Below are 54,164 nucleotides of genomic sequence, written 5' to 3' on the forward strand. Positions count from 1 at the left end.
CCCCCGGCCCCTCCCGCAAGCGGGTGGGGAGAGAGTGAACCATTGCGACGCTTGTGTTACAGGGTGACGACGTTACCGGCGGCGACGCGACGTGCCGGTGCGGCGTAGAGCGACACCATCGGCTCGTCGTCGACGATCACCGTCTCGCCATTGGTGAAGCCATTGAAGCCGGTCCGCATCGCCGCGCCATACGCGCCAAGCATCCCGATTTCGATGTAATCACCCGCGCCGATGTCGGCAGGGAGCATGAACGGTCCAGCCATGTGATCCATGTCGTCGCAGGTCGGGCCGTAGAAGCTGAAGCCCATGTCGCGCGCATTCGAATCGGGCTCACGGAGCAGCCGCACCGGGAACTGCCAGCCGAGGTGCGCGGCATCGAACAACGCGCCATAGGCACCGTCGTTGATGTAGAGCTCGTCGCCGCGACGACGCTCGACGCGCACGATCAGCGAGCTGTATTCAGCGCACAGCGCGCGACCCGGCTCGGCCCAAAGCTCCGCCGAATAGGAAATCGGGAGGCTTTCGAACGCACGGTGGATCGTCGCGAAGTAACGCTCGAGCGGCGGCGGTTCCATGCCCGGATAGGACGAAGGGAAGCCCCCGCCGACATCGACAACGTCGACCGTGACGCCTGCCTCGACAATCGCGGCGCGCACACGCTCGATCGCATTGGCATAGGCCTCCGGCGTCATCGCCTGCGAACCGACATGGAAGCAGATGCCGAGTGCGTCCGCCGCCTGGCGGGCCGCGAACAACAGCTCCTTGGTCTCGCCCGGAGCGGCCCCGAACTTCGACGCGAGGCTCAGCTTCGAATGCTCCGACGACACGCGCAGCCGGACACACAGCGTCAGATCGGTCGCGTCATTGGTCGCGTCCATGATCTTCGCCAGCTCTTCGAGGCTGTCGAGCGAGAACACCCGCACGCCGTGCGTGTGATACGCCTCGGCAATCGCTTCGGGCGCCTTGACCGGGTGCATGAAGCACAGGGTCGCGTCGGGCAGCGTTGCCGCCACCAGCCGGACCTCGCCGATCGAGGCGACGTCGTAATGGGTGATGCCGCTGTCCCACAGGATCTTCAGCAGATCCGGCGAGGGATTTGCCTTCACCGCATACATCGACCGCCCCGGAAACTTCTCAACGAAGAATCGGGCGGCACGCGCAGCGGCGTGGGGGCGAACCAGCGTTACCGGCTGAACCGGACGCTGAGCGAGAGCAATTCCGATGGCGGAATCGAACGGGGTGCCAGCTAACCCCAGCGCGCTATGATGCTTGTGCAACTCAAGGGACCTCCAAGTGCCGTTAGGCAAACGTTGATAAAAGCTGCCTTGCGGTTGGAAGTCCCATGGGGCAGCGGAAGGCGCATGTAGGGTTGAAGTCTTAAGGTGTAAATAAGTTTCTGGGGGCTCCGCGAAGTTTTTATGACAATTTTGCGACAACCGACCCGCGCAGGGGTCCGTGATGCTGCGGCCAAGGTCGCGCGGGTAGTGCCCTTTTCACCCATGTTCACGCATCCGATCAATGGGATAGAGGTTGCTTTCAAGGCCGAATGCCTGCAGCCGATCGGTGCCTTCAAGCTGCGTGGCGCATGGCATCGGCTCACCGCAATTGCGCCTGAACAACGCTCCTGCGGGGTTGTCGCCTTTTCGTCAGGCAATCATGCGCAAGGCGTCGCATGGGCCGCCAAGAAGCTCGGCATGCCCGCGCTAATCGTGATGCCGAGCGATGCCCCGGTCGCGAAGCGCGACGGCACGCTCGCGCTTGGTGCTGAGATCGTCACTTACGACCGGGCGACCGAATCGCGCGAGAAAATTGCCGCTTCTCTGGCGGCGGCGCGAGGGGCTGTGTTGGTGCCGAGCTTCGACGATTCGTGGGTGATCGAAGGGCAGGGCAGCTGCGCGATCGAGGCGGCGGCGCAGATGGAGGCGCTCGGGCTTGGCATGCCGCAGGCGGTTGTCGTGCCGTGCGGGGGCGGCGGGCTGGCAGCAGGCATCACGCTCGCGCTGCCCGAGGCGCGGATCACTGTCGTCGAGCCCGAAGGGTGGGACGATATGCGGCGATCGCTCGAGGCGGGGTGGATCGAGCCAGTCGGCCCCAATCCGCCGCCAACCGCATGCGATTCGCTCCAGACGCTTGAAGTGTCGCCGCTGACGTTCGATGTGCTGTCGCGGCGCGGGGTGGAAGGGGTGGCGGTCAGCGAGGCCGAGGTGCGCGCCGCGCAGCGCTGGGCGGCGAGCCGACTGCAACTGGTAGTGGAGCCAGGTGGCGCGGTGGCGCTGGCGGCGCTGCTCGCTGGCAAGACTGCGGCATGCGACGGGATGTTGGTGATTTTGTCGGGTGGCAATGTCGATCTGGCGGCCTATGCCAAAGTGCTGGGCGAAGCGGCATGACTCCGCAGGTCAGCGGCACTGCGGGGGCGTTGCTGGCGCTTACGATGCTGGGCGCTTTCGCCTGCGCCATCGGCGGCGGCCTGATGATCGCCCAGGGGCGGGATCGGCGAAAGGGGACGCTGCTACTGGTGATGGCGATAGTGCTGGTGGGGAATGTGCTGGTTTTGACGATGTAGCGCACCGTACCAAGCCGACTCCTAAGGGCGTCGGCAAAGCCGCCGCCGTCGGTCGGGGCTGCGCCCCGCCGGCCGTGGTTCGCCGCGCGACGCGGATTAGCTGCGCTAATCCGCTCGGCGAACCTCACTTAATCGGCGAATTCGGATCCAGCCGCATATCCAGATAGTTATCGACACTGCGCATCAGCTCGGGCATTTCTTCCTGGAAAAAATGGTTCGCGCGCGGGATCACGTCGTGGTGGATCGTGATGTGGCGCTGGGTGCGCAGCTTGTCGACGAGCTTCTGCACCGCGCTTGGCGTCACCACTTCGTCGCCATCGCCCTGGATGATGATGCCCGACGACGGGCACGGCGCGAGGAACGTGAAGTCGTACATGTTGGCGGGCGGCGCGATCGAGATGAAGCCGCGAATCTCCGGGCGGCGCATCAGCAGCTGCATCCCGATCCACGCGCCGAAGCTGACGCCCGCGATCCAGGTGGTCGAGGCTTCGGGGTGGATGCTCTGCACCCAGTCGAGCGCGCTCGCCGCGTCCGACAGCTCGCCGACGCCATTGTCGAAAGTGCCCTGGCTCTTGCCGACGCCGCGGAAGTTGAAGCGCAGCGTCGCGAACCCGCGCCGCTGGAAAGTCCGGTAAAGCTCCTGCACGATGCGGTTGTTCATCGTGCCGCCCGAACTCGGGTGCGGGTGCAGGATCATCGCGACCGGCGCGCGCGGGCGCGGCGGCGGCGCGAAACGGCCTTCGAGACGGCCGTCGGGGCCGGGGAAAATCACTTCGGGCATGGTACCTGCTGACGTGAATGCAAAGGCGCACATGGCGCGCGGGATGCGCGGCTATATAGGAACTGGGTCGCTTGGCGCAATCATTCTGGCGGGCTAGGGGTGCGCGCGTGGAAAAGCGCATCTACCTCGATCACGCCGCGACCACGCCGATGCGCGCCCAGGCAATCGCGGCGGTGGCCGAAGCGATGGCGCGCTGGGCGAACCCGTCGTCGCCCCATGCCGAGGGTCGCGCGGCGCGGGCGGCACTTGAGGAAGCGCGGGCGCGGATCAAGGCAGCGCTCGGCTGGACCGGCGAACTGATCTTCACCAGCGGTGCGAGCGAAGCGCTGTGGATCGCGCTGAACCGGTCGAAAGTGGAACGCCGGATCGTCAGCGCGGTGGAGCATGAAGCGGTTTTCCGCGCAGCACCGGGGGCGGAGGTGCTGCCTGTCCTCGGTCGGGACGACACCGCGAAGGGCGAGCCCGACGCAGACTTTCTGGCGCGCTATCTCGCCAAGCCCGGCAGGGCGATCGTCGCGATCCAGTCGATCAATTCGGAGACCGGCACGGCGCTGACCCCCTATGGCGCGCCGCCTGCGATCGCTTTGGTGCGCGAAGCGGGAAGCATCTTGCTGAGCGACTGTGCGCAATTGGCCGGGAAGGGCGCGTTGCCCGATGCCGACATGATCGTCGTGTCGGCGCACAAGCTCGGCGGGCCGCCGGGTGTCGGTGCGTTGCTGGTGCGTGATCTGGCAACGCTGGAGCCGGTCGGCGGGCACGAGTTCGGCTATCGGATGGGCACCGAGAATCTGCCCGGCATCCTTGGCTTTGCCGCCGCGCTCGAAGCCGGATCGGTTGATGACTGGCCAACGAGTGCCGAGCAGCGCCTCGATTTCAAGAACGCGATCTGGCGCGTCGGCGAAGTCGTGAGCCCCGGCGTGCAGTGCGCGCACATCTACGCGATCGCCATGCCGCACCTCTCCGCCGCCGCGCAGTTGATCCGCTTCGACGCCATGGGGTTCGCCGTTTCCGCCGGCAGCGCCTGCTCTTCCGGCACGCTCAAGCGCAGCCGCGCGCTCGAAGCGTTCGGCGTCGACGAGGATACCGCGTCGCGCACGATCCGCGTCAGCTTCGGCTGGAACACCACGCCCGCCGAGATCGACGCCTTCCGCGAAGCCTGGCTCGAAGTCGCCCACGACGCGGCAAGGCGGGCAGCATGATCTACCTCGACTATCAGGCGACGACGCCGCTCGCACCCGAAGCGCTCGACGCGATGTTGCCGTGGCTGCGCGACCAGCACGCCAATCCGCATTCGTCGCACGCGCCGGGCAGGGCAGCGAAGGCAGCCGTCGAGGTCGCGCGCGCGCAGGTCGCGGCGCTGCTGCCGCCCGGCGGCCGTGTGGTCTTCACCAGCGGCGCGACCGAGGCGCTCAACTGGGCGATCAAGGGGACGACGGGCGGCATCGTCACGATCGCGACCGAGCATGCCGCCGTGCTCGACACCGTCGAGGCTGAGGGGCGGGCGGGGCGCGCGGTGGCCATGCTGCCGGTCGGCGGCGACGGGCTGGTCGACATGGACGCGGCGCGCGCTGCGATTTCGCCCGGCGTCGGGCTGGTGGCGGCAATGCTCGTCAACAACGAGATCGGCGTGATTCAGCCAATCGCCGCACTCGCCGCGCATGCGCATTCGGCTGGTGCGCTGATGCTGTGCGATGCCGTGCAGGGCTATGGGCGGGTGCCGATTCCCGAAGGCTGCGACCTGATCGCGCTGTCCGCACACAAGATTCACGGCCCCAAGGGCATCGGGGCGCTGTGGATCCGTGACGGCGTAACGCTCGCGCCGCTGCTGCATGGCGGCAATCAGGAAGGCGGGCGATCGGGCACGCTGTCGCCCGCGCTTTGTGCCGGGTTCGGTCGCGCCGCAGCATTGATGGCCGCGCGGCAGTCCGAAGATGCGGCCTATGCCGCGCGGCTTTGGAAACTTGCCATCGACCGGTTCGGTGCGGGCTGGACGATCAATGGCGCGATCGACCACCGCTACCGCGGCAATCTCAACATCCGCCGCGACGGGCTCGACGTCGCCCGGCTGATGAGCGACTGTCGCGACATCGCCTTTTCGGCGGGGTCGGCCTGTGCCAGTGGCTCGGGCCGTTCGAGTCACGTCCTGCGCGCGCTGGGCTTGACCGAAGCGCAGGCGCGGTCGAGCATCCGCATCGGTTTTGGGCGTTACACGCATGAGGACGATTTGATCACCGCCATCGACCGCATCACTGCCGCCGCCGATGTCCAACAGGTGTTGGCGTGATCCGTGTGCACTTCATCGGAGTCGACGGCACCGTGCGCGAAGTGGCGGCGCAGCCGGGCGACCGTTTGCTCGACGTCGCGCAAGCCGATGGCCAGCCGCTCGAAGGGACGTGCGAAGGGCAGATGGCCTGTTCCACCTGCCATGTCATCGTCGCTGCCGATGATTTTGCCCGGCTGAAGCCCGCGCGCGAGGAGGAAGAGGATATGCTCGACCTCGCTGCCGGCGCCACCCGCACCAGCCGGCTGGCCTGCCAGATCTGGCTTGACGAGACGCTTGACGGGCTGACGGTGCGCATCCCCGCGGAAACGCGAAACATGCAGGGGCGCTGATCGCTCAGGCGGTGATCGCGGGGTCGATGTTGGACAGTAACTTGATCGTAACGCTCGACTCGCCCATATGCAGCGCGGGAGTCGGGCGGACGTAGCCGTCGCCAACCTGGTCAGGTCCGGAAGGAAGCAGCCACAACGATTTTCGCTGCGGGTCGTTCCGGCTCCCACCGCGCAGCGCGCATGTGCGCAGCAAAGCTGCCCACAAGACGCGCCAGCGCGGCCGGCGGGCCAAAGGTCCCGTCCGACGACGCGGCTTTGCCGCGGCGCCCAGCCAACCCACCAACACCCCCTTCGACATCGGTCGCCGACATGCCTAGATAGCGGGCAATGTCCGACTCCTCCAACCTGCCATCCTTCGATCTCGGCGAGCCGCCCCAGCCGGTGCGGCAAGAAGCCTATCGCGTGCTCGCCCGGAAATACCGGCCGCAGAATTTCAGCGCGCTGATCGGGCAGGACGCCATGGTCACGACACTCGGCAACGCGATCAAGCGTGGGCGGCTGGCGCATGCCTTCCTGCTCACCGGCGTGCGGGGCGTCGGCAAGACCTCGACGGCGCGGCTGATCGCAAAGGCACTCAATTGTGTGGGACCTGACGGGCAGGGTGGGCCGACCATCGACCCTTGCGGGGTGTGCGAACCGTGCCGCGCGATTGCCGAAGGCCGTCACATCGATGTCATCGAAATCGACGCCGCCTCGAACAACGGTGTCGACAATGTCCGCGAGATGACCGAGGCTGTGCGCTACGCGGCGGTATCGGCGCGTTACAAGATGTACATCATCGACGAAGTCCACATGATGTCGAAGCCGGCGTTCAATGCGCTGCTCAAGACACTTGAAGAACCGCCGCCGCATGTGAAATTCCTGCTCGCGACGACCGAAGTCGACAAGGTGCCGGTCACCGTGCTGTCGCGCTGCCAGCGGTTCGATCTGCGCCGGATCGGCGCCGACAAGCTGGCCGCGCATTTTGCAGAAGTGTGCCGTCTTGAGGGCGTCGAGGCCGAACCCGAAGCGCTGGCGCTGATTGCCCGCGCAGCGGAAGGCAGCGCACGCGATGGGCTGTCGATTCTCGACCAGGCAATCGCGCATGCCGGCATGGCTGGAGGCGGGGTCAGCGCGGAGGCCGTGCGTGACATGCTCGGCCTGTCGGATCGTGGCGCCACCCGCGCGCTCTTTGCCCTGTTGGTGGCGGGGGACGGTCCGGGCACACTTGCCGCGCTCCGGCGACAATATGATTTGGGAGTCGATCCGCTCGCAATCCTGCGGGCATTGCTTGAGACCGTGCACGGTGTGACGCTGGCGAAGCTCGGGACGCCCGCTGACGCCGCGCAATCGGTCGAGGAACGTACTGCCGTCGCGGATTGGGCAGCGACGTTGTCCTTTGCCGCATTGCACCGGCTTTGGCAGCTGCTGCTCAAGGGCCATGACGAAGTCGCGCGCGCGGCCATGCCGATCGAGGCAACCGAGATGGCGCTGTTGCGGGTGATCTATGCCGCGAGCCTGCCCGATCCGGGCCAGCTCGTGCGGCAGCTGTCGTCCGGCGAAGGCGCTACGCCCGCCGCCACGCCGGCATCCCTGGCACCGTCGGCGGCCCCCGCCGAACCGCAGGCCACGCGACCCGCGCCGCAGAGTTTCGACGCGGTGCTGGCGTTGCTCGACGACGCCCGCAAGGTCGGCTTGGCCGAAAAGCTGCGGTTTACCGCTCGCCTCGTGCGGTTCGAACCCGGCAACATCGTGTTGAGCGCGTCGAGGCCAGTGCCATCCGAACTGGTGCGCGAGCTTGCCGATGCCTTGCGCGACCTGACCGGGGATGTGTGGCGGGTCGGGCTTGATGAGGCTCCCGGCGCGCCGACCTTCCGCGAGACCGAAGCGGCAGCGCGCGCGGACGAACTCGAAAGCGTCAAGCGCGCACCGGTCGTCGCGGCAGCCTTGCAAGCCTTTCCTGATGCCGAAATCACGGGCTGGGAATTCAACAAACGGAGTGAAGCATGAAGGGCATCGAAGACATGCTGGCCATGGCCCAGAACGTCCAGGCCGAACTGGCCAAGGCGCAGGCCAATCTCGACACGATCGAAGTCGAGGGCGTGGCCGGCGGTGGGCTCGTCAAGGTGCGCGCGTCGGCGAAGGGCCGGATCATTGCGGTCGATATCGACCCGTCGCTGCTGGCGCCGGCGGAGAAGCAGATGGTCGAGGATCTGGTTGCAGCCGCGATCAATGATGCCCGCACCAAAGCGGATGCAGCATCAAGCGCGGAAATGGCCAAGATGACGAGCGGCCTGCCGCTACCGCCCGGTTTCAAGCTGCCGTTCTGATACCGAACGTTCGCGTCAAGTCGACGCGCGCGCGGATGCGGCCTACGCGATCAGCCAACGTTCGATCGGTCTAGCGCAGACAGGCATCGAGCCCGTCGTTGCGCACCACCCCGGCACGGCGCGTGATCGCATTGCCGTGCCGACGCGTGAAACCACGCGGGGCGATCGCTGCACGCTTCTTGGGTAGCGGCAGTACTGCGGCGATCCGCCCAGCCTCGGCCGGCGTCAAATGGGTTGCATCATGGCCGAAATAGCGCCGCGCTGCTGCATCCACGCCATAAGTGCCGATGCCGGTTTCGGCGATGTTGAGATAGACCTCCATGATCCGGCGCTTGCCCCAAAGCGCTTCGATCAGGACGGTGAACCAGGCTTCAAACCCCTTGCGGACAAAGCCGCCGCCCTGGAAAAGAAATGCATTCTTGGCGGTCTGCTGGCTGATCGTCGATCCGCCGCGCAGGCGACCGTCGCGCTGCGTGCGGGCATAGGCCTTGATGATCGCTTCATAATCGAAGCCGTTGTGCAGGCAGAAGCGGGCATCCTCGCCCGCGATTGCCGCCCGCGCCATATTGGGGTCGATCCGTGACAGCGGGACCCAGCGCTTTTCGATGCCATGGCCACTGATTGCGTCGCCGATCATCGTGAAGGTGATCGGCGGCGCCACGAAGCGATAGAGGCCGACCCACAGCACCGAAATCACGACGAAGCCGGCGATCGACCAGCATATCCAGCGAAGAATGCGCGCCATCATGCCGTACCGGCTCGCACGAAGCGGCGGGGCCTTGCAAGCCCCGTCCGCTGCCGTAACGATCAGGCCGTCAGCAGCCGACCATCGCCTGCAAGCCGCATCATGGCCTTCTGGAGTTTTTCGAACGCGCGGACCTCGATCTGGCGCACGCGCTCGCGGCTGACGCCATAAACCTGGCTCAGTTCCTCGAGCGTCTTGGGATCATCGGTCAGGCGGCGTTCGGTCAGGATGTGCTTCTCGCGCTCGTTCAGGCTTTCCATCGCCGACACCAGCATTGCGTGACGCACATCGGCTTCCTGCGCATCGGCCACCACCGCATCCTGCAGCGGCGCATCGTCGGCGAGCCAATCCTGCCACTGGCCTTCGCCATCCTCGCGCATCGGCACGTTGAGGCTGGTGTCCCCGCCGAGCGCCATGCGCCGGTTCATGCTCGCGACCTCGGCCTCGGTGACGCCGAGATCCTTGGCGATCTTCGCCAGATCCTCGGGCCGCAGATCGCCGTCCTCGAACGCGTCGAGCTTGGCCTTCATCCGGCGCAAATTGAAGAACAGCTTCTTCTGCGCGGCGGTCGTGCCCATCTTCACCAGCGACCAGCTGCGCAGGATGAATTCCTGGATCGACGCGCGGATCCACCACATCGCATAAGTCGCGAGGCGGAAACCGCGATCGGCCTCGAACTTCTTCACGCCCTGCATCAGGCCGATATTGCCTTCCGAGATCAGCTCGCTGACCGGCAGGCCATAGCCGCGATAGCCCATCGCAATCTTGGCGACGAGGCGGAGGTGCGAAGTCACGAGCTGCGCCGCCGCTTCGGTGTCGCCATGCTCCTCGAAGCGTTTGGCGAGCATATATTCCTGCTCGGCCGACAGGATCGGGAATTTCTTGATCTCCGCGAGATAGCGGTTGAGGCTAGCCTCACCACCGAGTGCCGGAATCGTCGCCGGGACGTTGCTGCCGCCTGCCATGATCAGAAACCCTTTCTTGTCGGACGAGGGGTCAGGCACGACAGAAGGCCGCGCTGCATGCTCGTCTGCTTAGTCACCGAGTGTATCCAAAAGTTCCTGCATATCCGCAGGCATTTCGCTTTCGAACGACAAAGCGATACTTGTTACTGGATGAATGAACCCCAAACGCGCGGCGTGCAAGGCTTGCCGCCGGAAATTGATCGTTTCCAGCAATCGCCGCTGCGTACCCGCAACTTTTGAATAAACCGGGTCGCCGAGCAGCGGATGGCCGATCGAGGCCATATGCACGCGCACCTGATGCGTCCGTCCCGTTTCGAGTCGGCACTCGACCAGCGCAGCGTCGCGGAGCGCGCGCAGCTGGCGGTAATGCGTAACCGCGCGCTTGCCCCCGGCCACGATCGCCATCTTCTTGCGATTGGCGGGCGATCGCGCGATCGGCGCATCAACCTTGCCGTCAGCCGGGTTGAGTCGCCCGGTGACGATCGCACGGTAACGCCGGTCGATCGAATGCGCCGCGAACTGGCGCGCGAGCCCCTCATGCGCCACGTCCGACTTGGCGGCGACGATCAGGCCCGACGTGTCCTTGTCGATGCGGTGGACAATCCCCGGCCGCGCGACTCCGCCGATCCCGGACAATTGCCCCGCGCAGTGGTGGAGCAGCGCATTGACCAGCGTGCCGTCGGGATTTCCCGCCGCCGGATGCACGACCAGCCCGGCCGGCTTGTCGACCACGATCAGATGCGCATCCTCATAGGCAATGCTGAGCGCGATCGGCTGGGCTTCGTTGCCCAGCGGCGCGGGCGGGGGCAGCGCGACGCTGAACGCCTGCCCGTCGAGCGCCTTCTTCGCCGGATCGATCATCGTCCGCCCGCTGGCGTCGGCGACCTGGCCGCTCGCGATCAGCGCCTTGACGCGCTCGCGCGAGAGTTGCGGCACCATCTCAGCAAGCGCACGGTCAAGACGGAGGCCCGATGCGCCGCCACCGATCCGCACTTGAATGATTTCGCCCCCACGGTCCATTGTCGCGCTGATATGGATGCGGTGCCCCGGATATCAAGCGCCCTGATCGCCGAACTGATGTGCGCGGCGGGCGAGCGATCGGGCCGCGCGGAAGCGCCTGACCGGGTCGACGAGAAGTGCGGCCTGTTATGGGGCCACGGATGCGACATTTTGCGCGCCGAACCAGCGACCAATGTCGCCGGCGATCCGTTTACGACCTTTGAGATCGACCCCCGCGCACTGCTGGCAGCGCACCGGGCGGCGCGCTCGGGGCAGGGGATGGCGCTGCTCGGCTATTATCACACGCACCCGTCGGGTGACGCCATGCCGTCGGTCACCGATGCCGCCGGAGCCGCCCCGGACGGGAAATTCTGGCTGATCGCGACAGTCGATGAGGTGTTGCTGTTCAGGGCCGTCGCTGGCGGCGCCCTCCACGGTCGGTTCGACAGGCTCGCGTTCGAGTTGGTGGTTGGCAAGCAGGCATCCGAAGGGGTAGGCGACATGGGTGTGCGCAACGGTCGCCATGATGGAGACGATGTTTGACGATTAGCCCGGTCGATTTTGCCAGCCTGCTGTGCTCGCGCCTGTGCCACGATCTGCTCAGCCCGGTCGGCGCGCTCAACAACGGGCTTGAGCTGCTCGCCGACGAGACCGACCCCGAAATGCGCGCGCGCTGCCTAGAGCTACTGAGCGAAAGCGCGCGCGCATCGGCCAACAAGCTCAAATTCTTCCGGCTTGCGTTCGGTGCGGCGGGCGGATTTGGGGAGACGATCGATTCGCGCGAGGCACGCGCGGCGATCGAAGGGCTGTTCGGCGACAATCACCGCGTCAAGCTCGGCTGGCTTGTCGAGGACGCCGTCCTGCCCAAGCCGGCGATCAAGGTGCTGCTCAATCTCGCGCTGATCGCGGGCGATGCGCTGGTCCGTGGCGGGCAGCTCGATATTGGGGCTGAGACACGCGGCAACATGGTCGAGATTGTCGTGCGCGGCGACGGGCCGCGGATCGTGCTCGACGCCGAATTGCGCCGCGCGCTGGAGGGGACGAGCGCCGACGCTGTCATCACCCCGCGCGCCGCCGCTGCCTTCCTCGTCCATGCGCTCGTCGCCGAGAATGGCGGGACGCTGCAGGTTTCGGCCCCCGATGCCGAAGTGCTGCTGTTCGGGGTGGCATTCAAGCTGGGGTAGGGGGTTCCACGGCATCGTCGGTCGGCAGTGTCTCGACTGCCACATTGCCGCCGATCCGGGCAGCGGGATCGATCAGCGCGGTCGGGTGAATCGTCATAACCAGTCACTTTACCCCCCCCCAACATGGTGCGTCGAGGGGTGTTCCCCCGGTCGCGCCGGAAATGCGCTTGGCTAATCGGGCATTTGGGTGGCGCGGTCGCGCTCGGGCTAACGCGGCCTTAACCGTTCGGACGGCATGGTCGCCACGATTAGGTGGAGCCCCATGGACGATCTGCTGCAGGAATTCATCGCCGAAACGCGCGAAACGCTCGAGGCGTTGTCGGGCGAGATCGTGATGTGGGAAGCCGATCCGTCGGACCGTCAGCGGCTGGATGCGATCTTCCGCTTCGTGCACACCGTGAAGGGGAGCTGCGGATTCCTCGACCTGCCGCGCCTCAGCCGGTTGAGCCATGCCGCCGAAGACGTGCTGGCGGCGGTACGCAGCGGTGATCGTGTGCCCGACACGGCACTGGTCAATGCCGTGCTCGCGATCGTCGACCGCATCGGCGAAATCATCGAAGCAATCGATGTCGGCACCGCGCTCGACGATTCGGGCGAAGATCTGCTGATCGCGGCGCTGGCCGAGGGGGCAAATTCATCCGCGGTCGCGGGCGTCGAGGCGGTTGCCGCATCCGGCAGCCAGGCAGGGCGCAGCGCAAGCCGTTCGGTTCGTCTGAACGTCGACCTGCTCGACCGGATGATGAGCGGCATGTCCGACATGGTGCTTGCCCGCAACGAACTCGCGCGGCGGTTGCGTGACGAAGCGATCGACCCGACGATCGAATCGGCACTCGAACGGCTTTCGCTGACGGTCGCGGAAATGCGCGATACCGTCACCCGGACGCGGATGCAGAAGATCGATGCGCTGTTCTCGGCATTGCCGCGGATGGTCCGCGATACCGCGGCAGAGCTCGGCAAGGCCGTGTCGCTGACGGTCGAAGGTGCCGATGTCGAACTCGACCGCGAGATGATCGAGATGATGCGCGACCCGCTTGTCCACATCATTCGCAATGCCGTCGATCACGGCATCGAATCTGCCGCCGAACGGATTGCCGCAGGCAAGCGCGAGACGGGGCGTCTGGTAGTGGCCGCGCGCCAATCGGGCAATCAGATCATCATCGAAATTGCCGATGACGGGCGCGGGATCGACGTCGACCGGCTGATCCGCAAGATCGCCGCCAATGGCGATCGCAGCGAGGCGCAGCTGCGGGCCTTGTCGGAAACCGCCAAGCTCGATCTGATTTTTGAACCCGGCGTCACCACCAAGACCGAAGTGACCGCGATTTCGGGGCGCGGTGTCGGCATGGACGTGGTCCGCGCCAACATCGAGCAGATCGGCGGCCGGATCGCGCTCAGCAACACACCGGGCAAGGGGCTGGTGATCGCCATCCACGTGCCGCTGACGCTGTCGATCATCTCGACGATCGTGGTCGGCGCCCACGGGCAGCGGTTCGCGATCTCGCGCCAGTCGATCGAGGAAATCGTGACCGTGCGCGGCGATGCCGTGCGCGTCGACATGCTGGGCGACACGCCGATCGCCAATGTCCGCGATCGCCGCCTGCCGCTCGTGTTTCTGTGCGCCACGCTCGGCATGAGCGAGGCCATGCCGCAGCCGCAATTGCTGGCGATCGTGAGCGTTGCCGGCGGCAGCTATGCGCTCGCCGTCGAAGAAGTGCTCGATACCGAAGAGCTCGTCATCAAGCCCGCCCCGCCAGCAGTGATGGCGACCGGCCTTTACGCCGGGCAGACGTTGCCTGACAGCGGCCGGCCGATGCTGCTGCTCGATTGCGCGGGCATTGCGACGGCGGCGGGCCTGCAATTCGGCCGTGCGGCCGTGGTTGAGGATCCGGTCGCGGACGTCGCGCCGGTCAAGGTCGCCGACTCGGCATTGCTGTTTGTCGATCTGGATGGCGTGCGCCGGGTTGCTCGGCTCGCTGCCATCGACCGTGTCGAGCCGGTGCAGGCAGACGCGATCCGCTTCTCGGCGGGCAAGCTACGGCTATCGGTCGGCGATGCCATCGTCCCGCTCGCGACCGTGCTGGCGGATGATGCCGTGCATCAGATTTTCGACCGTCCCGAAGTGAGCGTGCTGCGCATGGCCGACGGACGCAGCGAAATCGGCTATGTCATCGCCGAGGCAATCGACATCGTTGCGCTCGACCATGAGGTGATGCCGGCGGACAAGCCAGCGCTGGTTGCCGGGGTCACCTCGATCGACGGCGATCAGGTCGAAGTGCTCGACATGCACTGGATTTTCTCGGCCTGCGCCGATCCCGGCAAGCACATGCGCGCCGAGCCGCCGCTGTGTCTGCTGGCGGGGGCGGAACTGGGCTGGATGGACGCGTTTCTGCGGCCCGTGCTCGAAGCATCGGGCTATCGCGTCGTCACCTCGCCGGACCCGGATCAACCGGTGGCGGCTGTCCTCGCGATGGCCGAGGATCATGCGCTTCCTGCAGCGGGCGCGCCCGTGGTCCGGCTCCGCCGCGAAGTATCGGGCGACGGTGACAGCATCTATCGATACGATCGCGCCGCGCTGCTCGAGGCGCTCAGCGCGCGCTGTGCAAGGGCAGGTTGATGGCGGACCTTTTTCTCATCGCCCGCATTGCCGGTCGCACGGTCGCCATCGATTCGAACCAGGTCGATTCAGTGGTCGACATCGGTGAGATCATCCCGGTGCCGCGCGCCGGACGCGAAGTGCGCGGGCTGGCGGCACTGCGCAGCCGCGTGGTTACGGTAATCGATACGTGCGCCGCGCTCGGCCTGCCTACTTCCGATCTGCCGACCGCGCGCGCCGTGATCACGCTGGTCGACGGGCATCATTATGCGGTGCTGGTCGATTCGCTCGAGGATGTCGCGCCGTTCGCAACGCTGCCTTTTGCGGCTGGCGTCGCGCTCGACGGCGGCTGGGCGCGATTGGCATGCGGTGTGGTCGAACGCGATGGCGACGCGGTGCTCGCCATCGATCTCCGGTCACTCATTCCGGGTCAACTGGTCGCGGAATAACGCGCAGGATTAACGCTATGATCATGCTTTTACGGCATTGATGTCATGATATTTCAACGGGGTGCCACTTCATGAAAACCTGCCTTGTGGTCGATGATTCGAAGGTAATCCGCAAGGTTGCGCGGCATATCCTGGAAACGCTCGACTTTTCGGTGACCGAGGCTGGCGACGGGCAGGAGGCGCTCGATTCGTGCCTCGCTTCGGCGCCCGATGTCATTTTGCTCGACTGGAACATGCCGGTGATGAGCGGCATGGAATTTCTCCGCGCATTGCGTGACAGCAAGATGAGCCAGCGCCCGAAAGTGGTGTTCTGCACTACCGAAAACGGCATGGCCTATATCCGTGCGGCCATCGAAGCCGGTGCCGACGAATATGTCATGAAGCCGTTCGACCGCGAGACGCTCGCGAGCAAACTCCAGATTGTCGGCATGGCCTGATTGCGCGCGACAGGAGCCGCATCATGGCCGCCAAGCCCCAAGCTCGCACGATTGCGGACCTCCCGCGACCGCCTGCGCGGATACTGATAGTCGACGACTCGGTTGTCGCACGCGCGGTGATCGGCAAAATGATCGAAGCCAATCGGAGCTTCGTGGTTGCCGGCGCCGTTTCCGATGCACAGGCTGCGCTCGCGTTTTTGCGCGCGCACCGGGTCGACATCATTCTGCTCGACATCGAGATGCCCGGCATCGACGGCCTGACGGCGCTGCCCGACCTGCTGTTGGCGGGGCAGGGTGCGCGCATCATCATCGTATCGTCGTCATGTGCCGAGGGGGCCGCCGCGACGATTCAGGCGTTGACGCTGGGTGCTGCGGACACGCTGGTGAAGCCCAGCATCGGCAATCTGGTCGGCAAGTTCAGTGAGCTGCTCGAAGAAAAGCTGATGCGGCTGGCCGACGGCGATGATCGCTTCTGGCCTGCCCCATCCGATGCCGCCGCCGCTCAGGCCAGTGCCAATGATTTCGACGTCGTCGCGATCGGCGCATCGACCGGCGGCATCCATGCGCTCAGCCAGTTGCTGCGCGCGATTCCGGCAAGCTTTCAGGTACCGATCCTGATCACCCAGCATCTGCCGCCGGCCTTCATGCCCTATTTTGCCGCGCAGATCGCGGTGCTCGCCGGGCGTCCGTGCGACGTTGCGGTCGAACATATGAAAGTTCAGCCCGGCCGCATCATCGTGGCGCCTGGCGAAGCCCATCTTTGTTGCGGGCGCGTGGCCGATCAGGTCACGGTGCGACTGTCGAACGCCAAGGTTGCCAGCGGTTGCATGCCATCGGTCGACCCGATGTTCGAAAGCGTCGCGAGCACGTTCGGCGCGCGCGCGCTCGGCGTCGTGCTGAGCGGCATGGGCCGCGACGGCGCGGCTGGCGCGCATCACCTCGCGCTCAGCGGTGCGGCCGTGGTCGCGCAGGACAAGGCAAGCTCGGTAGTTTGGGGCATGCCGGGTGCAGTGATCAATGCCGGCGTCGCGCATGCTGTGATGCCGCCCGACGCGATCGGCCGACTGATCGCCCTCCAGCGACGCCCGTCATGATCGGCGCGGACCGGCTCCAGCCCAAGCAGACAGCGGCGATGGCCGTGCTGGCGGGTTTGCTCGAAGCGCGCACCGGCCAGCGGATCGCAGCCAACCGGACGTGGCGGATCGAAACCGCGCTCAAGCCACTGCTGCGCGAACGTGGTTTCGAGTCGCTCGATCATCTGGTCGCAGCGCTGGTGCAGGATCATGGCGGGTCGATCAGCGACGCGATTATCGACGCCCTGCTGAACCAGGAAACATCCTTTTACCGCGATGCCGGTGTGCTCGAAGCGGTGGCAGCAGCGGCCGACGCGATGTTAGTCGCCGTTCCGGGCCGGCGCCCACGAATTTGGTCGGCCGCTTGTTCATCGGGACAAGAGCCGCTCTCGCTCGCAATGATTTTTGCCGAACGCAGCCTTCGCGAGGGCGGCCTTGAGCCTGAGATTCTGGCAACCGATGTCTCCGATAGTGCGATCGCCCGCGCCCGCGCTGGCCGCTATTCGCAATTCGAGATTCAGCGCGGCTTGCCCGTGCGGCGGATGATCAGCTGGTTCGACGCGGTCGGCAGCGAATGGGTCGCCAAGCCCGAGCTGGTCAGGCGCGTAACCTATCGCCGCCACAATCTGGTCGGTGAGGCGCCGCCGTCGGGCCAATTCGACTTTATCCTGTGCCGCAACATTCTGCTCTACCTGTCGCCGACGCTGCGCCAGCAAGTGTTCGAGCAGCTGGCCCGCGCCATCCGTGCCGACGGCCTGCTTATCCTCGGCGCGGGCGAAACCGTCATCGGCCAAAGCGACCTGTTCGTGCCCTCGGCCCGTGCCAAGGGCCTTTACGAGCCTGCGCAAGCGGGATTGTGCCGGCAGCGCGCCGCTGGCTGAACCCGCGCGCGATTTCGCGCTTTACCATCGCCCGCATTTTGGGCACCCCATGCACAACGGCCATGTCGAAGCCGTCGTGGGGAAGTGATGCGGGCAAGTCGATCGTCACAAATCAAGTGGCTGAGGCCATAGCGCGGGCATGGCTGCCGATATTCCCGGGCTCAACATCATCGCGGCGCCATCGCCCAATTTCGATGAGCGCACGCAGCCGGTAACGATGATCGTCCTGCACTATACCGGCATGCAGGACGGACCTTCCGCAATTGATCGGCTACGCGATCCCGAGGCGAAGGTGTCGGCGCATTATGTCGTGGCCGAAGATGGCGTCACGTTGCGGCTGGTCGATGAGGACAAGCGCGCCTGGCACGCGGGCAAGTCGCATTGGCGCGAATGGGACGATGTCAACGACGTCTCGATTGGCATCGAGATCGTCAATCCGGGGCATGAATTTGGCTATCGGCCGTTTCCCGACGCGCAGATCGCCTCCGTGATCGCGCTCGTCGACTCGATCAAGCAGCGGCACGGCATCACGCGCGGCAATATCGTCGGACATTCCGATGTCGCCCCGGCCCGCAAGCGCGATCCCGGTGAGCTATTCCCTTGGCATTCTCTTGCCCGGTTGCGCCTCGCCCTGCCGCGACCGACCAAGAATCTGATGGATCCCGGCTGGAGCGAAGGCGGCTTTCTGCTTGCGCTCGAGCGGTTCGGTTATGACGTCCGCGATCCGATGGCGGCGATCATGGCGTTCCAGCGCCGCTTCCGGCCTGAGTTGATCGACGGCGAGGTCGATGCCGAATGCCGGATGATCCTGCTGGCCTTGCTGTTGCCAAAGCCCCAGGGCGACGACTAAGGCGTCTGGGCCAGAGGATCGGGCGGCCGCGGGTGCTTTGCACGCGAGGAAAGTCCGGGCTCCACGAGACAACGGTGCCGGATAATGTCCGGCGGGGGCGACCCCAGGGAAAGTGCCACAGAGAGCAGACCGCCCCGGCGCCAAGCCACGGGTAAGGGTGAAAGGGTGCGGTAAGAGCGCACCGCGCGGCTGGCAACAGGCGCGGCACGGCAAACCCCACCGGGAGCAAAACCGAATAGGGGCGGCGCGGGGCTTCGGCCTCAGGGCGCGTTTCGGCCCGTCGCCCGGGTTGGTTGCTTGAGCCGTTCCGCAAGGATCGGCCTAGAGGAATGGTCGCCTATCCCTGCAAGGGGTGGACAGAACCCGGCTTACAGATCCTCTGGCATTTCCGCTGTCTCACTGCGCATCAATACGCGCTCAGGCGCCGGCACCGAATCGAGCGCGGTTTCGGAATCGATTTCCATCAACGGTTTGATGTGCCCATCGCGGATGTCATAGACCCAGCCGTGCAGGAACAGGTCCTGCCCCTGCGACCAGGCGGTCTGGACGATTTCGGTCCGCGCGAGCCGCACGAGCTGGTCACGGACATTGACCTCGACCAGACGATTGACACGCTCCTCGGCGGTGTCGTGGCCCATCACTTCGTGCTGATGGGCATTCAGCACTGCGCGCGCGCCTTCGAGCCAGCGATCAACCGGCCCTGTCGTTCCGCCTTCGATCGTCGCCGTGATGCCGCCGCAGCCGTAATGACCGCAAACAATGACGTGCCGGACCTGCAGCACGGCGACAGCATATTGGAGCACCGACATCAGGTTCAGGTCATCGTCGCTAACCAGATTGGCGACGTTGCGGTGGATGAACATGCCGCCCGGCGGCGTCATCGTCATCTGCTCGGGCGACACCCGGCTATCCGAACAGCCGATCCACAGGAAGTCAGGGCGCTGCCCGGCCACTTGCCGCTCGAAGAACTTCGGGTTCTCGTCGGTAAGCTCGGCCGCCCAAGCCTTGTTGGCGAGCAGAAGCTGCTTGTACTTTCTCATGCGAAGCGAACCTCATAGGCGGGGGCCTTGATCATCGGCGCTGTCCGGTCGGCAATGTCGCCACGCACCAGCACCTTGATGTCGCGGAATGCCGCGCCCTTGATGAAGGCGTTGATGATGTCGATGTTGTCGAGATCGACATAATTGGTCGACGACAGGTCGATCAACAGATTGGCATTGTCGGGCACGCGCGCGAGTGCCTGCTGCAGTTCATATTTGTGGATGAAATACAGGTTGCGCCGCGCGCGGATCAGGCAGTCATCGTCTTCGCAGGCAAAAGTGATCGCTGTTCGAAAATTCCGCGCGATGACAAAAGCGAAGCCGACCGCAAGGCCGATGACAATGCCGATCAGCAGATCGGTGAACAGGATCGCGACAACGGTGACGACAAAGGGAATGAACTGGCTCCATCCCTGACGATAGCGTTCGATGAACAGCTTCGGCTTGGTCAGCTTGTAGCCGGTCGCGATCAGCACGGCGGCAAGTGCGGACAGCGGGATCTGGTTGAGGACGGCGGGAATCAGGGCGACCGACAGCAGCAGCCAGAAGCCATGCATGATCGTCGAAGCCTTGCTTTCGGCTCCCGCATCGACATTGGCCGACGACCGGACGATTACCGACGTCACCGGCAACCCGCCAAGCAACCCCGAGACGATATTGCCGCCGCCCTGCGCCAGCAGTTCGCGGTTCTTGTCGGTGGTGCGGCGGCGCGGGTCGAGTTCGTCGACGGCCTTAACGCTCAGCATCGATTCGAGGCTCGCGACGATCGCTAGCGTTACCGCCGTCGTCCACAGTCCCGGCAGCGCAATCGCTGAAAAGTCTGGGAAAGTCAGCAAGCCGGCGAATTCGGAAAAGCTCTTGGCGATCGGCACCTGGACGAGGTGCTTCGTGCCTAGCTGCCACGCGGGCTGGACGATGCCGAGCAGCAGATTGCCGACGACACCGATGATCACCACGATCAGCGGACCGGGCACGAAGCGCAGCGGACCTTCCTTGGGCTTCGCCTTGTCCCACCAGAACAGGAAAATGAGGCAGGTGAGGCCAATGAGCATGGCGCCCGGGGTGATCGCGCGCGTCAGGCTCGCCCACAGCGTCATCAGCGTATTGCTGCCATCGCGCGCGAAAAACTCGAAGCTGCCTTCGTAATCGGCATCATAGCCGATCAGATGCGGCACCTGCTTCAGGATCAGGATCAGGCCGATGGCCGCCAACATGCCCGTGATCACCGATGACGGCACGAATTCGGACAGGATGCCCGAACGCGAAAAGGAAAAGCCGACTTGGATGATCCCGCCGATTACCACGGCGGCGAGGAAAACTTGGTAGCTGGGCAGCGATTCGATCGCTTCGAACACGATCACGGTGAGGCCGGCCGCCGGTCCGCTGACCGACAGCGGCGACCGCGAAATAATGCCGACAACGATGCCGCCGACAATTCCGGCGATCAGGCCGGAAAACAACGGCGCACCCGACGCGAGCGCAACGCCGAGGCAGAGCGGCAGCGCGACCAGCGAGACGACGATCGAGGCGGGCAAATCGCTGCGCCAACTGGTTCTGAAATCGGGTGGTTGGCTCACGGTTCGACCTCTTGATGCTTGCAAATCAGCTTCTGGCTGGGGGGCGGCGTATTGCAATAGCGCAATGTTGATGAATGTCTATCGCGCGACCCACCTGGATCTGTCGCCCGGGACGAGCGGAGCTCTGGCTAAGGCCAGTACCGAGCATTTACCAGCGGGAATCTTGATCGTCTCGCGGGTTGGACGGGTTGCACTCGGCGGAGTGCGGTCTATGTCGGCGGCATGGCACGCGGCGGACGATCGGTTGATTGGGGCTTCCCCCGGTGGCGCGGCTATGGCGCGTCTCGCGACGCGGTCGAGGTACGCCTGTGCGATCGGCACGGCTGCAAAGAACCTGGCCGTTGCCCGGCGCCGAAATCACCCAACAGTCCCGAACGCTGGTATTTCTGCGAAGCTCACGCTGCCGAGTATAATGCTGGTTGGAATTATTTCGAAGGCTTGAGCGCCGAGGAGGCTGCCGCGCGCGAGGCCGAAGAGACACGCGCCGCCGACGGTTTTGCCGAGGCGCGCCACTATGGCTGGGCAGGGCCGGGCGACGGCAGCCGGTCGCGCGATGAAATGCGCGCGCTCGAAGTGCTCGAGCTGGCGGCTGACAGCAATTTCGACGCCGTGCGCGCGGCCTGGCGACGGCTCGCCAAGGCCAATCACCCCGATGTGCGCCCGGGTGACTCCGAGGCGGCAAAGCGGTTTCAGGCCATTCAGGCGGCGTATGATGTGCTGCGCGTCGCCGAGGAAAACCGCCAGTGGAAGCCGGATTGAGCAGGCTCGTCAAAGCCGATTGGGAAACCGCGATTCTCGTTTGCGCCAAATGCTCCAAGCGACTGGACGGCGGGTTCGGTAAAAAGGGCAAACAGCGGTTGGCGAAGGCGCTGAAGGCCTATCTCGGCGTCAAGCGCTTCCGCAAGGCGCGTGTGGGCGTGGTTGAGGTCAAATGCCTTGGCGTTTGCCCGCGCGGCGCGGTGACCGTGGTCAACGCCGCCGACCCGGCGCGCTGGCGGCTGGTGGCAAAGGACGCCGATCTCGCCGCAGTGGCCGCCGAATTGGGGATCGCTCCTCAGGCGGCGTAGCGGGCTGCCGTCTCGCGGATCAGGGCGATCATGTTCGGAATGCCCTGTGTCCGGTTTGAACTGAGCTGCGCCTTGAGATCGAAGGGCGCGAGTGCCGCTTCGATGTCGGTCGCCAGAATCGCCGCGGCTGGTTGATCCTGAACCGTCATCAACACGAGCGCGATAATTCCCTTGGTAATTGCGGCGTTGCTGTCCGCCAAAAAGTGCAATGTCCCGTCATCGCGGCGCATCGGGTAAACCCACACCGCTGCCGAACAACCGCGCACCAGCGTGGCCTCGGTCTTGAGCGCGTCGGGCATCGGTTCGAGCCCGCGCCCCAGGTCGATCAGCAGCCGATAGCGGTCGTCGGCATCAAGGAAATCATACTCGTCGTGCAGGTCGTGAAGCTGGGCCATGGCTGGCCCGCTAGCGGGGTGGCCCTCAAAGGTCCACCCCGGCAGCGATTGCTTCGAGCTTGCGGATGCGTTCCTTCAGGTCGGCGATCTCGATGCGCGCGCTGGCGTTGGGCAGGGCAGGGGCGCGGTCGATATCGCCGGTCTGTGCCAGTTCCTGCTGCTTGAGCGCGAGCCAGCCGCGCCAGCCGGCAAGGGTGGCGAAAGTGACCATGCCAAGCCCCGCGAGCGCGGCAGTGGCAAGCGTGACGTAAAGCGTGGGATCGGTCATAGCGATCAACTCCGGTCGCGAAGCCGCTCGATCTCTCGGTCGAGGCGGGCAGTGTTGCTGTTGTCGTCGGTGGCAAGCCGTTCGAGGACGGCGATACGTTCTTTCAGCGTGCGGACTTCGTCGCGCAGGCGGGCGGCTTCGAGCGTTTCAGCCGGCTCCGCCCGGTCGGCGGTCTGGCGATGGCGATCGCGCAGCACTTTCCCGATGGTGACGATCAGCACGATCGCCACGACCATTTCTGCCCATTGCATGTACAGGCTCCTCGGTAGCGGGCGAACCCGCAGGGGTTCAGTTCAGCGGCTTGTCGCGCAGCCGCTCGATTTCCTCGGCGACGCCCATGCCGCGATCGGTGATGATTCGTTCGAGCACTGCAACGCGCTGTTCGAGGCGCTCATGGCGGGCCGAGTCGATCGCTGCCCGGCTGCGCAGCAGATCGGCTTCGACTTCCATCTTGCGTTCCTGGAAGCGGATCCAGGGGCGAACTACAACGCCGCCGAAGATCGCCAGGAGCCCGCAGGAAATGCCGAGGATCGGGATGAGGAGGGGACTGATGAACATCGAGGTTCCTTTTAGTTGGTCCGGCCACGGAGCGCTTCGATCTCACGATCGAGGGCATGGCTGCTGTCGGTGACGATGCGCTCGACATTGGCGAGCCGGTCCTTGATCGACCCGAGCTCGGCGCGCAGCTGGGCGTTTTCCTGGCTCAGCAGCTTGATCCGTTCGACCGATTCCTGATCGGTTTTGGGATAGAGCGCCTGGCCCCAGCTGCCATCGAGCGGATAGCCATTCTTGATCCGCAGCCAGGTCGTGACGACCCAGCCCAGCGTGCCGATCAGCGTCAGAGTCACGACCACTGGCGCAATCCGCATGAACATGTCTGCTGCTTCCATGGTCGTCCCTTTCAGCGCAGTGCGTCGATTTCGCGGGCAGTGCGCTCGGCAGGATCGGTGGCGATCCGTTCGAGGACGGCGATCCGTTCTTCAAGCCGACCGATCCGGCCGATCAGCGTTTCGTTCTCGCTGGTCAGCAATTCGATCTTGCGCACCGCATTGGGATAGTCATCGTCGAGGCCATCATAGCCCTTGACGACCGAACCGCCCCATTCGTTTTCCACCGGGTAGCCGTGCTTGGCGCGAACCCAGCTCGTAAACATCCAGCCGACCGTCGACATGGCGATGATCGCGAGGACGAAGAATTGTCCATTGCTCATGTTACCCTCCCTGTCGGCTGCGCCTTAGCGCAGCCGGTCGATTTCGTCGGCCAGGCGCTGGTTGCGGCTGGTGTACACCATCTCGATGTCGGCCAGCCGACGATCGATGTCGCGGAACTTCGAGCGCACTTCGGCGGTCGAGCGCTTGGGATTGCTGCGCACGCCCTGCCAGAATTTGGCGTCCGCGGCGTCCTCGTACAGGCCATAGGGCTTGTTGTTGGCGGCCCAGGCAATGACGAGGTAGACAAGCAAGGCCCATCCGGTCGCGAAGGTCAGGATGACGGTGCCGATACGGACCAGCAGCACATCGATGCCGGTGTAGTCGGCGATCCCGGCGCAGACGCCGAAGACCTTACCATTCTGCTTGTCGAGGTAGAATTTGGTGCGGCTGGCGCTCATGGCTCAGTTCCTCCGGGTGATGTCATAGGCCGGCGCATCAGCGAGCGGGACGCTCGGGCGCCAGTCGGGATGGTCGGCGGCAACGATCCGCTCGATCGTGCCCAGCCGGTCGTCGAGGCGACGGGCGAGCAGATAGAGTTCGTCGAGCAGCCTTTCGTCTTCGTCGGTGATCTTGGGCGCCTGCCGCCACTTGGTGACATAGTGCAGGACGATCCAGGGCAGCCCGATGAAGAGCATGCCGACGACGATGATCGGGACGAGGATCTCGTCGTGCATCTCAGCTATCCTTGCCGATGCGGGCCTTCAGCGCGGCGAGATCGGCATCGACCTTCTCGCTAGCCTTCAGCTCGGCGATTTCCTCTTCCAGCGTCTTCGGCATCGCGCCCAGACCCATTGCGTCGGCGCGACCTTCGGCGAGGTCGACCCGGCGCTCCATCACGTCGAAGCGCGAGAACGCTTCCTGCATCTTCGAGCCGGCATAGACTTCGCGCATCTTGACGCGGTTGTTGGCGGATTCGAGCCGGGTGAAGATCGAATTCTGACGGGTGCGGGCTTCGCGCAGCTTGGTCTGCAGCTTGCTGATGTCCTCTTCCGACGCGCGCAACGCATCGTCGAGCACCGCAATCTCGGCCTTCAGCTGGTCCGACATGTCAGCCGCCTTCTGGCGCTCGACAAGTGCTGCCTTGGCGAGGTCTTCGCGGTCCTTCGACAGCGCCAGCTCGGCCTTTTCGGTCCAGCTTTCCTGGAGCGAATCGAGCTTGGCGATATGGCGACGCATTTCTTTCTGGTCGGCGATCGTGCGCGCGGCGGAGGCGCGGACTTCGACGAGCGTTTCCTCCATTTCGAGGATGATCATGCGGATCATCTTCGCGGGGTCTTCGGCCTTGTCGAGCAGATCGGTAACATTGGCAGCGATGATATCGCGGGTTCGTGAGAAGATGCCCATCTCTGATACTCCTTGAAATGAAACTGGAACGGTGGCCGGGGCAGCGAGGGGCGCGCTGCCCCGGCGTTCTGCCGCCCGGGGGCTCAGGCGGCGGAAACGGTGGCGACGGTCTGGCCAGTGATCTGGGCGGTCTGGACATGCGCGGGGCTGAGAGCCCCGAACATCAGGACCGAGCCGGCGACGAAGGTGAGCGCAATGGCGGTCAGCGTGCTGGTCAGGCTGGTGTTGCGATAGTTGGTCATTGTTGGTCTCCCTGAAGGATGGTCGGTCTGCCATGTGGCAGTTGTCCCAAGCTCTGCAGCTATCGTGCCAGTTCAGAAAATGGCGGTTTTCCGGGGCACGGCGAGATTGTTGCGGCATTAATGCAGATAGCACTTGCCAACACTTGGCATTTTGCACCAATCCATCGGCATGCAACGCCAGAGCCAGGTCATCGGCCAGTCAAGTGTCTTCCTCGACGCGCTTGAACGCGCCAGTCGCGCCGCCGCGCTCGATCGGCCCGTGCTGGTGATCGGCGAGCGTGGCACCGGCAAGGAACTGGTCGCCGAACGCCTCCACCGCCTGTCGCCGCGCTGGGACCAGCCGCTGATCATCATGAACTGCGCCGCGCTCCCCGAAACGCTGATCGAAGCCGAGCTGTTCGGCCATGAAGCTGGCGCGTTCACCGGCGCGACCAAGGCGCGACCCGGGCGGTTCGAAGAAGCGCATGGCGGCACGCTGTTCCTCGACGAGCTTGGTACGCTGTCGATGGCCGCGCAGGAGCGGTTGCTGCGGGCGGTCGAATATGGCGAGGTGACGCGGATCGGCTCGTCGCGCCCGCTCCGGGTCGATGTGCGCATTGTCGCTGCGACCAACGAACATCTGCCCGAAAAGGTGGAGCGCAACGAATTCCGCGCCGACCTGCTCGACCGGCTGTCATTCGAAGTCGTCACGCTACCGCCGCTGCGCGCGCGCAAGAGCGACATCATGGTGCTTGCCGAGCATTTCGGGCGGCGGATGGCTTCCGAAATGGGTTGGGAGGACTGGCCGGGGTTTACGCCTGCGGCGGAAGACACGCTGCTCGATTATCCTTGGCCGGGCAATGTCCGCGAGCTGCGCAATGTCGTCGAGCGCGCCGTCTATCGCTGGGAACAGATAGGGCCGATCGACCAAATCCAGTTCGACCCGTTCGATTCGCCTTACCGCCCGCAAGCGTCGGGCGCGGCCGAGCCAGCGACTTCGGCCGCGCCGCCTGCGCCCTCCGCGAGCGATGGCGACCCATCAGGACCGGGCGACTTCAAGTCGCTGGTTGCAGGTTATGAGCGTCGGCTGCTGCAAAAAGCGCTGAGCCAGCAACGGTTCAACCAGCGCGCGACCGCCGAGGCGCTCGGGCTTTCCTATGACCAGCTGCGCCACGCGCTGCGCCGTCACGATCTGCTCCCCGGCGGCAGTTGACGGCTTGCGCAAGCGGGATGTCGGGACCAATTGAGGGGCGTCCTTCGTTCAGGCATTTCACTTCCGAATCCACAACAGGAGACTTCCGCATGGCTTTCGAACTGCCCCCGCTGCCCTATGCCAAGGACGCGCTCGCGCCGACGATGTCGGCGGAAACCTTCGATTTCCATCATGGCAAGCACCACAAGGCCTATGTCGACAAGACCAATGGCATGCTCGCGGCGCACGGGCTGGAAGGCGCCAAGCTGACCGACGTGATCCGCCACGCCAAGGACAAGGGCGAAAAGGGCCTGTTCAACAATTCGGCGCAGATCTGGAACCACACGTTTTTCTGGCACTCGCTGACGCCCAACTATGCTGCGCCGAGCGGCAAGCTCGCCGATATGATCGCCGAGGATTTCGGCTCGACCGAGGAGCTGGTGAAGGCACTGGTCGCCGAATCGACCAATCATTTTGCGAGCGGCTGGGGCTGGCTGGTGCTCGACGGCGGCAAGCTGAAGGTCACGTCGCTGCACGACGCCGACACGCCGGTCGCCTATGACGGGATGCAGCCGCTGCTGACGATCGACGTGTGGGAACACGCCTATTACATCGATTACCGCAACGCACGCCCGGGCTATCTGGAGGCCGTCACCGGCAAGATCCTGAACTGGGAATTCGCCGCGCAGAACCTTGACGGCGCCGGCATTTCGCGCGCCGATCAGGGTTGATCGGGGAAGGGGCCTCGCCAGCGCGGCGGGGCCCTTATCCTTCGGGTGGCAGCGGCGCGGGGTCGTCGCCGAGCCCGTGCTTCATCAGCATCGGCACATTGGCTGCCCCGAAGGCAAGCGTGGCGATCGTCACGCCCCATACTTTTGCTGTCAGCCACGCATCGAAACTGAGCGTCGCGCGCATCACTTCGTTGGCGACCGCCATCGCCGCGAACCAGAACGCCCAATTGCGCGACAGCAACATCCAGCCGCGATCGCTCAGCCCCTCATAGGCGGCTTCGAGCAGATATTTGAGCAGCGGCCGCCCCGTGAACACGCCGGCAAACAGCAGCGCCGACAGCAGACCGTAGATCACCGTCGGCTTGATCTGGATGAAGCGTTCATCGTGCAGATAGAGCGTCAGCGCGCCGAAACCGATCACGAGGATCGCCGACAGCCACAGCATCGGCGACACACGCCCGAGCCGCCATTTCGACACGATCACCGCGACCGCCACCGCTGCCATGAAAGCCAAGGTGCCGGCGAAAACATCGGAGAATTTATAGGCGATGAAAAAGACCAGCAGCGGCCCGTAATCGAGCGCCATTGCGAGGCCGGGCTGGGCAGGGCGTTTGGCTTCGGTCATCGGCCGGGCCTGTCGATGCCGGCGATGATCCGCGCGACTTCGCGAGCGTCGAAGGGACGCAGATCGCCCATGCCCTCGCCGATGCCGATGGCGTGGATCGGCAGGCCGAACTTCTCGGCCGCCGCGACCAGCACGCCGCCGCGCGCGGTGCCGTCGAGCTTGGTCATCACGAGCCCGGTCACGCCGGCGACCTCCTTGAAGATTTCGATCTGCGACAAGGCATTCTGCCCGGTCGTCGCGTCGAGCACGAGAATGACGTCATGCGGCGAGGCCGCGTCGATCTTGCCGAGCATGCGCTTGATCTTCGCCAGCTCATCCATCAGCTCGCGCTTGTTCTGGAGGCGACCGGCGGTGTCGACTATCAGCGCGTCAATGCCCTGCGCGGTCGCTTGCTTGACCGCGTCGAAGACAATGCCGGCCGCATCACCTCCTTCGGGGCCGCGCACGATCGGCACGCCGACGCGTTCGGCCCAAGTTGCGAGCTGCCCGATCGCGGCGGCGCGGAAAGTGTCGCCTGCCGCCAGCATCACGCCATAATCCTGCTCGGTGAACAGATGCGCGAGCTTGGCGATCGTCGTGGTCTTGCCCGATCCGTTGACGCCGATCACGAGGATGACGTGCGGGCGCGGGAAGGCGCTGATTTCGATCGGGCGCGCGACGGGTTCGAGGACTTTTTCGATCTCCTCGGCGACAATCAGGCGGATGCCGAGTTCCTCCAGATTGCGCTCGAAGCTGCCGGTCGCGAGCCGGTTGCGGATGCGCGCGGCAGTGCCCGGGCCCAGATCCGAGGCGATCAGCGCTTCCTCGATGTCGTCAAGCGTCGCGGCGTCGAGCGGGCCAATGCCAAGCCCCGTCAGGCTGCCGATCAGCCGGTCCGACGTGCGCTTGAACCCGCCGAGGAGCTTTTCATGCCAGCTGCTCATGCGGCGCGCTCCAGCGCTGGGGCGGCCAGAAGGCGGTCGCCCGAGATGCCCGTGATCAACACGTCCACAATTTTGCCAACCAAGTCCGTTTGCGCTGAGCTTGTCGAAGCGCCGTCCTGCCTTCGCCTGCCGCTGGAAAAGAAGAACGGTGGTTGGGCTATGCCCGCCTGCGGCCCGACAAGCTCAGCACGATCGGGTTGAGGGGGCAGGGTCACTTCGGCGAAGTTTGCGGCATGGCCACGCGTGCCGGGGCGTTCAACCAAGACTTGCTGCGATGAGCCTACGAGCGTCGCCAGCCAGGCCGTCCGCCGCCGCGCCGCCGCTTCGCGCAGCAACGCAGCTCGCGCCTTGCGAACCTCGACCGCTACCTGCGGCATCCTTGCGGCCGGCGTGCCGCCGCGCGGCGAATAAGGGAAGATGTGCGCATGGACGATGTCGCAATCATCGATCAGCGCCTGCGTATTCGCAAACATCGCCTCGGTCTCGGTCGGGAAGCCCGCGATCAGGTCGGCGCCGATCGCGATCTCCGGCCGCCGGGCCTTGAGCCGCTCGACGATCCTGACTGCATCGGCGCGGGCGTGGCGGCGCTTCATCCGCTTCAGGATCATGTCGTCGCCTGCCTGTAGCGAGAGGTGGAGATGCGGCATGATCCGTGCCTCGCCAGTGACGAGATCGAACAGCCTGTCGTCGATCTCGATCGAATCGAGCGACGACAACCGCAGCCGTTCGAGCCGCGGCACATGCCGCAGGATGCGCTCGATCAGCATCGCGAGCGTCGGCGCGCCGGGCAGGTCAGGGCCGTAGCTCGTCAGGTCGACTCCCGTGAGCACCACTTCGCGGTGCCCGGCATCGACCAGTGCGGCGATGCGATCGACGACCGCGCCCGCTGGCACCGAACGGCTGTTGCCGCGACCAAGGGGGATCGCGCAGAAAGTGCAGCGATGGTCGCAGCCGTTCTGCACCTCGACAAAGGCGCGGACATGATCGGCAAAGCTCGCTGCGAGATGCGGCGCGGTTGCGCGCACGGCCATGATGTCTTGCACCTGCACCCGCGCAGCGGACGCCCAGGCCGACGGCAGCAGCTTTTCGGCATTGCCGATGACCCGGTCGACTTCGGGCATGGCCGCGAAGCTCTGCGGGTCGATCTGCGCGGCGCAACCGGTGACGGCGATCTCGGCGGTCGGGTTCGCGCGCCGGGCCTTGCGGATCGCCGCCCGCGTCTCGGCAACCGCAGTGTTGGTGACGGCGCAACTGTTGATCACGACAACCGGCCGACCTGCATTGATCGCGCGGATCGTCTCGCTTTCGGCGAGGTTGAGCCGACAGCCGAGGCTGATGACGGTCGGTTGGAAATCGCGAGGTTCGGGGGACATTGGCGACGATCTAGGCGCGGGTGCCGCCCAAGTCCACCTCAGGCCGATCGACGCGCCTCGGCATCGGACAGTGACGTCATGCTTTGCGCTGCCGGACGCAGCATGCGGCGCTCGGCGAGCAACGATCGGGCCCTCGCCGCTGTCATTGGTCGACCATAAAGGTGACCTTGGCCGCGCGCGCAGCCAAGGGCGCGGACGCGCGCTTCGGTCGCGGCATCCTCGATCCCTTCGGCGGTGATCGCTAGATTCATGCTGTCGCCCAGCCGGGTGATTGCCGTCACGATCGCGTCGCTTTCGGCATTGTCGTTGATCGAGCCGATAAAGCTGCGATCGATCTTGAGCTGATCGAACGGCAGCGCGCGCAGATGCGCAAGCGATGAATAGCCCGTGCCGAAATCGTCGAGCGCGACGCGGATCCCCTGATTTTTCAGGCTGGCGACGATCGACTGGGCCAGCTTCATGTCGTCGAACAGCGCGGCTTCGGTAATTTCGATCTCGAGGCGTGCCGCCGGAAAGCCGGTTTCGGCAAGCAGCTTGATCAGCTTCTGCGCCAGCCAGGCGTCGTTGAGCTGGGCCGGGGCCAGATTGACCGCAAGCGACAGCGACGGATCCCAGTCGAGCGCCTGGGCGAGAGCCTGACGCATGACCGAAAAGGTCAGGTCGTTCACCAAGCCCGCTTCGGTCGCGATCGGCAGGAAAGCGCTGGGGGATAACAGGCCACGCGTCGGGTGCTCCCAGCGGGCGAGCACTTCGAAACCGACCAGCCGACCCGTCGCCAGCTCAACCTGCTGGTCGAAATAGGGCACGATCTGGTGCTGCGGGATAGCGGTGCGCAGCGCGACTTCGACCTGATTGCGTTCCTTGAGCACGCGCTCCATCGATGCGTCGAACCACAGATACTGCCGTCGTCCGCCCTGCTTGGCGGCATGCAGGGCAATGTCGGCGCTGCGCATCAGCGCATCGATGCTCGGGCTGTCGATGTCGGTGCGGGCAATGCCGATCGACGCCGAGACATGCAGGTCGAGCCCGTCGACGACGAACGGCCGCGCCATCCGCGACATCAACTGCTCGGCAACGCGGTCGACGGTCTGGGGTACAGCGGGATCGAACAGGAACGCACAGCCGAATTCGTCCCCGGCAAGACGCGCCGTCAGCGCAACCGACGGCATGGCCGCGGCAATCTCGGCCGCGATCAACTGAAGCAGGCCATCGCCGGTGCCATGACCGTACATGTCGTTGACGCGCTTGAAATGATCGATGTCGACCATCAGCAGCGCGACGACCTTGTGCCGCCGATTGGCCTGCGCGATCATCGCGCCGCCCTGTTCGATCAGCGCGCGGCGGTTCAGGAAACCCGTCAGCGGATCGGTGGCGGCGAGATGGGCGGCGCGCATTTCGGCACTCGCCTGGTTGAGCGCCGTCTCGCGCAGTTTGGCATGGCGGCGCCAGCCGAACAGGATCAGCGCGACGTTGAGCAGCAGGGCGATCAGCAGCACGCGGTCGATCGGTGAGCCGCCGCCGCTCAGGTGGCCGAGGCTGGTCGACAGCACGGCGCTGCCGGTTGCAATGAACACGACAATCGCTGCCACGGTGATCGCGACGCCCAGCCGATCCCCGCCGATAACGCTCTTCAAATCTGCCTGCTGCGTGGGCTCAGCCATGTCGTGTCCGCATCCTCCGGGGTACAGCTCCATTCATGGCCCAACACCTCTCAAGGCGATGTTAATCCGCATGGTTGCGAAAGGATGGCGATTGCGTTAGAGGCGCCGCAGATCGTTCCCTGCCGGAACGCAAACGCGCATGCCCAAGGGCAAAGCTGGCCGACGAGGTTTCGTCCGCCGGCTTCTTTTGCGTTTAGGACGGCAGTGCCCGATCGACGAGGAGTTTTTGATGTTCGACAGTCTCAGCGAGCGCCTTGGCGGCGTGTTCGATCGGCTTCGGGGGCGCGGTGCGCTGACCGAGGCCGACGTGCGCGCGGCGATGCGGGAAGTGCGGATCGCGCTGCTCGAGGCCGATGTTGCGCTGCCGGTCGCGCGCGATTTCGTCGACAAGGTAACCGAGCAGGCAGTCGGGCAGAGCGTGTTGCGTTCGGTCACGCCGGGGCAGCAGGTCGTCAAGATCGTCAACGACGCGCTGACCGACATGCTCGGCGGCGGCGAGGCGACGCTCGAGCTGGGCGTGACGCCGCCGGCGGTCATCATGATGGTCGGCCTGCAAGGCTCGGGCAAGACGACGACCACTGCCAAGCTCGCCAAGCGGCTCGCCAAGCGCGAGGGCAAGAAAGTGCTGATGGCGTCGCTCGACGTCAATCGTCCCGCCGCGCAGGAGCAGTTGGCGACGCTCGGCAAGCAGGTCGAGGTCGCGACCTTGCCGATCGTCGCGGGCCAGCGCCCAGTCGAGATCGCCCAGCGCGCGATGCAGGCGGCCAAGCTCCAGGGCTATGACGTGCTGATGCTCGACACCGCCGGGCGGCTCCACGTCGACCAGGCGCTGATGGACGAGATGCAGGCGATTGCAGGCATTTCCAAGCCCCACGAAATCCTGCTGGTGGTCGACTCGCTGACCGGCCAGGACGCTGTCAACGTCGCGCAGAACTTCAGCGAGCAGGTGCCGCTCACCGGCGTCGTGCTGACGCGGATGGACGGTGATGCGCGCGGCGGTGCGGCGCTGTCGATGCGCGCCGTCACCGGCAAGCCGATCAAGTTCGCGGGCACCGGCGAAAAGATGGACGCGATCGAGGCGTTCCATCCCGGCCGCGTCGCCGGCCGGATCCTCGGCATGGGCGACGTCGTCAGTCTCGTTGAGAAAGCCGCCGAGGCGATTCAGGTCGAAGACGCCGAGCGGATGGCGAAGCGGCTCGAAAAGGGCCAATTCGACATGAACGACCTGCGCAGCCAGCTCGCGCAGATGCAGCGGATGGGCGGGCTCGGGGCGCTGGCGGGCATGATGCCGGGCATGAAGAAGGCGCAGGCGGCGATGGCCGGCGGCGGGCACGACAAGACGCTCGTTCACATGGACGCGATGATTGGGTCGATGACTCCCAAGGAGCGTGCCAGGCCCGAACTGCTCAACGCCAAGCGCAAGATCCGCGTTGCCAAGGGCAGCGGCACGACCGTGCAGGACGTAAACCGGCTGCTCAAGATGCATCAGGAAATGGCGACCGCGATGAAGCGGCTGAAGAAGATGGGCGGCATCAAGGGCATGATGGCCATGCTGGGGAAAGGTGGCGGCATGGGCGGCATCGGCAATGCCCTGGGCGGGCCCGATCTCGGCGAGATGATGGGCAAGGGCGGCGGCGGTCTGCCGGGTCTAGGTGGCCCCAAAATGCCGCCTGGTTTTGAGAATTTCATCAAGAAGAAATAACGGCTTCGGCCACCAACTACGGATCAGAAAGAAGGAAGATTAATGGCACTTAGCATTCGTTTGTCGCGCGGCGGCTCCAAGAAGCGCCCCTATTACCGCGTTGTCGTCGCCGACGCGCGCAGCCCGCGTGACGGCCGCTTCATCGAGAAGATCGGTACCTATAATCCCCTGCTCGCCAAGGATTCGCCCGAGCGCGTAAAGCTCGACGCGGAACGCGCTTCGCACTGGCTGAAGATGGGCGCGCAGCCGACCGATCGCGTTGCGCGCTTCCTGGATGCGCTCGGCGTGAAGGAGCGGGCGCCGCGCAACAACCCGAACAAGGGCAAGCCCGGTGAAAAGGCGACCGAGCGCGCCGAGGAACGCGCCGAAAAGCTGAAGGCGGCCGAGGAAGCAGCAGCAGCTGCTGCCGCTGCGCCGGCAGAGGAAGCGGCCGAGCCCGCCGCCGAAGAGGCATCTGCGGCCGACGCATAAATGCGCGCCGAGACACCCGTCACGCTGGCCGTCGTCATTGGCGCGCATGGCGTGGCGGGCGAGGTGCGTCTGAAAGTGTTCGCTGACGATCTGAAGCGTTACAAGCGCTTCAACGGCGGCGCCCTGACGCTCAAGTCGCTGCGCAACGGCAACAACGGCGCGATCGCGCGCTTTGCCGAAATCATTGACCGCAACGCCGCCGAGGCGATGCGCGGCACGGAGATCACCGTGCCGCGCGCCGAACTGCCGCCGCTGGATGCGGGCGAATATTATCATGTCGATTTGTTGGGGTTGCCGGTCGTGTCGACCGAGGGCGCCCTGATCGGCCACGTGGTCACGATCGAAAATTTCGGCGCAGGCGATGTAATCGAAATCGAGCGCCCCAGCGGTGCGCGCTTCATGGTACCGATGCGCGCCGAGGCCGTGCCCGAGTGGAATGATCGGCAGTTGATCATCACCGCCGCCTTCGCCGAAGGCTGAAGCGAACGCTTGCATTTTATCTCCTAGTATAATACTAGGAGTTTAGATGAGCCGCGACTCTGCTTCGCCCTCGACCCCTAACCACCCGGTGTGGCAGCGGCTTTCCTGTTACCAAATCGGTCCCGACGATGCAGCGCTAGGTTTCGCAGCACGGCTCGCGCGCGAGAATGGCTGGAGCGCCGGTCACGCCGCCCGGGTGATCGACGAATATCGCAAGTTCGTGTTTCTGGCCGTCACCGGCGAGCGCGACGTCACGCCGTCGGATGCGGTTGACCAGGTTTGGCACCTGCACCTGACGTACACCCGCGATTATTGGGAGCATTTCTGCCCCGAGGTGCTGGGCAAGCAGTTGCATCACGGCCCGACCGCGGGCGGCGACACCGAGCGCGGCCGCTTCTTCCGGCAATATGCCGACACGCTCAAACGCTATGAAGCCGTATTCGGCCCTGCGCCCGCCGATATCTGGCCGAGCGCGCACCAGCGTCTGATCGAGGATCCGCGCGCGCGCCGGGTGCATCCGCGCGACACAATCATGATTTCCAGGAAGGCCGTGCGGCGGGCGATGGTCGCCTTGTTGGTGGTTGCCGCGATTGCCCTCCTGCTGTGGTGGAGGATGTGATGGGACTGGGCGTTTTCGACCTGACTGGTGGCCCGTTTCTGGCACTCTACGGCGTGCTGCTGATGGCCACGATCATCGCGGGCTTCGTGATCCCGCGCTGGCTGCGACCCGACGGGAACAGCGCGCGGACGAGCGATCCCGACGAGATTGCCTTTCTCGCGGGAGGCCCGCTGCGCTACGTCGATGCCGTGGTCGCGCGGATGCTCGCGGCGGGCAAGATCGCGGTCGAGGGCCGGAATGCCGCGCGGATCGTCGCGCCGCCGGTGCTGAACCCTGGCCCCGAACGATCGGTGCTGGCGCTGCCAACGCCGTCACCCTGGGATCGCGTGATGAAAGCCGTGACACCGCATGCGCGCGCGGTCGAGGACAGGCTGGTGCGCAAAGGGCTGCTGATCGATCGCGATGTCGTGCTGCAGCTGCGCCTTTGGCAAACCTCGCCCTATCTACTGCTGATCCTGTTCGGCGCGATCAAATGGGATGTCGGTGTCGGACGCGGGCGGCCGGTCGGGTTTCTGACCGCGATGTTGGTGGTGACGGCCGTGCTCGCTTTGATCCGCTTTGCCGCCGTCGACCGACGCACGCGCGGAGGCACCGAGGCACTGGCAAGCGCACGCAGCAACGGCGATCGCCTGCGCCGCGCGCCCACCGACGACGAAGTGCCGCTAGCCGTCGCGCTGTTCGGCACGACGGTGCTCGCGGGGTCCGAATGGAATGCCTATCACGCGATGCGCGCCGCATCCGGCTCGGGCGATAGCGGATCGAGCGGCAGCGACAGCGGCGGGGGTGGCTGCGGCGGGGGCGGCTGTGGTGGCTGCGGCGGTTGATCCTTGCCTTCGTCACCTTGTAGCGCAACTAACGAGCATGTTCTTTGCGGCAACCATACTCACCCTATACCCCGACATGTTCCCAGGCCCGCTCGGAATGTCGCTGGCGGGACGGGCGTTGGCGGACAGGCTGTGGACCTGCGAACCCGTCAACATCCGCGACTTCGCGACCGACAGGCACCGCACCGTCGACGACACTCCGGCAGGGGGCGGGGCAGGGATGGTGCTGCGCGCGGACGTTGTCGCCGCCGCGCTCGACAGTGTCGCCGATGATCGCCCGATCCTTGCCATGACGCCGCGCGGCACACCGCTCACGCAAGCCCGCGTGCGCACGCTTGCCGCAGGCCCCGGCGCCATCATCCTCTGCGGCCGGTTCGAGGGTTTCGACGAGCGGCTGTTCGAGGCGCGCGCGATCGAGCAGGTCTCGATCGGCGACTATGTTCTCTCCGGTGGGGAAATGGGCGCGTTGGTGCTGCTCGACGCTTGCATTCGCTTGCTTCCCGGCGTAATGGGCGCGCCTTCCAGCGGGGACGAGGAAAGCTTCGAAAGCGGCCTCCTCGAATATCCGCATTATACCCGACCTTATGAATGGGAAGGGCGCACGATCCCCGAAGTGCTGCGATCGGGGGATCATGCGAGGATCGCGGCGTGGCGCAAGTCACAGTCCGAGACTGATACACGGTTAAGGAGGCCCGACCTTTGGGAGCGTCATGAGGGCGCTCGGGTCAGTTCTCCCTCTGGCGCGCAGCGACAGACGAAGGAAGACTGAGATGAACATCATCCAGCAGATCGAAGCCGAGAATATCGCCAAGTTCCTCGAGGCGAAGAAAATCCCCGAATTCCGCCCCGGCGACACGCTGAAGGTCGGCGTGAAGGTCGTCGAAGGCGAGCGCACCCGCGTCCAGAATTACGAAGGCGTGTGCATCGCGCGCTCGAACAAGGGCATGGGCAGCAACTTCACAGTGCGCAAGATCAGCTTCGGCGAAGGCGTCGAGCGCGTGTTTCCGCTCTATTCGCCGAACATCGACTCGATCGAAGTCGTGCGCAAGGGCGTCGTGCGGCGCGCCAAGCTCTATTATCTGCGCGGTCGTCGCGGCAAGTCGGCGCGCATTGCCGAACGCCGCGACACCAAGGGCGAGTGAGCTCCTCGCAGCAGCAGACTTTCGAACGGCCGTCCCGCACATCGGGGCGGCCGTTTTGCTTTCGATATGACAGTGGCCTGCCAAATTAGTCACGCTCCTGCTTCGAAGTGCTGCACCGGCCTCTGCAAGATCAGCAGCCCCCCTCTTTACGACGGTGCTTCCCGCCGCAATAACGCCGCAGCGCAGCCGCTCGAGCGAGCGCGATAAATCGGGACTGGAGATGGTGTGTGATCAAGGTTTTGGGCGTCGCGGCTCTGGCAGCAATCATGCTGGTGGCTTCAGGAGCGCCGGCCGTGGCCGCTGACACCCCGCAGAAACTGACGCTCGAACGCCTGTTCGCCAGCCCCGACCTGTCGGGTTCGCAGCCGCGCGGGTTGAAGCTGTCGCCCGACGGCAAGCTGCTCACCTCGCTGCGTCCGCGCGCCGATGAGAAGGAGCGCTTTGACCTGTGGGCGCTCGACACCAACACCGGCCGCGAATGGATGCTGGTTGATTCCAAGGCCATCGGCTCCGGCGCCGAACTGTCCGAAGCCGAAAAGATGCAGCGGGAACGCGCGCGGATCGGCGGATCAAAGGGGATCGTGACCTATGACTGGACACCCGACGGCAAAGCGATCCTCGTGCCGCTCGACGGCGACCTGTTTCTCGCCCGCCTCGACGGCAAGGTCGACCGGCTGACGAACAGCTCCGAAGGCGAGCTTAACCCGGTCGTCAGCCCCAAAGGCAGCTATGTCAGCTTCGTGCGCGACCAGAATCTGTTCGTGCAGCCGATCGGCGGCGCGGCACCCTGGATGGCCACGCAGAGCGGCAAGGGCACAGTGCATTGGGGCGAGGCGGAGTTTGTCGCGCAGGAAGAAATGGACCGCCGCACCGGCTATTGGTGGTCGCCCGACGAGAAGCTGATCGCGGTCGAGAAGTTCGACGAAGCCCCCGTCGGCATCGTCACGCGCGCGGCAATCGGCGCCGATGGCACGAAGGTGGTCGACCAGCGCTATCCCGCCGCCGGCACGCCCAACGCGCTGGTCGAGCTTTATGTGATGAAGCCCGATGGCAGCGCGTCGGTGAAGGTCGATCTCGGCAGCAATCCGGACATCTATCTCGCCCGCGTCGACTGGACGCCCGACGGCAAGACCCTGCTCGTCCAGCGCCAGAGCCGCGACCAGAAGACGCTCGACATGCTCAAGGTCGACCCCGCGACCGGCAAGGCGAGCGTGCTGTTCACCGAGAAATCGGGCGCACGCAGCTGGATCAATCTGACCGACGCCTATCAGCCGCTGAAGGATGGCTCGCTGATCTGGCGATCCGAGCGGACCGGTTTCGGGCATCTCTACCGCTTAAAGGACGGGCAATGGACCGCGCTGACGAGCGGCGACTGGGTCGTCCAGAACATCGCCGGGATTGATGAAGCGAAGGGCCGCATCTTCTTTACCGGCAACAAGGACGGTTTCCTCGAACAGCATCTCTATGCGGTCGATATCGCCAAGCCCGGCGTGATCACCCGGCTGACCGAAGCCGGCTGGTGGAACGGCGCGAGCATGGACGGCGCCGCCAGCCGCATCATCGTTGCGCGGTCGAACCCTAACCAGCCGTCACAACTCTATCTTGCCGATGCGACCGGCAAGCGGCTGCGCTGGATCAACGAAAATGCGCTAAAGGAAGGGCACCCCTATTTCCCCTTCGTCGGCCAGCATCAGGAGCGTAAGTTCGGAACGATCAAGGCTGCTGACGGCACGGAGCTTTACTGGGAAATGATCACGCCGAAGTTGGAGCCGGGCAAAACCTATCCCGTCTTCTTCCAGCACTATGGCGGCCCCGGCACAGGTCAGCAGGTGACACGGGCATGGAACGGCGCGCTGCCGCAATATCTGGTCAGCCGCGGCTATATCTATTTCCAGATCGACAACCGCGGCTCGTTCAATCGCGGCAAGGCGTTCGAGGACCGTATCTACCACGCGATGGGCAGCGTCGAAGTCGCCGATCAGCTTGCGGGTGCGGCCTATCTGAAGACGCTGCCGTTCGTCGACGCCAAGCGGATCGCGATCAACGGCTGGTCCTATGGCGGCTATATGACGCTCAAGATGCTGGAGTCCGCCCCGGGCGTGTTCGCGGCCGGCATTTCGGGCGCCCCGGTGACCAAGTGGGAGCTGTACGACACCCATTACACCGAGCGCTATCTCGGCGATCCGCGCACCGATCCGGCCAGCTACGCATCATCGGCTGCACTCGCCGATAGCGCCAAGATTACCGATCCGCTGCTGCTGATTCACGGCATGTCTGACGACAATGTCGTCTTCACCAACTCGACGGCCTTTGCCGCCAAGATGCAGCGTGAAGGACGCCCGTTCGAAATGATGTTCTACCCCGGCCAGACGCACCGCGTCGGCGGCCCCGGCGTCAGCCAGCATTTGTGGACAACGATCCTCGATTTCCTCGATCGCCGCATGCCGCCTGGGAAATGAGCGCCAATACTGGACAAAGCGGGCGGGGCGCGTAAGTCAGCCCCAATTCAGTCGTTGTAAGGGTTGTAAAATGAACGGTTATCGGGTCGTCGTCGCAGGCGCGACGGGCAATGTCGGGCGCGAGATGCTCAACATCCTCGCCGAGCGCGAGTTTCCGATTGCCGAGTTGGCGGTGCTCGCCTCGTCGCGCAGCCAGGGCGACGAGATCGAGTTCGGCGACACCGGCAAGATGCTCAAGGTCCAGAATATCGAGCATTTCGATCCCGCGGGCTGGGACATGGCGCTGTTCGCGATCGGCTCCGAAGGCTCGAAGCTGCATGCCCCGCGCTTCGCCGCCGCCGGGTGCACGGTGATCGACAATGCCTCGCTCTATCGGATGGACCCCGATGTCCCGCTGATCGTGCCCGAGGTCAATCCGCAGGCGATCGACGGCTATCAGCGCCGCAACATCATCGCCAACCCCAATTGCTCGACCGCGCAGATGGTTGTCGCGCTCAAGCCGCTGCATGATTTTGCGACGATCAAGCGCGTCGTCGTCTCGACCTATCAATCGGTGTCGGGCGCGGGCAAGGCGGGGATGGACGAGCTGTTCGAGCAGAGCCGCAACATCTTTGTCGGCGACCCGACCGAAGCGCACAAGTTCACCAAGCAGATCGCGTTCAACGTGATCCCGCACATCGACAGCTTCCTCGACGACGGCTTCACCAAGGAAGAGTGGAAGATGGTGGTCGAGACCAAGAAGATCCTCGATCCGAAGATCAAGGTCGTCGCGACGTGCGTGCGCGTGCCGGTGTTCGTTGGCCATTCGGAGGCGATCACGATCGAATTCGAGAACGAGATTTCGGCGAAGAAGGCGCAGAGCATCCTGCGCGAGGCTCCCGGCGTGATGCTGGTCGATAAGCGCGAGGACGGCGGCTACGTCACCCCGGTCGAGTGCGTCGGCGACTATGCGACCTTCATCAGCCGCGTGCGCGAAGACCCGACCGTCGACAATGGGCTGGTGCTGTGGTGCGTGAGCGACAATTTGCGCAAAGGTGCCGCGCTCAACGCGGTGCAGATCGCGGAACTGCTCGGGCGGCGACACCTGAAGAAGGCGGCTTGAGGTGATCACCGGCGGCTGTCGCTGCGGCGCGGTGCGCTACGCGCTCGCGCTTGATGCGTTGCCGCCGGTCTATGCCTGCCATTGCCACATCTGCCAGCGCTGGAGCGGCAGCGCCTTCAGCCTTCAGGCGCTCGTTGCTGAAACTGCCCTGACAGTAACCGGCCCGGTGGTGGTCTATGAGCGCACCACCGAAGATCGAACCTCGATCCAGCGCGTCTGCGGCGAATGCCATTCGCGCATTTACAACACCAATACCCGCCGTCCGGGGATCGCCGTGGTGCGCGCAGGGACGCTCGACCGCTCCGAGGAGCTTGAGTGTCGCGCGCATATTTACACCGCGACCAAGCAGGCGTGGTTTGCGATTCCCGATGGCGTGCCGAGCTGGCCCGACGCGCCCGATGCGATGTTCGCCGCGCTGATGATGAGACCCCAAGCATGACCGACCTGCCGCTGCACCGCTTCACGGCCTCCGACGGCGCCGAGATCGTCTGGCGCGAAATGGGCGAGGGGCGCCCGGTGGTAATGATCCACGGCTTTTTTTCCGATGCCGAGACCAACTGGATCAAATACGGCCATGCCGCCGCGGTTGCTGCGCGCGGGTTTCGCGTAATCATGCCCGATCTGCGTGCGCACGGCGACAGTGCCAAGCCGCATGATGCCGCTGCCTATCCGCCCGACGTGCTGGCGACCGACAATCTCGCGCTGATCGCGCATCTCGGCCTGACCGACTATGATCTGGTCGGCTATTCGCTCGGCGCGCGGACGAGCCTGCGCATGATGATCATGGGTGCGACACCTCGGCGCGCGGTCATCTCGGGCATGGGTTATCAGGGGGTGATTGATGCGACGCGGCGCGGCGACTTCTTCCGCCGGGTGCTGACCCAGCTCGGCAGCTTCGAACGCGGCACGCCCGAATGGTTCGCCGAGGCATTTCTGAAGACCAGCGGCGGCGATGAGAAGGCGTTGGTCCATATCCTAGATACCTTCGTGTCGAGCACTGACGCCGAGCTGGCCGCGCTCGACCGACCGATCCTCATTCTCTGCGGCGAGGACGATCAGGATAATGGCTCGGCACAGCAGCTGGCTGCGGCGCTACCCCACGCGCGCTACCAGGCCGTTCCCGGCAATCACATGAGTGCGGTCGCCAAGCCCGATCTGGGCGCGGCAATTGCGGACTATCTCGCGGCTTGACCCTGGCGGCGCAGGCGGCGCAGTGTCGCGCCATCATAAAATCTTGAGGATAGCCATGATCCGCTGCTCCATTTCCGTCGCCGCGCTCGCGGTGGCACTTGCCGCTGCTCCGGCTTTTGCCGCCCCGGCACCGACGCTTGCCGATGTCGACGCCTTTCTGAAAACCGCCGAAGCCAAGCTCGACGCAATGTCGCTCGAAGCCAATCGGATCCAGTGGGTGAACGCCACCTACATCAACGACGATACCGATGCGCTCGCAGCGAAGAACGCCGCACAACTCACCGAATATCAGGTCCAGCTCGCGCTTGATGCAGCCAAGCTCCAGAAGGTCACGGGATTGTCGGCTGACCAGAAGCGCAAGCTCGATCTGCTGCGCGGCGGCATCACGCTTCCCGCACCGACCACGCCGGGCGCGGCGGATACGCTCGCCACGCTGTCGACACGGATGGCGTCGGCCTATGGCAAGGGGATGGGAACGCTCGACGGCAAGCCGATCAACGGCAGCGACATCGAAGCTGCGATGGGCACCGAGCGCGACCCCGCCAAGCTTAAGGAGATGTGGGCGAGCTGGCACGACAATGTCGGGGCCCCTTTGCGCGACGATTATACGCGCGCTGCCGGCATCGCCATTCAGGGCGCGCGCGAGCTGGGCTATAAGGACGTCGGCGCGATGTGGCGCTCGGGCTATGACTTGAGCCCGGACGCGTTCGGTGCGCTCACCGACAAATTGTGGCGCGATGTCGAGCCGCTCTACAAGGCGCTACACAGCTACACCCGCTGGAAACTCAACGAGAAGTACGGCGACGCGGTCCAGCCCAAGACTGGCCCGATCCGTGCCGATCTGCTCGGCAATATGTGGGCGCAGGAGTGGGGCAATATCTATGACCTCGTCGCGCCGAAGGGGGCGGGCGATCTCGGATTCGACATCGGCGAACTGCTTGCCGCGCGTGGCGACGATCCGGTCAAGATGGTGCGGATCGGCGAGGGCTTCTATTCGTCGCTCGGCTTTGCGCCGCTGCCCGAAACTTTCTGGACACGCTCGCAGATCGTCAAGCCGGCCGACCGCGAAGTGATCTGCCACGCCTCGGCGTGGGACATCGATTCGCGCGACGACATTCGCATCAAGATGTGCACCAAGGTCAACAGCGACGACTTCGTCACTATCCACCACGAACTTGGCCATAACTACTACCAGCGCGCATACAAGGCGCAGCCGTTCCTCTACAAGAACGGCGCCAACGACGGCTTCCACGAAGCGATCGGCGATTTCGTTGCGCTGTCGATCACGCCGCAATATCTGGTCGACATCAAGCTGCTCGATCCCGCGAAGGTGCCGAGCGAGGACAAGGACATCGGCCTGTTGCTGCGCCAGGCGATGGACAAGGTCGCTTTCCTGCCGTTCGGACTGCTGGTCGACAAATGGCGCTGGGGCGTGTTTTCGGGCGCGATCAAGACCAGCGACTATCAGGCGGCATGGGATGCGCTCCGGCTGCAATATCAGGGGATCAAGCCGCCGGTCGAGCGCGACGAGACGAAGTTCGATCCCGGCGCGAAGTACCACATCCCGGCGCAGGTGCCCTACACACGCTATTTCCTCGCGCGGCTGCTGCAATTCCAGTTTTACAAGGCGGCCTGCGATCAGTCGGGGTGGAAGGGGCCGCTCCACCGCTGTTCCTTCTTCGGCAACAAGGAGGTCGGCGCGAAGCTGAACGCGATGCTCGAGCTCGGCCAGTCGAAGCCGTGGCCCGAAGCGCTCGAGGCCTTCACCGGCAGCCGCGAGATTTCGGGCGCGGCGATGGCGGAATATTTCGCGCCGCTGAAGGCGTGGCTCGACGAGCAGAACAAGGGGAAACCGAGCGGCTGGTAAGTGCAGGCGTTGCATCCGCCCCGCGCCCGTGCTAGCGGCGCGCGCTTCCACAGGCTGGTCGGAACCAGCCACTCATGGAGCTTATGATGGCCAAGAAGAACATCCACCCCGATTATCACTTCATTACCGTCCAGATGACCGACGGCACGTCGTACAAGACGCGCACGACCTGGGGTAAGGAAGGCGATCTGATGACGCTCGAAATCGATCCCAAGTCGCATCCGGCATGGACCGGCGGTCGCGGCCAGATGCTCGATGCCGGTGGCCAGGTCGCGCGCTTCAACAAGCGTTTCGGCGGTCTCTCGCTCAAGACCAAGTAATCGCGGCGATCACGCGACGCTGAGGCGCCGGTCTTAACGGCGCCTTAGGGATGCACGGCTACGCTTTGGTCATGAACGACAAAAGCGTGATGTTTGCCGCCGAATTTGAACCGGCCATGGTTGGTGGTCGGCGCCGCAGCCCGCGCGCGCCGGTCTCGTTCGACGCGCGCCTTGGCCGCGGCGGGCTCGACCGCACGCTGTGCCGCGTGGTCGATCTGTCGATCCATGGCGCGCGCCTGCAAACCTATTCGACGATGAAGCCGGGATCGATGATCTGGCTCACCTTGCCTCTGGTCGGACCGGTCGCGGCAAAAATCGTCTGGAGCGACGATTTCGTTGCAGGCTGTGAATTCCAGACCCCGCTCGATCGAGCGAGCTACGATGCACTGCTCGAACTCGACCAAAGCCCGCGCTCGATGAGCTGAACGGTCACCGGTGCAATTGGCGGACAGGGTGGGATTCGAACCCACGGTGAGCTTGCACCCACGGCGGTTTTCAAGACCGCTGCCTTAAACCACTCGGCCACCTGTCCGCACGCTCCGCGCTTACGGCGCATCCGATCTTTTGCGCAAGAGGCGCGCGACAGCGCTAAGTTTAGACGAGGCGAAGTTGGGGGTTCAGCCGCGCGCCGCATTGTGGCAAGGCTTGGCACATGGCGGCGATGTTTCGGTTTGGTTGGCGTGGGTTTTGGGGCGCCATGATCTTGTCGGCCGCGCTCGGCGGGTCGAGCGTCGTTGCCGCGCAGAACACGCCTTATGACGAGGTCGGTTTCCAGAACTATCTGAGCGACTTGCGCCGTCAGGCCGAAGCGCAGGGCCGCAGCCCGGCCGCGATCGAGGCCGTGTTCAGCGGCTTGACGCTCAATACCCGCGTTATCGAGCTCGACCGCGCGCAGCCGGGTGCCGATCCCAACGCGCCGATCCCGATGTTCGAGCCCTATCGTCGCAGCCATGTCGATACGCCGCGGATCACGCGTGGGCGCGAGGTGTATCTGGCGCAGCGCAGCCGCCTTGCGCGGATCGAGCGCGAGACGGGCGTACCCGAATCGATCATGGTGGCGATCTGGGGCCATGAGACCAACTACGGCCGCATCACCGGCAGCTTCGACCTCCCGCGCGCGCTGGCGAGCCTTGCCTATGAAGGGCGCCGTCGCGCGCTGTTCAGTGCCGAATTTCTGGCGACGGTCGAGATGGTCGAACGCGGCGTGCCGCGTGAGCGGCTGAAGGGGAGCTGGGCCGGCGCAACGGGCAATCCGCAGTTCCTGCCGTCGGTCTATCTGCGGCTGGCGCGTGACGGTGACGGTGACGGGCGCGCCGACATCTGGTCGAGTGACGCCGACACGCTTGCCTCGATCGGAAATTATTTTGCGAATGCCGGGTGGCGACCGGGGCAGCCCTGGGGGCTGGCGGTGACCGTGCCCGCGAGTTTCGACCGCAGCGATCTGACGAGCCGGTCGATTTCACCGCGCTGCGCCCGCGTGTTCGAACGGCACAGCCGCTGGCGCACGATCGCCGAATGGCGCGCGCTGGGGCTGGTGCCGCAGGGCAAGGCCTGGCCCGATGACCGTGTGCTGGCGACGCTGCTCGAGCCCGATGGCCCGGGCAAGACCGGCTATCTGCTGACCGGCAATTACCGCGTGATCCTCGATTACAATTGCTCAAATTTCTATGCCTTGTCGGTCGGGCTGCTGGCCGATGCGGTGGCGTCATGATCGTTGCGATGCTGGCCGTGATGGCGATGGCACAGACCGCGCCCGCCGATGCGCCGCCGGCAGGCGCGGGGCCGCGCGGCACCAGCCAGGCGTTCGGTGCGGCCCGCTATGACGCGGTTGGCTATGCCAGCTGGTATGGCGAGGAAGTGCGCGGCACCACCGCGTCGGGGCAGCGTTTCGATCCCGCGGCGATCACCGCCGCGCATCCCAGCCTGCCGCTCGGCAGCTTTGTGGAAGTCACCTCGCTCGACACCGGTCGCACGATCCTCGTCCTGATCACCGATCGGGGACCGCGCGTGGCGGGACGCATCATCGACCTGTCGCGCGGTGCCGCGCAATTGCTCGGCATCGATGCACGTCCGGTCAGCCCGGTGCGCGTGCGGCTTGCGGAACCACCGGCGGCCGATCAGGTTGCGCTACGTAGTGGTCGCTCGGCATCGCCGCGGCTCGATGCGACGCCGCAGTTGATCGCCGCGCTGCGCAAGCAGCTTCCAGCCACCGCCCGTCCCGCCGCGGTGGTGCCGCCGCCGAGACCGGCGCCAAGGATCGTCGAGCCGGGACGCCCACCGATGCCAGCGGCGGGCGCGGGCAAGCTTTATGTCCAGGTCGCTGCCTTTTCGAGCGGGCAGCGCGCGCGGGCGCTTGCCAATACACTTGGCGGTTCGGTCCAGAATGCCGGCACGATTTATCGCGTGCGGCTGGGGCCGTTCGCTGACCGTGCCGCTGCCGCCGCCGCCCGCGACGATGTCGCCCGGCGCGGCTATGGCGATGCGCGGATCGTCGACAATTAACGCCCGTCTGTCTGGAATTTGTGCCCGATGAAAAAGTCCGTTTTTGCTCTCGCTCTTGCCACCACGCTCGCCATCGCCGCGATGCCGACACAGGCAGCTGCGCCGCCCTTCGATACGCCTGCGCCGATTGCCTATATGGAGGATCTGTCGACCGGCGCGGTGCTGTTCGCGCGCGATGCCGACCGGCGCATGCCGCCCGCGTCGATGGCCAAGATCATGACGGTCTATGTCGCGTTCGAAATGATCAAGAGCGGCGAGCTGAAGCTCGACCAGAAGATCACCGTCCGGCCCGAGACGTGGAAGAAGTGGAATAATCAGGGGTCGACGATGTTCCTGTCGCCGAACGAGCAGGTCAGCGTCGCCGATCTACTATACGGCATCATCACGCTGTCTGGGAATGACGCCTGCGTCGTGCTCGCCGAGGGCGCATCGGGGACCGAGGAAGCCTATGTCGCGCAGATGAACGCAACCGCCAAGCGGCTCGGGCTGAAAAACAGCCATTTCGGCACGACCAATGGCTGGCCCGACGGCGGCGTGACCTATGTCACCGCGCGCGATCTTGCCCATCTCGCATCGGCGACGATCCGCGACTACCCCGCTTTCTACAAGCGCTTCTATTCGCGCCCCGATTTCACCTGGGGCAAGCAACTGGGCAGCGGCGGGGCGATCACTCAGGCCAATCGCGATCCGCTGCTGGGCCGCGTCGCGGGCGCTGACGGCCTCAAGACCGGCCATACCGAAGAAGCAGGCTATGGCTTCACCGGGTCAGCCGAGCAGGGCGGGCGGCGGCTGGTGATGGTGCTCGCCGGCCTGACCGGTTTCAATCAGCGCGCCGATGAGTCCGTGCGCTTCATGGAATGGGGCTTTCGCGCGTGGAAGTCGAAGAAGCTCGCCGCCAAGGGGCGCAAGATCGAAACGGCCGAAGTCCAGCTCGGCGCCAGCAGCAAAGTCGGGCTGGTCGCCCCGAGCGACCTTGCCGTGACTTTGCCCGGCGGCCCGACGCCGCCGCTCGATCTGAAGGTCGTCTATAACGGGCCGATCAAGGCGCCGATCAAGGCGGGGCAGCACATCGCCGACCTGGTCGTCACGTCGCCCGGCCTGCCGGTCCAGACGCTGCCGCTGGTCGCCGAAACCGACGTCGCCGAAGCGGGGTTCTTCGGCCGCGCCTGGGCGGGTTTCTGGTCGCTGTTCGGGATGTGAGCGCGCGGCCGGACGCGCTGCCATTTGGGCATGACGCAGCCATCAACGCGTTTCGGGCCGCGATAGACAGCGGCGCGCTCCACCACGCGTGGCTGTTCACCGGGCCGCAGGGGGTTGGGAAGCGGCAGTTTGCGACAATCGCGGCCCGGCGGCTGCTGGCTGAGACCGCGCAACCCGGCAAGCTGTTGTCGGGCTTCGATGTGGCAGCCGACGATCCCGTCGGACGATTGTTCGACGCCGGATCGCACCCCGATTACCGCGCGCTGGAGCGGTTGCCCAAGGACCCCGACAAGCCGGAAGGCGATTATGCGCGCAGCATCACCATCGCCCAGGTCCGCGCGCTCCAGCCGATGTTTGCAACCAAGCCAAGCCTCTCGCCCGCGCGTGTCGTCGTCATCGATGCGATCGACGATCTCGAACGACCGGCGTCGAACGCGCTGCTCAAGAATCTCGAAGAGCCGCCGGCAGGGACGATCTTCATTCTCGTCAGCCATGCACCGGGGCGGCTATTGCCGACGATCCGCTCGCGGTGCCGCCAACTGCGGTTCGATCCGCTCGATGACGGCACGATGCGCCGGGTGCTCGCAGAGGCGTTGCCCGAGGCAAGCGAGGCCGAACTCGCTGCGTTGATCGCGGCAGGGCAGGGTTCGCCCGGGCGCGCGCTTGGCTATGCCGGGCTAGACATGGCCGCGCTTGATGCAGCGATGGCGGCCATCGCCCGGGATGGCGACCCCGGCAACGGCGCGCGTGGCAAGCTCGCCAAAGCGCTGGGGCTTAAGGCGGCGCAGCCGCGCTATGAGGCGTTTCTGGACCGCGTACCAAGTTTCATCGCTGGCCAAGCCGCCGCGCGGACCGGCGAGCGGCTGCGGATCGCGCTCGACGCCTATGAAGCCGCCCGATCGCTGTCGATCAGCGCCCGTGCGCATTCGCTCGATGCTCAGGCGACCGTGTTCGAAATGGCCGGGTTGGTCGCGCGGCTGGCACCGCCAAGGCTTCAATAAGCTGCGGCATTGGATTAGGGCGGGGCCATGGCCGAGCCCTTCTACATCACCACCGCGATCAACTATCCCAATGGGCGGCCGCATATCGGCCACGCCTATGAAGCGATTGCCGCCGACACCATCGCCCGCTTCCAGCGCCAGGCGGGGCGCGACGTGCGCTTCCAGACCGGCACCGACGAGCATGGGCTGAAGATGGTGCAGGCGGCGCGCGACCGGGGCATCGAAACGCGCGATCTGGCGACCGAAATGTCCGGCTATTTCCGTGACATGGCTGACAAGTTGAATATCAGCTATGATCGCTTTATCCGCACCACCGACGCCGATCATTATGCCGCAAGCCAGGCGATCTGGGCAGCGATGGCCGAGGCAGGCGATCTGTACCTCGATCGCTACGAGGGTTGGTATTCGGTCCGCGACGAAGCTTTTTATGACGAGAAGGAGCTGGTCGAGGGGGAGGGGGGCAGCAAGCTGTCGCCGCAGGGGACGCCGGTCGAATGGACTGCCGAGGAGACGTGGTTCTTCCGCCTTTCGAAATATCAGCAGCCGTTGCTCGATCATTATGCGGCCAACCCCGATTTCATCCGCCCCGAAAGCCGCCGCAACGAGATTTTGCGTTTTGTGGAAGGGGGCCTCAGCGACCTGTCGGTCTCGCGCACCAGCTTCGACTGGGGCGTGCCGGTGCCGGGATCGCCGGGGCATGTGATGTATGTGTGGGTCGACGCGCTCACCAATTATCTGACCGGCATCGGCTATCCCGCGATCGACGGCGCGCTCGGCCATTACTGGCCCGCGAACCTGCACATGATCGGCAAGGATATCGTGCGGTTCCATGCGGTTTACTGGCCCGCTTTCCTGATGTCGGCGAAGATGGCGCGCCCCAGCGGCGTGTTCGGCCATGGCTTCGTGCTCGCGCGCGACGGGGCGAAGATGGGCAAGTCGGCGGGGAATGCCGCCGATCCGATTGCGCTCGCCGATGCTTATGGCGTCGACGCGCTGCGCTATTTCCTGCTGCGCGACATCAGCTTCGGGCAGGATGGCAGCTATTCGGCCGAAGCGATCGTCACCCGCGCCAATGCCGATCTGGCGAACAGTTTCGGCAATCTGGCGCAGCGTACGCTTAGCCAGATCTACAAGAACTGCGACCGCTGGCTGCCCGCGATCCACGGCCATGATCCCGCCGACGCGGCGCTGTTCGAGACGATCGACGGCATCGTGCGGGGCAGCATGCCGCGCGCTTACGAAGAACTGGCGCTGAGCCAGGCGACCGAGGCGTGGATCCAGGGCGTGTTCGCCTGCAACGCCTATATCGACGAGCAGGCGCCGTGGGCGCTCAAGAAGACCGACACGCAGCGGATGGAGACGGTGCTGGCGACGCTCTACATCTGCATCGCCCAGCTTGCCGTCGCGATCGCGCCGGTGATCCCGGGGAGCGCGGCCAAGCTGCTCGACGCGATGGGGATTGCGCCCGAGCTGCGGACTTTCGAGGCGATCGGCGCGCACTGGTATTCGCCGCTGGCCGAGGGCGGGTTCCGGCTCGAGCAGCCGGTGGCGCTGTTCCCGCGGCTCGAAGCCCCGGTGGAAGACTGATGTTCGTCGATTCGCATTGCCACCTCAATTACAAGGGGCTTGCCGAGCATCAGGCCGATGTCATCGCGCGCGCCCGCGGGGCGGGGGTGTCGACAATGCTCACCATCTCGACCCGCGAGCGCGAATGGGACGAAATCACTGGCATTGCCGAGGCTTATCCGGACATCTGGGCAAGCATCGGCATCCATCCGCACGAAGCCGACGACCATGCGCATGTGACGACGCAGATGCTGATCGACCGCGCGGCCCATCCCCGCGTGATCGGCATCGGCGAGACGGGCCTTGATTATTACTACGACCACAGCGACCGCGCGCAGCAGGCCGCCAATTTCCGCGCGCATATCGCCGCGTCGCGCGCGACCGGGCTGCCGCTGATCGTCCACACCCGCGATGCCGAGGACGATACCGCCGCGATCATCGCCGATGAAATGGGGAAGGGGGCCTTCCCCTGCCTGATCCATTGCTTCACCGCGAGCGCCGACTTCGCCGACAAGGCGCTGGCAATGGGCTGCTACATCTCGATTTCGGGCATCGTGACGTTCAAGAATGCGCGCGACTTGCAGGAAACCGCGGCGCGCGTGCCCGCCGACCGGCTGCTGATCGAAACCGACGCGCCGTTTCTCGCGCCCGTGCCGCACCGGGGCAAGACCGGCGAGCCCGCCTTCGTCGCCGATACCGCGCGTTTCCTTGCCGACCTGCGCGGTGTTGACGTCATGACGCTGGCCGAGACGACGTCGGCCAATTTCTTCAAGCTGTTTGCCAAAGCCCGCGCGTGAAGGTTCGCATTCTCGGCTCGGGAACCTCGTCGGGGGTGCCGCGGATCGGCGGCGATTGGGGCGAATGCGACCCGCTTGAGCCGAAAAACCGGCGCACGCGCGTGTCGATACTGGTCGAGACCACGACAACGCGCATTCTGGTCGATACCGGGCCGGACTTGCGCGAACAGTTGCTGGCAGCAGGCGTCGGCGAAGTCGATGCAGTGATCTGGACCCACGAACATGCTGATCACTGCCACGGCATCGATGACGTGCGGCAGCTTTATCACGCGCGCGGTGCGCCGATTGCGGGCTTTGCGCAGAGCCGCACGCGCGACTCGATGCTCGACCGCTTCGGCTATGTCTTCCACGGGCGCGCAGGCTATCCGCCGACGATGACGATTGACCTGCTGCCAGAGCGCTTCGCGATCGGCGATGTCGTCGTCGCGAGCGCCGAACAGCCGCATGGCGATATCACCTCGGCCGGGCTACGCTTCGAAGCCGATGGCAAGGCCATTGGCTATGCAACTGATTTCCATGCGATGACGCCTGCAATGGTCGAGCTTTATGCTGGGCTAGACCTGTGGATTGTCGACGCCTTGCGGCGGCGGCCGCACCCGTCGCATCCGACGCTCGACCAGGCACTTGGATGGATCGACGAGCTGCGGCCAGCGCGTTCGGTGCTGACGCATATGGACCAGTCGATGGATTATGCGACACTTCGCCGCGAGCTGCCCGGCGGCGTTGAGCCGGGTTATGACGGGCTGGAGATCATATTGTGAGCAGCGGCGACCAGATGAGCGCGCTTTGGTATCTGCTTCTGCTGATCCTGCCGCTGTCGGCGCTGATCGCGCGTGGCATGCCGATCGGCCAGACGATGCGAATGGCGCTGATCTGGCTGGGGATTTTTGCAGGCGCGCTGATTCTGGCGACCTTCTGGACGCGCAATCGCAGCTATATCGACGGGTTCCTGGTCGATGCCGGGCTGCGCGGAAATTTGGTAACCGGATCGACGGTCGAGATTCCACGCGGTCAAGACGGGCATTACCGCGCCGACGTGCTGCTCAATGGCGTGGCGATGAAAATGCTGGTCGATACCGGTGCATCCAGCACGACGATTTCGCGGGCCACCGCAAAGGCAATCGGCGCGACCGTCGACGAAGGCTTCGGCGTGATTGTCGAGACCGCAAATGGCCGGACGATCGAGCACCGCGCGACGCTGGCAACGCTTGAACTTGGTTCGATCCACGCGAAAGATGTTCCGGTGCTGGTGAACGACACCGAGGGCAACGATCTGCTCGGCGCCGATTTTCTGGCGCAGCTCGAAAGCTGGCGGGCCGAGGGGAATAGGCTGATCCTCGTCCCCAGACGCTAAATCGTATTTTACATAATGTATATTATCGGACTGATAGATTAAGGGAGGCGCAGCAATGGTTGATCGTCTGGTAACCATCATGGCCCGCCTCCGCGATCCGGTGAGCGGCTGCGACTGGGATGTCGCGCAGACGTTCGAGACGATCGCGCCGTACACGATTGAGGAAGCGCACGAAGTCGCCGATGCGATCGCGCGCGGCGATATGGCCGATCTGAAAGACGAGCTCGGTGACCTGCTGCTCCAGGTCGTGTTCCACGCGCGGATCGCCGAGGAAGCCGGCCATTTCGCGCTGCCCGATGTCGTCGATGCGATCAGTGACAAGATGGAGCGCCGTCATCCGCACGTCTTTGGCGATGATGCTGCAGGCGGCGGCCCTCACCTCTGGGAACAAATCAAGGCCGAGGAACGCGGCGCCAAGGGTGCGGCCAGCGCACTCGACGGTGTCGCGCTCGGACTCCCTGCCCTGATGCGTGCCGAGAAATTGCAGAAGCGCGCTGGAAGGGTCGGCTTCGACTGGCCCGACGCAAGCGGCGCACGCGCGAAGATCGAAGAGGAGCTTGCCGAGGTCGAGGCGGCGCAGACCGATGCCGAGCGCGCCGAGGAAATCGGCGATCTGCTGTTCGCCGTGGTCAATTGGGCGCGAAAGCAAGGCGTCGATCCCGAGGCAGCGCTGCGAAACGCAAACGCGAAGTTTGAGCGACGGTTTCGCGCGATGGAGGAAACAGCGGGCAATGCTTTCGCGGGGTTGGATCTGGACGCGAAGGAAGCGCTGTGGGTCGCGGCCAAGGCGGATGAACGGGCCTGAAGTCAGTGCGCCCGCACGCCGAACCTTTCCCAATCGCGCTCGCTCAGTCGCACTTCATACACTGCCGAGTCGCCATCGACCCAATGGTCGATCACTTCGCCATGTTGGTGCAGCCACGCTGCCCCCGCCCCGTCGCCGGCATCAAGCGTCACCGTGTAACGACGATGCCCCTCGGTCAGTCGCGACGCGATGATCGTCAGCATGCGGTCGACCCCTTCCCCGCTCAGCGCCGAAATCGCAATGACATCGTCGCGCTTGGCAGCCTCAAGGATCACGTCGTCGCGCACATCACCTTCGAGCAAGTCGAGCTTGTTCCACGCCTCGAACCGTGGGGTCGTCTCCGCCACGCCCAGTTCGCTTAGAACGGCCTCGACATCGGCGCGCTGCGCTTCGCTGTAGGGATGAGCGATGTCGCGGACATGGACGAGCAGATCGGCCGAGACGACTTCCTCGAGCGTCGCCTTGAACGCGGCGACGAGCTGGGTCGGCAGGTCGGAGACGAAGCCCACCGTGTCCGACAGGATCGCTTTGTCGATGCCGGGCAGCGAAATCTGGCGCAGGGTCGGGTCGAGCGTCGCGAACAGCAAATCCTCGGCCATCACCTGCGCACCGGTCAGCCGGTTGAACAGCGTCGACTTGCCCGCATTGGTGTAGCCAACCAGCGCGATCACCGGCCAGGGCGCGCGCTGGCG

63 protein-coding genes, 1 tRNA gene, 2 other RNA genes and 1 pseudogene (1 of these 67 running past the window's edge) are annotated in these 54,164 nt (G+C 65.0%); 44 read left to right on the forward strand and 23 right to left on the reverse strand.

The features are described 5' to 3' along the window. Positions 1-56 precede the first annotated feature (56 nt). Positions 57-1,277, reverse strand: a complete 1,221-nt coding sequence (locus tag AX672_RS14450; RefSeq protein WP_082730570.1) for a decarboxylase — start codon at positions 1,275-1,277, stop codon at positions 57-59. Between the two features lie 141 nt (positions 1,278-1,418). On the opposite strand from AX672_RS14450, the gene AX672_RS14455 reads away from it, so the two are divergent. Both AX672_RS14455 and AX672_RS14460 read left to right on the forward strand, forming a co-directional pair. After that, positions 1,419-2,387 carry a threonine ammonia-lyase gene (locus AX672_RS14455; RefSeq protein WP_066652348.1) on the forward strand — a complete coding sequence of 323 codons (969 nt, stop codon included), beginning with the start codon at positions 1,419-1,421 and terminating at the stop codon, positions 2,385-2,387. Beyond that, positions 2,384-2,563 (forward strand): hypothetical protein, encoded by a 180-nt coding sequence (locus AX672_RS14460; RefSeq protein ID WP_066652350.1) that lies wholly within the window; start codon positions 2,384-2,386, stop codon positions 2,561-2,563. The genes AX672_RS14455 and AX672_RS14460 overlap by 4 nt, the downstream gene beginning before the upstream one ends. Positions 2,564-2,687: 124 nt before the next feature. Here the strand turns inward: AX672_RS14460 and AX672_RS14465 are convergent, their stop codons facing one another. Then, on the reverse strand, positions 2,688-3,344 hold the full coding sequence (locus tag AX672_RS14465) for an alpha/beta hydrolase (RefSeq protein ID WP_066652352.1): 657 nt from the start codon (positions 3,342-3,344) through the stop codon (positions 2,688-2,690). A 107-nt stretch (positions 3,345-3,451) separates the two neighbouring features. Here AX672_RS14465 and AX672_RS14470 point away from each other — a divergent pair, with 107 nt between their 5' ends. From AX672_RS14470 to AX672_RS14495, 6 genes are all read left to right on the forward strand, one after another. Then, positions 3,452-4,543, forward strand: coding sequence for a cysteine desulfurase family protein (locus AX672_RS14470; protein WP_168727496.1), 1,092 nt, complete (start codon positions 3,452-3,454; stop codon positions 4,541-4,543). Continuing rightward, positions 4,540-5,628: a cysteine desulfurase family protein gene (locus AX672_RS14475; RefSeq protein WP_066652354.1), complete on the forward strand. Its 1,089-nt coding sequence runs from the start codon at positions 4,540-4,542 to the stop codon at positions 5,626-5,628. The genes AX672_RS14470 and AX672_RS14475 overlap by 4 nt, the downstream gene beginning before the upstream one ends. Then, positions 5,625-5,957: a 2Fe-2S iron-sulfur cluster-binding protein gene (locus AX672_RS14480; protein WP_066652355.1), complete on the forward strand. Its 333-nt coding sequence runs from the start codon at positions 5,625-5,627 to the stop codon at positions 5,955-5,957. The genes AX672_RS14475 and AX672_RS14480 overlap by 4 nt, the downstream gene beginning before the upstream one ends. Before the next feature lie 74 nt (positions 5,958-6,031). Further along, an RNA gene (gene ffs / locus AX672_RS14485) (signal recognition particle sRNA small type) lies at positions 6,032-6,128 on the forward strand. A 156-nt stretch (positions 6,129-6,284) separates the two neighbouring features. Continuing rightward, complete coding sequence (locus tag AX672_RS14490) at positions 6,285-7,946, forward strand: DNA polymerase III subunit gamma/tau (protein WP_066652357.1); 1,662 nt, start codon at positions 6,285-6,287, stop codon at positions 7,944-7,946. Beyond that, positions 7,943-8,266 (forward strand): YbaB/EbfC family nucleoid-associated protein, encoded by a 324-nt coding sequence (locus tag AX672_RS14495; protein ID WP_066652359.1) that lies wholly within the window; start codon positions 7,943-7,945, stop codon positions 8,264-8,266. Before AX672_RS14490 ends, AX672_RS14495 begins: the two co-directional genes overlap by 4 nt. 70 nt (positions 8,267-8,336) lie before the next feature. Here AX672_RS14495 and mtgA read toward each other — a convergent pair whose 3' ends face one another. From mtgA to AX672_RS14510, 3 genes are all read right to left on the reverse strand, one after another. Beyond that, a complete protein-coding gene (mtgA, locus tag AX672_RS14500; RefSeq protein ID WP_066652577.1) occupies positions 8,337-9,011 on the reverse strand; it encodes a monofunctional biosynthetic peptidoglycan transglycosylase in 675 nt (224 codons plus the stop codon). Between the two features lie 62 nt (positions 9,012-9,073). Next, a complete protein-coding gene (gene rpoH, locus AX672_RS14505; protein WP_066652362.1) occupies positions 9,074-9,976 on the reverse strand; it encodes an RNA polymerase sigma factor RpoH in 903 nt (300 codons plus the stop codon). 69 nt (positions 9,977-10,045) lie between these two features. Beyond that, positions 10,046-10,996, reverse strand: coding sequence for an RluA family pseudouridine synthase (locus AX672_RS14510; protein WP_066652364.1), 951 nt, complete (start codon positions 10,994-10,996; stop codon positions 10,046-10,048). 12 nt (positions 10,997-11,008) lie between these two features. On the opposite strand from AX672_RS14510, the gene AX672_RS14515 reads away from it, so the two are divergent. The 9 genes from AX672_RS14515 (at position 11,009) to rnpB (ending at position 18,829) form a co-directional block, all read left to right on the forward strand. After that, a complete protein-coding gene (locus AX672_RS14515; RefSeq protein WP_231731375.1) occupies positions 11,009-11,518 on the forward strand; it encodes a Mov34/MPN/PAD-1 family protein in 510 nt (169 codons plus the stop codon). Continuing rightward, positions 11,515-12,159 (forward strand): histidine phosphotransferase family protein, encoded by a 645-nt coding sequence (locus tag AX672_RS14520; protein ID WP_066652366.1) that lies wholly within the window; start codon positions 11,515-11,517, stop codon positions 12,157-12,159. The genes AX672_RS14515 and AX672_RS14520 overlap by 4 nt, the downstream gene beginning before the upstream one ends. Positions 12,160-12,421: 262 nt before the next feature. Beyond that, a complete protein-coding gene (locus tag AX672_RS14525) occupies positions 12,422-14,773 on the forward strand; it encodes a chemotaxis protein CheA (RefSeq protein WP_066652367.1) in 2,352 nt (783 codons plus the stop codon). Next, entirely contained in the window at positions 14,773-15,201 is a 429-nt protein-coding gene (locus AX672_RS14530) for a chemotaxis protein CheW (RefSeq protein WP_066652368.1), read from the forward strand. The genes AX672_RS14525 and AX672_RS14530 overlap by 1 nt, the downstream gene beginning before the upstream one ends. A 71-nt stretch (positions 15,202-15,272) precedes the next feature. Further along, on the forward strand, positions 15,273-15,638 hold the full coding sequence (locus AX672_RS14535) for a response regulator (RefSeq protein ID WP_066652369.1): 366 nt from the start codon (positions 15,273-15,275) through the stop codon (positions 15,636-15,638). A 23-nt stretch (positions 15,639-15,661) separates the two neighbouring features. Continuing rightward, positions 15,662-16,732 (forward strand): chemotaxis-specific protein-glutamate methyltransferase CheB, encoded by a 1,071-nt coding sequence (gene cheB / locus AX672_RS14540; protein ID WP_202189345.1) that lies wholly within the window; start codon positions 15,662-15,664, stop codon positions 16,730-16,732. Continuing rightward, positions 16,729-17,592 (forward strand): CheR family methyltransferase, encoded by an 864-nt coding sequence (locus AX672_RS14545; RefSeq protein ID WP_231731376.1) that lies wholly within the window; start codon positions 16,729-16,731, stop codon positions 17,590-17,592. The genes cheB and AX672_RS14545 overlap by 4 nt, the downstream gene beginning before the upstream one ends. A 139-nt stretch (positions 17,593-17,731) precedes the next feature. Continuing rightward, positions 17,732-18,442, forward strand: coding sequence for an N-acetylmuramoyl-L-alanine amidase (locus tag AX672_RS14550; RefSeq protein WP_066652371.1), 711 nt, complete (start codon positions 17,732-17,734; stop codon positions 18,440-18,442). A 10-nt stretch (positions 18,443-18,452) separates the two neighbouring features. Continuing rightward, positions 18,453-18,829: RNase P RNA component class A (rnpB, locus tag AX672_RS14555), an RNA gene on the forward strand. Between the two features lie 146 nt (positions 18,830-18,975). On the opposite strand, the pseudogene AX672_RS19135 reads toward rnpB, so the two are convergent. Further along, positions 18,976-19,482, reverse strand: a pseudogene (locus AX672_RS19135) (carbonic anhydrase); the annotation flags it as partial. Continuing rightward, the gene (locus AX672_RS14565; RefSeq protein ID WP_066652373.1) at positions 19,479-21,059 is read right to left on the reverse strand and encodes a SulP family inorganic anion transporter; all 1,581 of its coding nucleotides are present in this window, start codon (positions 21,057-21,059) and stop codon (positions 19,479-19,481) included. The gene AX672_RS14565 and the pseudogene AX672_RS19135, both read right to left, overlap by 4 nt. Before the next feature lie 222 nt (positions 21,060-21,281). On the opposite strand from AX672_RS14565, the gene AX672_RS14570 reads away from it, so the two are divergent. Both AX672_RS14570 and AX672_RS14575 read left to right on the forward strand, forming a co-directional pair. Then, positions 21,282-21,818: a J domain-containing protein gene (locus tag AX672_RS14570; protein WP_066652374.1), complete on the forward strand. Its 537-nt coding sequence runs from the start codon at positions 21,282-21,284 to the stop codon at positions 21,816-21,818. Next, entirely contained in the window at positions 21,815-22,126 is a 312-nt protein-coding gene (locus AX672_RS14575; RefSeq protein WP_168727497.1) for a (2Fe-2S) ferredoxin domain-containing protein, read from the forward strand. The genes AX672_RS14570 and AX672_RS14575 overlap by 4 nt, the downstream gene beginning before the upstream one ends. Here the strand turns inward: AX672_RS14575 and AX672_RS14580 are convergent. The 10 genes from AX672_RS14580 to AX672_RS18695 all read right to left on the reverse strand — a co-directional run bounded on the left by AX672_RS14580 (position 22,114) and on the right by AX672_RS18695 (position 25,586). Continuing rightward, entirely contained in the window at positions 22,114-22,521 is a 408-nt protein-coding gene (locus tag AX672_RS14580; RefSeq protein ID WP_066652378.1) for a SufE family protein, read from the reverse strand. The genes AX672_RS14575 and AX672_RS14580 overlap by 13 nt on opposite strands. Before the next feature lie 25 nt (positions 22,522-22,546). Then, positions 22,547-22,789, reverse strand: a complete 243-nt coding sequence (locus AX672_RS14585) for a hypothetical protein (RefSeq protein WP_066652381.1) — start codon at positions 22,787-22,789, stop codon at positions 22,547-22,549. Positions 22,790-22,794: 5 nt separating this feature from the next. Next, on the reverse strand, positions 22,795-23,040 hold the full coding sequence (locus AX672_RS14590) for a hypothetical protein (RefSeq protein WP_066652383.1): 246 nt from the start codon (positions 23,038-23,040) through the stop codon (positions 22,795-22,797). A 37-nt stretch (positions 23,041-23,077) separates the two neighbouring features. After that, a complete protein-coding gene (locus AX672_RS14595) occupies positions 23,078-23,347 on the reverse strand; it encodes a hypothetical protein (protein ID WP_202189346.1) in 270 nt (89 codons plus the stop codon). A gap of 11 nt (positions 23,348-23,358) precedes the next feature. Further along, positions 23,359-23,679: a hypothetical protein gene (locus AX672_RS14600; RefSeq protein WP_372587576.1), complete on the reverse strand. Its 321-nt coding sequence runs from the start codon at positions 23,677-23,679 to the stop codon at positions 23,359-23,361. An 11-nt stretch (positions 23,680-23,690) separates the two neighbouring features. Further along, positions 23,691-23,999, reverse strand: coding sequence for a hypothetical protein (locus tag AX672_RS14605; RefSeq protein ID WP_066652385.1), 309 nt, complete (start codon positions 23,997-23,999; stop codon positions 23,691-23,693). A gap of 24 nt (positions 24,000-24,023) precedes the next feature. Beyond that, entirely contained in the window at positions 24,024-24,398 is a 375-nt protein-coding gene (gene pspC, locus AX672_RS14610; RefSeq protein ID WP_066652387.1) for an envelope stress response membrane protein PspC, read from the reverse strand. Between the two features lie 3 nt (positions 24,399-24,401). Continuing rightward, on the reverse strand, positions 24,402-24,674 hold the full coding sequence (gene pspB / locus AX672_RS14615; protein ID WP_066652391.1) for an envelope stress response membrane protein PspB: 273 nt from the start codon (positions 24,672-24,674) through the stop codon (positions 24,402-24,404). Position 24,675: 1 nt separating this feature from the next. Further along, positions 24,676-25,344, reverse strand: a complete 669-nt coding sequence (gene pspA, locus AX672_RS14620; RefSeq protein WP_066652395.1) for a phage shock protein PspA — start codon at positions 25,342-25,344, stop codon at positions 24,676-24,678. 83 nt (positions 25,345-25,427) lie between these two features. Further along, positions 25,428-25,586, reverse strand: coding sequence for a hypothetical protein (locus AX672_RS18695; RefSeq protein WP_168727498.1), 159 nt, complete (start codon positions 25,584-25,586; stop codon positions 25,428-25,430). Positions 25,587-25,755: 169 nt separating this feature from the next. On the opposite strand from AX672_RS18695, the gene pspF reads away from it, so the two are divergent. Continuing rightward, entirely contained in the window at positions 25,756-26,778 is a 1,023-nt protein-coding gene (pspF, locus tag AX672_RS14625; protein WP_066652398.1) for a phage shock protein operon transcriptional activator, read from the forward strand. Between the two features lie 89 nt (positions 26,779-26,867). Further along, on the forward strand, positions 26,868-27,488 hold the full coding sequence (locus AX672_RS14630) for a superoxide dismutase (protein ID WP_066652400.1): 621 nt from the start codon (positions 26,868-26,870) through the stop codon (positions 27,486-27,488). Between the two features lie 34 nt (positions 27,489-27,522). Here the strand turns inward: AX672_RS14630 and ispZ are convergent, their stop codons facing one another. From ispZ to AX672_RS14650, 4 genes are read right to left on the reverse strand one after another with little or no spacing between them, the layout of a single operon-like run. Beyond that, positions 27,523-28,113 carry a septation protein IspZ gene (gene ispZ, locus AX672_RS14635; protein ID WP_066652401.1) on the reverse strand — a complete coding sequence of 197 codons (591 nt, stop codon included), beginning with the start codon at positions 28,111-28,113 and terminating at the stop codon, positions 27,523-27,525. Continuing rightward, positions 28,110-29,036: a signal recognition particle-docking protein FtsY gene (gene ftsY, locus AX672_RS14640; protein ID WP_066652404.1), complete on the reverse strand. Its 927-nt coding sequence runs from the start codon at positions 29,034-29,036 to the stop codon at positions 28,110-28,112. The genes ispZ and ftsY overlap by 4 nt, the downstream gene beginning before the upstream one ends. After that, a complete protein-coding gene (gene mtaB / locus AX672_RS14645; RefSeq protein WP_066652407.1) occupies positions 29,033-30,409 on the reverse strand; it encodes a tRNA (N(6)-L-threonylcarbamoyladenosine(37)-C(2))-methylthiotransferase MtaB in 1,377 nt (458 codons plus the stop codon). The genes ftsY and mtaB overlap by 4 nt, the downstream gene beginning before the upstream one ends. Before the next feature lie 38 nt (positions 30,410-30,447). Further along, positions 30,448-32,070: a putative bifunctional diguanylate cyclase/phosphodiesterase gene (locus AX672_RS14650; protein ID WP_066652410.1), complete on the reverse strand. Its 1,623-nt coding sequence runs from the start codon at positions 32,068-32,070 to the stop codon at positions 30,448-30,450. Positions 32,071-32,299: 229 nt separating this feature from the next. Between AX672_RS14650 and ffh the strand changes: the two genes are divergently transcribed. The 14 genes from ffh (at position 32,300) to AX672_RS14720 (ending at position 44,672) form a co-directional block, all read left to right on the forward strand. Beyond that, positions 32,300-33,772, forward strand: a complete 1,473-nt coding sequence (gene ffh, locus AX672_RS14655; protein ID WP_066652412.1) for a signal recognition particle protein — start codon at positions 32,300-32,302, stop codon at positions 33,770-33,772. Between the two features lie 42 nt (positions 33,773-33,814). Then, positions 33,815-34,243, forward strand: a complete 429-nt coding sequence (gene rpsP / locus AX672_RS14660; RefSeq protein WP_168727499.1) for a 30S ribosomal protein S16 — start codon at positions 33,815-33,817, stop codon at positions 34,241-34,243. Next, a complete protein-coding gene (rimM, locus tag AX672_RS14665; RefSeq protein ID WP_066652413.1) occupies positions 34,244-34,723 on the forward strand; it encodes a ribosome maturation factor RimM in 480 nt (159 codons plus the stop codon). Positions 34,724-34,769: 46 nt separating this feature from the next. Further along, positions 34,770-35,342, forward strand: a complete 573-nt coding sequence (locus AX672_RS14670) for a glycine-rich domain-containing protein (RefSeq protein WP_066652415.1) — start codon at positions 34,770-34,772, stop codon at positions 35,340-35,342. Beyond that, complete coding sequence (locus AX672_RS14675; RefSeq protein WP_066652418.1) at positions 35,342-36,166, forward strand: TIGR04222 domain-containing membrane protein; 825 nt, start codon at positions 35,342-35,344, stop codon at positions 36,164-36,166. Before AX672_RS14670 ends, AX672_RS14675 begins: the two co-directional genes overlap by 1 nt. 37 nt (positions 36,167-36,203) lie before the next feature. Beyond that, positions 36,204-36,935 (forward strand): tRNA (guanosine(37)-N1)-methyltransferase TrmD, encoded by a 732-nt coding sequence (gene trmD / locus AX672_RS14680; protein ID WP_066652421.1) that lies wholly within the window; start codon positions 36,204-36,206, stop codon positions 36,933-36,935. Position 36,936: 1 nt separating this feature from the next. After that, complete coding sequence (gene rplS / locus AX672_RS14685; protein ID WP_066652423.1) at positions 36,937-37,308, forward strand: 50S ribosomal protein L19; 372 nt, start codon at positions 36,937-36,939, stop codon at positions 37,306-37,308. A 266-nt stretch (positions 37,309-37,574) separates the two neighbouring features. Then, on the forward strand, positions 37,575-39,767 hold the full coding sequence (locus AX672_RS14690; RefSeq protein ID WP_066652592.1) for a S9 family peptidase: 2,193 nt from the start codon (positions 37,575-37,577) through the stop codon (positions 39,765-39,767). A 70-nt stretch (positions 39,768-39,837) separates the two neighbouring features. After that, on the forward strand, positions 39,838-40,869 hold the full coding sequence (locus tag AX672_RS14695; protein WP_066652425.1) for an aspartate-semialdehyde dehydrogenase: 1,032 nt from the start codon (positions 39,838-39,840) through the stop codon (positions 40,867-40,869). A 1-nt stretch (position 40,870) separates the two neighbouring features. Further along, complete coding sequence (locus tag AX672_RS14700) at positions 40,871-41,308, forward strand: GFA family protein (protein ID WP_066652427.1); 438 nt, start codon at positions 40,871-40,873, stop codon at positions 41,306-41,308. Continuing rightward, the gene (locus tag AX672_RS14705) at positions 41,305-42,060 is read left to right on the forward strand and encodes an alpha/beta fold hydrolase (RefSeq protein ID WP_066652429.1); all 756 of its coding nucleotides are present in this window, start codon (positions 41,305-41,307) and stop codon (positions 42,058-42,060) included. Before AX672_RS14700 ends, AX672_RS14705 begins: the two co-directional genes overlap by 4 nt. 55 nt (positions 42,061-42,115) lie before the next feature. Beyond that, positions 42,116-43,927, forward strand: coding sequence for a M2 family metallopeptidase (locus tag AX672_RS14710; protein ID WP_066652432.1), 1,812 nt, complete (start codon positions 42,116-42,118; stop codon positions 43,925-43,927). 86 nt (positions 43,928-44,013) lie between these two features. Next, complete coding sequence (gene rpmE / locus AX672_RS14715) at positions 44,014-44,247, forward strand: 50S ribosomal protein L31 (RefSeq protein ID WP_066652597.1); 234 nt, start codon at positions 44,014-44,016, stop codon at positions 44,245-44,247. A gap of 71 nt (positions 44,248-44,318) precedes the next feature. Next, complete coding sequence (locus AX672_RS14720) at positions 44,319-44,672, forward strand: PilZ domain-containing protein (protein WP_231731378.1); 354 nt, start codon at positions 44,319-44,321, stop codon at positions 44,670-44,672. A gap of 17 nt (positions 44,673-44,689) precedes the next feature. On the opposite strand, the gene AX672_RS14725 is transcribed toward AX672_RS14720, so the two are convergent. Then, a tRNA-Ser gene (locus tag AX672_RS14725) sits at positions 44,690-44,779 on the reverse strand. 165 nt (positions 44,780-44,944) lie between these two features. On the opposite strand from AX672_RS14725, the gene AX672_RS14730 reads away from it, so the two are divergent. Genes AX672_RS14730 through mazG form a run of 9 tightly spaced genes read left to right on the forward strand, consistent with a single transcriptional unit; the run spans position 44,945 to position 53,472 of the window. After that, positions 44,945-45,958, forward strand: coding sequence for a lytic murein transglycosylase (locus tag AX672_RS14730; RefSeq protein WP_082730573.1), 1,014 nt, complete (start codon positions 44,945-44,947; stop codon positions 45,956-45,958). Beyond that, complete coding sequence (locus tag AX672_RS14735) at positions 45,955-46,749, forward strand: septal ring lytic transglycosylase RlpA family protein (RefSeq protein ID WP_066652433.1); 795 nt, start codon at positions 45,955-45,957, stop codon at positions 46,747-46,749. Before AX672_RS14730 ends, AX672_RS14735 begins: the two co-directional genes overlap by 4 nt. 27 nt (positions 46,750-46,776) lie before the next feature. After that, a complete protein-coding gene (locus AX672_RS14740) occupies positions 46,777-47,949 on the forward strand; it encodes a D-alanyl-D-alanine carboxypeptidase family protein (protein WP_066652438.1) in 1,173 nt (390 codons plus the stop codon). Next, positions 47,946-48,950 (forward strand): AAA family ATPase, encoded by a 1,005-nt coding sequence (locus AX672_RS14745; RefSeq protein ID WP_066652447.1) that lies wholly within the window; start codon positions 47,946-47,948, stop codon positions 48,948-48,950. Before AX672_RS14740 ends, AX672_RS14745 begins: the two co-directional genes overlap by 4 nt. 27 nt (positions 48,951-48,977) lie before the next feature. Further along, complete coding sequence (gene metG, locus AX672_RS14750; protein ID WP_066652450.1) at positions 48,978-50,537, forward strand: methionine--tRNA ligase; 1,560 nt, start codon at positions 48,978-48,980, stop codon at positions 50,535-50,537. Next, positions 50,537-51,313, forward strand: a complete 777-nt coding sequence (locus AX672_RS14755; RefSeq protein ID WP_066652453.1) for a TatD family hydrolase — start codon at positions 50,537-50,539, stop codon at positions 51,311-51,313. Before metG ends, AX672_RS14755 begins: the two co-directional genes overlap by 1 nt. After that, a complete protein-coding gene (locus tag AX672_RS14760; protein ID WP_066652456.1) occupies positions 51,310-52,074 on the forward strand; it encodes an MBL fold metallo-hydrolase in 765 nt (254 codons plus the stop codon). Before AX672_RS14755 ends, AX672_RS14760 begins: the two co-directional genes overlap by 4 nt. After that, entirely contained in the window at positions 52,071-52,667 is a 597-nt protein-coding gene (locus AX672_RS14765) for a retropepsin-like aspartic protease family protein (RefSeq protein ID WP_066652457.1), read from the forward strand. Before AX672_RS14760 ends, AX672_RS14765 begins: the two co-directional genes overlap by 4 nt. Positions 52,668-52,722: 55 nt before the next feature. Then, positions 52,723-53,472, forward strand: a complete 750-nt coding sequence (gene mazG, locus AX672_RS14770) for a nucleoside triphosphate pyrophosphohydrolase (protein WP_066652459.1) — start codon at positions 52,723-52,725, stop codon at positions 53,470-53,472. 2 nt (positions 53,473-53,474) lie between these two features. Here the strand turns inward: mazG and hflX are convergent, their stop codons facing one another. Next, a protein-coding gene (hflX, locus tag AX672_RS14775; protein ID WP_066652466.1) for a GTPase HflX crosses the window boundary here: on the reverse strand, positions 53,475-54,164 show its 3' portion. Its footprint extends 603 nt past the window's final position; only the last 690 of its 1,293 coding nucleotides appear in the window; its start codon lies off the right edge, out of view; it ends in the stop codon at positions 53,475-53,477.

The organism is Sphingomonas sp. CCH10-B3 (assembly GCF_001556185.1).
GTDB classification, from domain to species: Bacteria; Pseudomonadota; Alphaproteobacteria; order Sphingomonadales; family Sphingomonadaceae; genus Sphingomonas; species Sphingomonas aquatica.

Coding starts and splice junctions, on each gene's coding strand:
- AX672_RS14455 (WP_066652348.1), top strand. CDS start 1,419: ATGACAATTTTGCGACAACCGACCCGCGCAGGGGTCCGTGATGCTGCG.
- AX672_RS14460 (WP_066652350.1), top strand. CDS start 2,384: ATGACTCCGCAGGTCAGCGGCACTGCGGGGGCGTTGCTGGCGCTTACG.
- AX672_RS14465 (WP_066652352.1), bottom strand. CDS start 3,344: ATGCCCGAAGTGATTTTCCCCGGCCCCGACGGCCGTCTCGAAGGCCGT.
- AX672_RS14475 (WP_066652354.1), top strand. CDS start 4,540: ATGATCTACCTCGACTATCAGGCGACGACGCCGCTCGCACCCGAAGCG.
- AX672_RS14490 (WP_066652357.1), top strand. CDS start 6,285: ATGTCCGACTCCTCCAACCTGCCATCCTTCGATCTCGGCGAGCCGCCC.
- AX672_RS14495 (WP_066652359.1), top strand. CDS start 7,943: ATGAAGGGCATCGAAGACATGCTGGCCATGGCCCAGAACGTCCAGGCC.
- mtgA (WP_066652577.1), bottom strand. CDS start 9,011: ATGGCGCGCATTCTTCGCTGGATATGCTGGTCGATCGCCGGCTTCGTC.
- rpoH (WP_066652362.1), bottom strand. CDS start 9,976: ATGGCAGGCGGCAGCAACGTCCCGGCGACGATTCCGGCACTCGGTGGT.
- AX672_RS14510 (WP_066652364.1), bottom strand. CDS start 10,996: ATGGACCGTGGGGGCGAAATCATTCAAGTGCGGATCGGTGGCGGCGCA.
- AX672_RS14515 (WP_231731375.1), top strand. CDS start 11,009: ATGGATGCGGTGCCCCGGATATCAAGCGCCCTGATCGCCGAACTGATG.
- AX672_RS14525 (WP_066652367.1), top strand. CDS start 12,422: ATGGACGATCTGCTGCAGGAATTCATCGCCGAAACGCGCGAAACGCTC.
- AX672_RS14530 (WP_066652368.1), top strand. CDS start 14,773: ATGGCGGACCTTTTTCTCATCGCCCGCATTGCCGGTCGCACGGTCGCC.
- AX672_RS14535 (WP_066652369.1), top strand. CDS start 15,273: ATGAAAACCTGCCTTGTGGTCGATGATTCGAAGGTAATCCGCAAGGTT.
- cheB (WP_202189345.1), top strand. CDS start 15,662: ATGGCCGCCAAGCCCCAAGCTCGCACGATTGCGGACCTCCCGCGACCG.
- AX672_RS14545 (WP_231731376.1), top strand. CDS start 16,729: ATGATCGGCGCGGACCGGCTCCAGCCCAAGCAGACAGCGGCGATGGCC.
- AX672_RS14550 (WP_066652371.1), top strand. CDS start 17,732: ATGGCTGCCGATATTCCCGGGCTCAACATCATCGCGGCGCCATCGCCC.
- AX672_RS14570 (WP_066652374.1), top strand. CDS start 21,282: ATGGCACGCGGCGGACGATCGGTTGATTGGGGCTTCCCCCGGTGGCGC.
- AX672_RS14580 (WP_066652378.1), bottom strand. CDS start 22,521: ATGGCCCAGCTTCACGACCTGCACGACGAGTATGATTTCCTTGATGCC.
- AX672_RS14585 (WP_066652381.1), bottom strand. CDS start 22,789: ATGACCGATCCCACGCTTTACGTCACGCTTGCCACTGCCGCGCTCGCG.
- AX672_RS14590 (WP_066652383.1), bottom strand. CDS start 23,040: ATGCAATGGGCAGAAATGGTCGTGGCGATCGTGCTGATCGTCACCATC.
- AX672_RS14595 (WP_202189346.1), bottom strand. CDS start 23,347: ATGTTCATCAGTCCCCTCCTCATCCCGATCCTCGGCATTTCCTGCGGG.
- AX672_RS14600 (WP_372587576.1), bottom strand. CDS start 23,679: ATGGAAGCAGCAGACATGTTCATGCGGATTGCGCCAGTGGTCGTGACT.
- AX672_RS14605 (WP_066652385.1), bottom strand. CDS start 23,999: ATGAGCAATGGACAATTCTTCGTCCTCGCGATCATCGCCATGTCGACG.
- pspC (WP_066652387.1), bottom strand. CDS start 24,398: ATGAGCGCCAGCCGCACCAAATTCTACCTCGACAAGCAGAATGGTAAG.
- pspB (WP_066652391.1), bottom strand. CDS start 24,674: ATGCACGACGAGATCCTCGTCCCGATCATCGTCGTCGGCATGCTCTTC.
- pspA (WP_066652395.1), bottom strand. CDS start 25,344: ATGGGCATCTTCTCACGAACCCGCGATATCATCGCTGCCAATGTTACC.
- AX672_RS18695 (WP_168727498.1), bottom strand. CDS start 25,586: ATGACCAACTATCGCAACACCAGCCTGACCAGCACGCTGACCGCCATT.
- pspF (WP_066652398.1), top strand. CDS start 25,756: ATGCAACGCCAGAGCCAGGTCATCGGCCAGTCAAGTGTCTTCCTCGAC.
- AX672_RS14630 (WP_066652400.1), top strand. CDS start 26,868: ATGGCTTTCGAACTGCCCCCGCTGCCCTATGCCAAGGACGCGCTCGCG.
- ispZ (WP_066652401.1), bottom strand. CDS start 28,113: ATGACCGAAGCCAAACGCCCTGCCCAGCCCGGCCTCGCAATGGCGCTC.
- ftsY (WP_066652404.1), bottom strand. CDS start 29,036: ATGAGCAGCTGGCATGAAAAGCTCCTCGGCGGGTTCAAGCGCACGTCG.
- mtaB (WP_066652407.1), bottom strand. CDS start 30,409: ATGTCCCCCGAACCTCGCGATTTCCAACCGACCGTCATCAGCCTCGGC.
- AX672_RS14650 (WP_066652410.1), bottom strand. CDS start 32,070: ATGGCTGAGCCCACGCAGCAGGCAGATTTGAAGAGCGTTATCGGCGGG.
- ffh (WP_066652412.1), top strand. CDS start 32,300: ATGTTCGACAGTCTCAGCGAGCGCCTTGGCGGCGTGTTCGATCGGCTT.
- rpsP (WP_168727499.1), top strand. CDS start 33,815: ATGGCACTTAGCATTCGTTTGTCGCGCGGCGGCTCCAAGAAGCGCCCC.
- rimM (WP_066652413.1), top strand. CDS start 34,244: ATGCGCGCCGAGACACCCGTCACGCTGGCCGTCGTCATTGGCGCGCAT.
- AX672_RS14670 (WP_066652415.1), top strand. CDS start 34,770: ATGAGCCGCGACTCTGCTTCGCCCTCGACCCCTAACCACCCGGTGTGG.
- AX672_RS14675 (WP_066652418.1), top strand. CDS start 35,342: ATGGGACTGGGCGTTTTCGACCTGACTGGTGGCCCGTTTCTGGCACTC.
- trmD (WP_066652421.1), top strand. CDS start 36,204: ATGTTCTTTGCGGCAACCATACTCACCCTATACCCCGACATGTTCCCA.
- rplS (WP_066652423.1), top strand. CDS start 36,937: ATGAACATCATCCAGCAGATCGAAGCCGAGAATATCGCCAAGTTCCTC.
- AX672_RS14690 (WP_066652592.1), top strand. CDS start 37,575: ATGCTGGTGGCTTCAGGAGCGCCGGCCGTGGCCGCTGACACCCCGCAG.
- AX672_RS14695 (WP_066652425.1), top strand. CDS start 39,838: ATGAACGGTTATCGGGTCGTCGTCGCAGGCGCGACGGGCAATGTCGGG.
- AX672_RS14705 (WP_066652429.1), top strand. CDS start 41,305: ATGACCGACCTGCCGCTGCACCGCTTCACGGCCTCCGACGGCGCCGAG.
- AX672_RS14710 (WP_066652432.1), top strand. CDS start 42,116: ATGATCCGCTGCTCCATTTCCGTCGCCGCGCTCGCGGTGGCACTTGCC.
- rpmE (WP_066652597.1), top strand. CDS start 44,014: ATGGCCAAGAAGAACATCCACCCCGATTATCACTTCATTACCGTCCAG.
- AX672_RS14720 (WP_231731378.1), top strand. CDS start 44,319: ATGAACGACAAAAGCGTGATGTTTGCCGCCGAATTTGAACCGGCCATG.
- AX672_RS14730 (WP_082730573.1), top strand. CDS start 44,945: ATGATCTTGTCGGCCGCGCTCGGCGGGTCGAGCGTCGTTGCCGCGCAG.
- AX672_RS14735 (WP_066652433.1), top strand. CDS start 45,955: ATGATCGTTGCGATGCTGGCCGTGATGGCGATGGCACAGACCGCGCCC.
- AX672_RS14740 (WP_066652438.1), top strand. CDS start 46,777: ATGAAAAAGTCCGTTTTTGCTCTCGCTCTTGCCACCACGCTCGCCATC.
- metG (WP_066652450.1), top strand. CDS start 48,978: ATGGCCGAGCCCTTCTACATCACCACCGCGATCAACTATCCCAATGGG.
- AX672_RS14755 (WP_066652453.1), top strand. CDS start 50,537: ATGTTCGTCGATTCGCATTGCCACCTCAATTACAAGGGGCTTGCCGAG.
- mazG (WP_066652459.1), top strand. CDS start 52,723: ATGGTTGATCGTCTGGTAACCATCATGGCCCGCCTCCGCGATCCGGTG.